Consider the following 57,331-nt stretch of genomic DNA (forward strand, 5'->3'; position numbering starts at 1 on the left):
GCTTTAAGGCTAAAGAGAGTTTTTGGCATAGTAGATGCAAACTCATACGTTTTGCTTAGATATTTTGAATCAAGAACTCCCTTTGTTACTATAGTATCTACTTTTCCGCTAAGTGAGTCCGCCCTTGCGTCGCTTATATCCACATTCATTGAGAGCACTCCATCCGTATAGTGGGGCTGTTTTGCCATATAGAGAAGTTTTGCAATATCAAGATCTACTATTTTTGCTTTTATGGATGCGGGAGCAAAATCTTTTAAGATAGCTTCAAAAACACTCTCCGATGATGCAATATCGCTTATGCCCGCAACTGAGAGTCTCTCCCTGCCCCCTTTTGCGCTTCCGCTTAGTTTGAGAGAACCTCGTATATCTGCCTTTGTTATGGGCTTTAACACCTCAAGGTCTTCTATATTTAACGAGTATTTCAAGTCGGTTTTGAGGGGCTCGGGCACAATTGTTCCGTATGAGTTTATATTAAAGAGGTTCGAGAGCAGGCTGGAGCTGTACTCTATTTCATCACCCTTTAATTTTGCATTCAGATCCATAGAAAACGAAGTTTTAGGGATGGTGACATTAAAGTCGCTTAACATATATTTAGGATCGATTTTTCCGTCTCTGCTTTTTAAAACAACCTCTCCATCCATCTTATTGGGCGTTATGTCTCTGAAGTTCAGATCCATATCTATCCCTGCCGTCGCACACGGATTTTGAGCACTCATATAGAGAAGCGAAGCCAACTCTGCCCCCTTAATGTTTGCGATGATGGATGTCGGATTTAGCTCGTGAAGCTCGATATGGTAAGCAGTATCGCTCTTTGCTACACTGCTTTTACCGTCTATCTTCATAAAAGCCATATCGCCGTAAACTCTTCCATCCGTTGCAAAAGCTCCTCTTAGCTCCGTTTTTGTTAAAGGTTTTAAACTGCTAAGGTCTTTAAGCTCTACATCGTAAGAGATGTCAAAAGATTTTGCAAAAAGCGAGTACTCCCCTTTTGCTCTGATAATATTGCCCCTGTTTACCTCTAAAACTATCTCGAAATCGCTTATGTCCAGACGAAACTCATTTAGCTTACTCTCCAGTTTCGTCTGCTCCTTGATCTTGGCCTCTATAAAAGGCTTTACAAATCCATTACCCATTTTGCTAAAAGCTGCTATATACAGAGTTGCAACAACTACCGCTAAAATTGCGCCTATCCAAGCTAAAAACTTCATACTCTCTCCAATGTACATCTGTTTTAGAATAATACAATATAAGCTATTTTTTTAGCAAACGATAAAGTTGATAATAGTAGACTCAACTTAATTAACTAAATAAAATCAATTAATACTTGACATTATTACACTCAATATGTATAATAATGCCATCTTTATAAAAAAAGGAGTAATTTAACAACTATGTCAAAAGATAATAATGAAGAGCTTCAAGAAGAATCTCTTGAAAATGAAGAGCTTAACGAAGTAGCCGAAGAAGCTGCCGCAGAAGCCCAAGCTGTTGAAAACGAACTTGATCTTTTACAAGAGGAGCTAACTGCTCTTAAAGATAAGTACGCTCGTGTTCACGCCGACTTTGATAACATCAAAAAGAGGCTGGAGAAAGAGAAGTATACTGCCGTTGAGTATTCAAATGAGAAATTTGCCAAAGATATGATACCTGTAATGGATGCACTTCAAATGGCACTATCTTCTACGCAAAACATAAATGATCCGCAAGAGCATTTGGAAAAACTCAAAGAGGGTATAGAGCTTACTTTAAAACAACTTACCAACTCTTTGCAAAAGCATGGCGTGACTATGGTCTCTCATGAAGAGCCGTTTGACCCAAATATCCATAATGCTATCCAGAGCGTAGATAGCGATACGGTCCAGAGCGGTCAAATCGTTCAGACATTTCAAACCGGATACAGATATAAAGATAGACCGCTTCGTGAAGCAATGGTAGTTGTAGCGAATTAACACTCGCCAATGCTACTTAAGTAGCAAAGAAAAAAAGAGTAAGGCGATATAACTTCGCCAAGTAGAACAAATTTTTACAAAACAAAAAACAAAGGAAACAAAATTATGTCAAAAGTAATAGGTATAGATTTAGGAACAACAAATTCATGTGTAGCGGTTTATGAGGGCGGTGAAGCAAAGATCATCCCGAACAAAGAGGGAAAAAACACAACTCCTTCGGTTGTTGCATTTACAGATAAAGGCGAAGTTTTAGTAGGAGATCCTGCAAAACGTCAGGCGATCACAAACCCGAACAAGACCATCTCTTCTATTAAGAGAATTATGGGTCTTATGATGAGCGAAGAGAACGCAAAAGCGGCTCACGACAAAGTAACATACAACATAGTAGACAAAGACGGTATGGCGGCAGTTGATGTTGCTGGAAAGATCTACACGCCGCAAGAGATCTCTGCTAAGATCCTCAGTAAACTAAAAGAGGATGCAGAGGCTTACTTAGGCTCGACTGTAACTGACGCGGTTATCACTGTTCCTGCATACTTCAACGATGCGCAGAGAAAAGCGACAAAAGATGCGGGAACTATTGCGGGACTTAACGTCTTACGTATCATCAACGAGCCGACAGCTTCTGCTCTTGCATACGGACTAGACAGCAAAAGCGAAGAGAACGTACTTGTTTACGACCTGGGTGGCGGAACATTTGACGTTACTGTGCTAGAGATTAGCGATGGTACTTTTGAGGTTCTCTCAACTGACGGTAACGCATTCTTGGGTGGAGACGACTTTGACAACAAGATCGTTGACTACCTAAACAGCGAGTTTAAAAGCTCTCACGGAATCGATCTTAAAAATGACAAGATGGCACTTCAACGTCTAAAAGATGCTGCTGAAAATGCTAAAAAAGAGCTATCAAGCTCAACTGAGACTGAGATAAACCTTCCGTTTATCACTATGACAGAAGCGGGACCTCAACACCTTGTGACAAAACTTACTCGTGCTAAATTCGAGAGTATGATCGAGAAGCTTGTTGAAGAGACTATCAGCCATATTAAAACGGCTATGAAAGATGCTGACTTAGACAACGACGCTATCAAAGAGATCATTATGGTCGGTGGATCAACTCGTGTTCCATTGGCACAAAAGATGGTATCTGATTTCTTCGGCGGTAAAAAACTCAACAAAGGGGTAAACCCTGATGAAGTGGTTGCTGCAGGTGCTGCTATCCAAGGTGGTGTTTTAAGAGGAGATGTTAAAGATGTACTTCTTCTAGATGTTACTCCGCTATCTCTTGGGATCGAGACTCTAGGCGGTGTTGCTACTAAGATCATTGAAAAAGGTACTACAATACCTGTTAAAAAATCTCAGATCTTCTCAACTGCCGAAGATAATCAGCCTGCTGTTAGCATCTCGGTTGTTCAAGGTGAGAGAGAGTTTGCAAAAGATAACAAATCTTTAGGTCTTTTTGAACTAGGTGATATTCCTGCAGCTCCAAGAGGCGTACCTCAGATCGAGGTTACTTTTGACATCGATGCAAACGGTATTTTAACTGTTAGCTCAACAGACAAAGGTACAGGTAAATCTCAATCGATCACAATCTCTGGAAGTTCAGGACTAAGCGAAGAAGAGATCAACAAAATGGTTCAAGATGCTGAGGCTCATAAAGCTGAAGACTCAAAAAGAAAAGAGCTTGTTGAGCTTAAGAACCAAGCCGATGCGCTTATTGCACAGACTGAAAAATCTCTTGGCGAGATGGGTGAGAAGATCGAAGCAGAAGAGAAAGCAACTATCGAGAGCGCTATAGCTGAGCTCAAAGAGACTCTAAAAGATGAGAGTGCTACAAAAGAGCAGATCGAAGCGAAAGTAAAAACTCTAACTGAAGCAAGTCATAAAATGGCTGAGCAGATGTACAAAAAAGATCAAGGTGCTGAAGCAGGTGCTGCCGATGCTAAAAAGAAGAAGGAAGAGGACGACGTAATAGACGCTGAAATAGAGTAATATACTCTAAGAGCTTCCGCATTATTTGTGGAAGCTCTCCTCAAGTGTGGCTCTTGAGTTCGCCTTTTCTACACGGTTTCTTCCCGCAGTTTTAGCGGAGTAAAGAGCGATATCAGCCCTGTTGATCACAGAATGAACATCATCATCTTTATGCACACAAGAGACTCCAAAACTTGCAGTTATTTTCCCTAGACTATCTATCTCAAGCTGCTCAATAGAGCTTCTTAATTTTTCAGCCACCAAGAGAGCATTATCAATATTTACCGCAGGAAGAAGTATCACGAACTCTTCGCCTCCCCATCTGCATACTATATCTATCTCTCTTAACTTTTCAACTAAAAGCTTAGATATCTTAACTATCACCAAGTCCCCTACATTATGACCGTATGTGTCGTTTATCTTTTTAAAATTGTCTATGTCTACTATTATCAACGACATCTCATTTTCTCTCTCAACCATTGTGCGGTGTGATGACTGAAAGAGCCTTAAAAACTTATGTCTGTTGTATAGATTTGTAAGCTGGTCTTTTGATGCCATCTCTTTATATTTTATGTTTTTATGCATCAGTTCGGCATTCATCTCATCAAGCTCTTTTTGATACTCTTTTGTCAAGAGCGCCCATCTGGAGTAGGTCGTGGCAATAAGCTCTTTTTGAGATATAACTCCCGACATCTTACCCTCATCATCGACTACGACCACTCTCTTGTAGTGCTTCTCTCTTAAAAACTCCAGAGCCCCTTTGACCGAACAATCTTTGCCAATGGTCTCGACGGGTGATGACATATATGTACTTATCGGTTTACTTAGATCATCATTTTTCTCAATAATGCGAATAACATCTTTGGTCGTAAATATACCTATCGGCTTTAAATTTTCAATGACTATAACGCTCTCAAAAGAGTTCTTTGCCATATCGCAAAGCAGCTCTGCCGTCTTTAGATCTTTGTTTACCCACTTAGCTCTTTTACCCAGTTTTAAAAAATCAAGAAGACAGAAGTTATCCATCAATGTATCTGGATCTATGCTGCTTATGATATCGGTGTGGGAGATGAGTCCAAAAAGCTTCCCCTCATCATCGACTGCACATATATACTCTACTTCGCAGTTTAAATACTCAAGCGTATGCAGAACGGTTTTATCTTTGTTTATTATCGGAACCAAAGGCAGCTCTATATTTTTTAAAGAGCTGTCCATATCTATATCTCTTGATTTCATATTTAAGATATCAGTCACTCTCATGATACGAAAAATGTCACCGTCTATGACCAATATATTCCTGTGTTCGTTGTTGAACATCTTTTTCATAGCATCTGAGATTTTGTTATTTATATCTATTGAGACAACCGAAGTCGTCGCAATGCTCCCTATTTTTGGAAAAATCATATCTAAGTAGCCCCTTTTATATCGTATTTAATGCCTCTTGTACCTTCAGTGCCTGCAGATGCTCTTTTACATCATGTACGCGTATTATCGAAGCGCCGTTTTTTACGGCTTCGAGATGAAGAGCCAAGGTTCCCGCCAACCTCTCATGCGGCGAAGATGGCGATATCTTATCTATCATAGACTTTCTTGAAGCGCCTACAAGCAGAGGCTTGCCAAGTGTTAAAAAGTGTCCAAGATGTTTTATAAGCATAAGATTGTGCTCCAATGTCTTGCCAAAGCCTATTCCTACATCAAGCGTTATATGCTTTACATTTAAAAACTCCGCTCTTGCGACTCTTTGTTCAAAAAACGAATATATTTCGCTTAGTATATTATCATATTTTGGCTCATTTTGCATTGTCTGAGGAGTCCCCTGCATATGCATGATCACTGCGGCGGCGTTATTGCTTGCACAAAGTTTTGAGACTGCATCGTTAGAGAGTCCGGTGATGTCGTTTACTATCTCAAAGCCGCTCTTAAGCGCACAAGTTATCACCTCAGGCTCATAACTGTCGATGCTAAACTTTGTATTTTTGTATAGCTTTGCCTTTTTTATGGCATCAAAGAGAGGTTTTAATCTTCTAAACTCCTCATCTTTGTCTACATAAAGAGAGGAAGGGGCGGATGATACTCCGCCTATGTCTATAATATCGGCACCCTCATCTATCATGCGCTCTACTGCTTCTACCGCTGTATTGCCGTTAAATCTGGACTCGGAGTAAAAACTGTCGTCATTTGCGTTTATTACCCCCATGATCTCCACTTTTTTGGGTTTTTTGATCTTTAATATCTCTTGTAGCTTTTTTGCCACATCTTTTAGTCCAAACGGCTGGGCAAGCTCTTTTTTGCTAAGAGTCTCAAGCTCTCTTGCAGTAGCAATAAGTATGCAATCGACATATGGAGTTTTTGCCATGACGGTTCCGCGCGGTACAGCCAGATCTGCCCCCACGCTAAGAGCGTCCTGCTTTAAAATATTTGCCGCTCCGACATGCAGATCTCTTATGTAGATGGTATAATAAGTTGCTTTTGAAGCCAGTATAGATATGCCCCCGCTGTCTACACCCAGCTCTTTTAAATATCTCTGTTTATCTATACTGTTTGACAAAAGTTCAATTTGCATTTTTTTCTCCTACAAAACTCATAACTAACATAGCCAGAACACTCTGCGGTCTGGAGTTTAACTCTAAAAGCCTGTAAGCCTTGTCAAAATTTTGAAGCTGCAGTGACGTAAGTATCAGTTTTTCAACAACTGTCGCCTTATGATAGAGCGCTTCGACCAAAGCCTTGGCTTCGCTCTTTTTTACTCTTGCATTTGCCTTTAAGAACTCAAAGACCTCTTTGTAACTAATACGTGATAGATTGATCTCTATGGGCACAGGCGAGCTTTTTTTCTCCCCTTTTATTATGGGCATTCTTGAGCGGACAGTCGGAAGAAGGTTTGATTTGGTAGGAGAGATAATGATAAGTTCTATATTTCTTGGAGGCTCTTCTAGAAGTTTTAAAAGGGAGTTTTGTGATATGTTATTGAAGCTGTTAGCGCCTAGGATCAGATATTTCGTCTGAGCTTCACTTATATAGGCTTCCGCTACGACGGCTTTTGCGTGCTCTATCTTGAACTCATCCTCTATAAAACCGACGACTCTGCTCGGTTTTAGCTCCTCGCTTATTCTTTGATACTCAGACTCTATATCCGAGGAGATAAGAATATAGCCTCTTTTAGGCTCATGAGTTGACATCGACTTCTCCAAACATCGCTGCATTAAGAGATGCATTAAAGAGACGGTAGAGTTGAAGCAGTTTTATATCTAGCAGCTTGTCGTAAGATTTTAGAGTAAAAGCATTGATATACTCTTCATCAAATATCCAAAAGTAGCTGGTATCTTTTCTTTTTGCAAGATCAGCTCTTTTGTCATCACCCTTGCCGATATACCAAAAAAAGTAATCCTCTTTGTGTGCCAAAGATATCATATCTTCGACTACGTCAAGCATCTCTCCGCCGCTGACACTGTTGTAGTGCTTGTACATACTCTCTATGCTTACTATAGGCAGAAGAGGTCTCTCCATCTGAGAGCTGTTAAGGTTGTCAAGGATGTAGCTCTCAAGCCACTTTCTCTTCTCATCCGTAATAAGGATGATAGTTTTGCCGCAAAGTATCTGCTCTAACGCCTGCGAGGTTGTAGTAGTCCAGTCAAATCGCTGCTCTTCAAGCCAGCTAAAACAGCCACCCTCTTCTCTTATGGCATCCAAGCTCCACTGTGCAAACTCTTGCATTAGGCTACTTGTCTAGCTCGTAAGCAGCGTGAAGGCTTCTAACGGCAAGCTCTGCATACTTCTCATCTATGACCATTGAGACCTTTATCTCAGATGTCGAGATCATATTTATATTTATATTCTCTTTTGCCATAGTCGAGAAAGCTTTTGCCGCAACACCCGTGTGAGACTTCATACCGACACCAACTATCGAGACTTTGCAGATGTTCTCATCATAAGAAGCTTCATCTACCTCAGCATCGTCTACAAATTTATCCATAACTCCTTTAGCATCACTTAAATCACCCACAGGAACTGTAAAGTCGATGTTAGCTTTGCCGTCATGTCCGACATTTTGGATAATCATATCTATATTTACACTGTTGCTTGAGAGCTTTGTAAATATATCCGATGCTATTCCAGGTCTATCTTTTACGCCTACCAAAGAGACGCGAGCCTGATTTTTATCTAATGCAATTCCACTTACTAACGGTTTTTCCATGATACTTTCTTCCTTGGTTATTAATGTTCCCTCTTCATCAGAGAAGCTTGTTCTTGTTACTAAATTTACGTTTAATTTTTTAGCCAGCTCGACTGAGCGGTTTTGAAGTACTTTTGCACCGAGAGATGCAAGTTCAAGCATCTCGTCGTATGAGATCTTCTCAAGTTTTTTTGCTTTTGGCTCGATCCTAGGATCTGTTGTGAAGATTCCGCTTACATCTGTATATATCTCACAAAGATCAGCCTTTAGCGCACCTGCGATCGCAACTGCCGAAAGATCACTTCCGCCGCGTCCAAGCGTAGTTACGTTTCCGTCTTGAGATACTCCCTGAAAGCCTGCTACCACTACAATTTTTCCCTCTTTTATAGCCTCATGCATCACTGAAGGATTTATCTCCTCTATACGCGCTTTGGTATGAATGTTGTCAGTCACTATTCCGGCTTTTCTCCCCGTCATAGAGACCGCATCATAACCCATCTCACTTAGAGCAATGGCGAGCAGTGAAGCAGTTACTCTCTCACCGGAGCTTAACAGCATATCCATCTCTGCCCTTGCAGGGTTTTTTGAGAAGTGCTCCGCGTATGAGACAAGCTTGTTTGTCTCTCCGCTCATTGCTGAAACGACAACAACTACATCGTTGCCCGCTTTTTTTGTTTTTGCGACCCTGTTAGCCACATTTTGGATGCGATCTAAGTCGCCGACACTTGTTCCGCCGAATTTTTGAACTATTAACATCTACAATAATCCCTCTTTTTTGAAATAACTTATTACACTCTCATATACGTTCTTTTTAAAACTGGCACTCAAATTCAGAGCCTCATCTACGGTTACAAACTTATACTCGCTAAACTCAGGCTCATCGGTATGAATATTAATAGCAGCATCCTCATGGAGTTTAACCAAAAAGTACTTCTGCTTTTGTCCGATAAAGGGTTTCATATTCTCTGCGATTCTTGAAGGAAAATCGTAAGATATCCACTCCGGAAACTCGGCGATCACCTCTACCATATCCGTACCTATCTCTTCTAGAAGCTCGCGAAAAAGTGCCTCTTGAACCTCTTCACCTTCATCTATTCCGCCTTGAGGAAACTGCCAGACATCAGCTAGATCATTTCTTTGCGCTAAGAATATCTCTTTTGTATGAGGATAACTGCTCGAGACGATTATCATCGCAACATTTGGGCGGTACAGATCTTTTTTGCTCATTATTTCACTTGATTGTAATATTGTTGCGATTATACAAAATATGCCATTAAATTAAACTAATTTCATCAAAAAATTCAGTTTTGATTATTTTTAAAAACCCCCATAAAACAGGTAATAACATCACAAAAAAGTTTTATAAGTAACCTATGAAACTTTAACTTATTTATGTTATTATTGCGACAATTTCAGTATATAAAGGTAGACAATGCAGGAGTACATCTTAAAAAATGATGATTTTTTAGTCTCTCAGACAGATGCCAAGGGTATTATTATTTTTGCCAATGACGACTTTTGTAAAGTCGCAGGCTACACCATTGACGAGCTTGTCGGCAAGCCGCACAATGTCGTCCGCCACAAAGATATGCCAAAAGCCGCTTTTAAAGATCTCTGGGAGACGGTAAAGAGCGACAAGATTTGGACAGGTTATGTAAAAAACAGCACAAAGGATGGAGGTTTTTACTGGGTTTTTGCCACAGTATATCCGATGTATGATACAACCAGAAAAGAGCAGACTTATCTCTCTTGCCGCAGAAAGCCATCAAGAGCAGAGATCGAAGAAGCTGAAGCTCTCTACAAAACATTAAGATAGGAAATTTTAAAATGAATAATAACTTAAAGATCACGATCATCTCGATAGCTTTTATACTCCTAATTGGTTCTCTCTTTTTAACGGACTCAAATATCATCCAAGCATCTCTAGCAGTTGTCGCTTTTTTAGTAGTGATACTCTTTAATCTTCAAAAAAGCGGCGGTGAAGCCAAAGCTCTAAATCAAAAAAGATTAGAACTAATAGAGATGATGGAGTTTAAGAGAAACAAGATCAAAATAGATGAAAACCCGACAGATGAAGCTGAAAAGAACTTCAACAAAATTGTGACAACATATCAAGCTTCAATGTTAAACGATACAAAAGTTGCAGGAGAGATGGTTCTTCTAACCGACAAAGTAGCAAGAGGGCACTACTCATGCAGAATCTCATCTGATTCCAAAACGCCTTATGTTCACGTTCTTAGAAACTCCCTTAACAATATGCTCTCCTCTTCAGAGAGAAACCTCGACAATGCGATAGCTACGCTTCAAAAATTCTCAGAGGGCTCATTCACAACAAGAAGTAAAGTGGATGTAGAGGCTAAAATGGCAGACCTTCTAAACAACATCAACTCTCTTGGAGATTCTCTTGAGAGCATGGAGAAGAAGAACAAAGAGAGCCAAAACACCATAGTAGAGTCATCAAACAGACTAAATGAGACAATCTCTACTATCACAAACAGTACGATCAAAGATTTAAAAGAGATGATAAACTCTACCGTAGATAGAATTCACAACGTTGCTCACAAAGAGAACGATATGGTAGAGAACCTCCAAACTCTTGTAGCAAACGCGAACGAGACAAAGACAATTTTGGCAACAATCGGTGATATCGCTGAACAGACAAACCTTCTAGCCCTTAATGCGGCTATTGAAGCGGCGCGTGCAGGTGAACACGGAAGAGGATTTGCGGTAGTCGCGGATGAAGTACGTAAACTTGCAGAGAGAACCCAGAAAAGTCTTGCAGAGACATCTGCAACGACAAATGTTCTTATTCAATCTATCTCTGAGAGCTCTGATGCACTCAACAAAAACGCAAGCGAAGTAAACGATATCTCAGGCGAAGTGAGTCTTATAAGCCACAAGATGGACGAGATCATAGATACGCTAAGCAACCTCTCTAAAAAATAGAGAGTTGCCTAAGCTTTACGCAAGTCCGTAAAATTTGGCATCTTTTGGCTCTCCGTGATAATAACCCTGAAAATAATCAACCCCCAACTCTTTTACGCAATCCGAGATCTCACTTGAACTGACAAACTCGGCAATGCTCTTTATATTTATATTTTTTGCAAACTGTATCAGTCCCTGAACCATCAACCTTGCTTTCTCATCACTTAAAAGTTTTGTTATAAGCATGCCGTCAATTTTTATAAAATCAATATTTAGCTTTATTAAATTTGTAAAATTTGAGTAGCCCGCTCCAAAGTCGTCTATAGATATCTTGCACCCATACTCTTTTATCATCAAAATAAAGTTCTCTACCACTTCATAGTCCTCTATCTCTTCGGTCTCGACTATCTCAAACGTCATTCTCTCGCCGCCGTACTTCTCTAGCCTGTTTTTGATATATTCAAGCATCGTCGGAGACTTTATATTCTCATAAGTCAAGTTCATGGAGAACTCTACATAAGTATTATCATATACGTTAAAGACCTTTTGCATCATCTGTCTGGTAAAGAACTCAAACGTCTTATCTTCGATCGCTATACTTAAAAAATCATAGGGCGGAACTACTCTGCCATCAGGAAGTTGAAGTCTTGCAAGTGCTTCATACTTCATAACAGAGCCGTCTTTTGCATCTATGATAGGCTGAAAATATGGAACTATATAACCGTTGTGAAGAGCATCTTTGTAGACCTGATATTTATCCAGAGTAGATTTTTTAAGAGTAGTACACTCCGGGGTCATTTCATAGACTTTGTATGGGAGTTTTGAGACCATCGCCTCCTGAAGTGCTACGTTGGCACTATGGTGCAGATGCTCTATACCGTAAGATATGCCCGCCGTAAAATCGGAGACTATTCTTGAACCGTCGCTGCTGGTATATGTAAAGCTCTCAATATTGTTAAAAATGTTTTATCGCTTCTATCTGGTTAATATGGAGTATAACAAGCATTGCCTCATCTTGAAGCAGAGATATCTCTCTCATCAAAGATTCTCTATTTGGAAGGGCAGAAACCTCGTCTATCTCTATTTTTATCTCATTTTTGGAATTTAGGGCTCTCTCTAAAAAAGTTACTATTGAACTTCTTCTATCGTCGTCGCTATTCTCATAAAGATCTGCTATCTGAGTTAAATAATTCTCTAATTTTGCCATTTTTTAGATACTACCCATAGTTTTAATATAAAAAAAAATTATCTCACTTTAACGTAGAATGCTTTAATTTATATTAATTAAAATAGACTAAATAGAAAATATAGCTATAATTCACTCCATAAACTAGGAGAGACTATTTGCTGCTTTACATACATATTCCCTTTTGCGACTCAAAGTGCCACTACTGTGCATTTAACTCTTACGTTGACAAGTTTCATTTAAAAGAGGAGTATATGCAAGCACTTTGTAAGCAGCTTAGGTTTGAGCTAAAGAGATTTAGTGCAGCGCCAAAATCTATAGAGTCTCTCTTTATCGGCGGCGGTACACCATCTACCGTAACGCCTAAACTCTACGAGAGACTCTTTGAGATGTTAAAACCTTATCTGGGCGAAAATATAGAGATAACAAGCGAGGCAAATCCAAACAGCGCAACAGATGAGTGGCTAAGAGGTATGCAAAAACTCGGTGTCAACAGGATCAGCTTTGGCGTGCAGAGTTTTGATGATGTAAAATTAAAACTGCTAAACCGCGCACACACCTCTACTCAGGCAAAAGAGGCTATATTGAACGCAAAAAAGGCAGGGTTTGAAAATATTTCTCTTGACCTCATCTACGCAACATTTGGAGATACTAAGGAGCTTTTAGAAAATGATCTGGAAATTGCCTTCTCGCTCCCCATAAACCATTTAAGCGCTTACGCACTCACCATCGAAGAGGGAACTCCTTTTGAGAAAAAACCGCAGATGTCAAAAGAGAGACTAAAGCTTACCTCTTGGTTTTTCAAGAAAATCACAGACTTTGGCTTTGAGCAGTATGAGATAAGCAACTTCGGCAGATACAAAAGCAGCCACAACCTCGGATACTGGCACTATAAAGATTACATAGGGCTTGGAAGCGGCGCTGTGGGAAAGCTAGATATGCAAAGATACTATCCTACGGCAGATATTGAGGCGTACATAAAAAACCCTCTGGATATAAGAGTAGAAGAGTTGGATGCAGATGATAAAAAGACAGAACAGCTGTTTTTAGGTTTTCGCTCATCTCTCGGAGTCGCAAAAAATATCTTGAATCAGGATGAACTAAAGAGAGCCATGCTCTTGGTTGAAGAGAATAAATTAATAATTAAAGATGATACTTTTTATAACAAAGAGTATCTTTTGGCAGATGAGATCGCTCTGTTTATATCGTAGTTTAATTATTCTTTAGATAAAATCATCACCTTATATAATTTTGAGGATTTTTTATGTTTGGTATGGGTTTTACTGAGATACTTATTATCGCCGTCATCGCCATCCTGTTCCTTGGTCCCGACAAGCTTCCAAGTACTATGGTAGAGATAGCTAAATTTTTTAGAAATGCAAAAAACACTATTGGTAGCATGAAAGAGTCTTTTGAAGATGAGCTCAATGTAAAAAGCATGAAAGATGAAGCACTTGCTTACAAAAAAGAGCTTCAAAATGCTTCTAGCCAAGTAAAAGATGCGACCGATATTAAAAAAATGGCAGCAAAGCTGACAACTCTAGAAGATGACAACATTGGAGATGGCGGCCTGTTTGACAAACCAAAAGATGAGAGTGCGCCTAAAGCTCAAGAGGTCACTTTTGCCAAGAAAAAAAACAACCAGACAACAGATAAAATAGAAGAAGATAGCAAAAATGTTTGATGAGATAAAACCGCACTTAGTAGAACTTAGAAAAAGGCTTGGGATCTCGGTCGCCTCATTGGTGGTTATGTTTTTTATAATGTTTTACTTTCATGAGCCTATCTTGGCTTGGATAGTAGAACCTCTAAATGTAGCACTTATTGAGGTCGGTAAAAAATCTCTGCATGCAGCTGACGGTATGGTCACTACAAATCAAGTCGGAGGGGCGTTCTTTGTGGCGCTAAAGGTCTCATTCTTTGCCGCAATAATCGGTGCGCTTCCGATAATTCTTTCACAGATATGGGCATTTGTCGCTCCTGCACTATACGCAAACGAGAAAAAGATGGTTCTTCCTTTTATACTCGGTGGAACGACCATGTTTGGCGTGGGAGTTTTGTTTGCCTACTACATAGTCACACCGTTTGGTTTTGATTTTCTCATAACATTTGGTAGTTTTAAATTTACTCCTCTTATAAACATCGAGGATTACGTAGGCTTCTTTACAAAGATTATGTTTGGTTTTGGTATAGCTTTTGAACTTCCTGTTTTTGCATACTTTTTGGCACTTCTTGGAATGGTTGATGACAGACAGATGAGAGAGTTTTTCAAGTATGCTGTTATTCTAATCTTTGTAGTTGCGGCGCTTCTAACTCCTCCTGACGTTTTAACACAGCTTCTTATGGCAGGTCCTCTTGTTATTCTTTACGGAGTTTCTATCTTGATAGTTAGAATGGTAAATCCTGCTCCTCCGCTTGAAGAAGAGGAAGATGATGAAGATGTAGATCTGCTTGAAGAGATTAAAGCGATAAACAAAGACAGTGAGTAATAAAGAACTTCTAACCTCAAGCTATGACTTTGCTCTTCCAAAAGAGCTCATAGCGACCCACCCAGCAAACCCCAGAGACAGCGCAAAACTTCTTGTTTATAACAGAGCCACAGGCGAGGTCTCTCATCTAAAATTCTCAGATCTTGAGACTCTTATACCAAAAGATTGCGCACTTATTTTTAACGACACAAAAGTGATAAAAGCAAGGCTTTTCGGCAAAAAAGAGAGCGGGGGTAAAATAGAGCTTCTTATAAACAGAGCCCTGAATGCTCACGATGTAAATGTCTACATAAGAGGCAAAGTGAAAATTGGTACTGAGATTTTCTTTGCCAATGATTTAGTAGCTATTGTAAAAGAGCTGCATGAAGACGGAAGCAGAGTTGTGAATTTTTACCAAAACGCAACTGCTCTTCGTTTTGAAGAGCTTCTTCCGATCATAGATAAAATAGGTCACATCCCTCTGCCGCCCTACATCCAAAGAGAGGACAACAAAGAGGATGAGAGCGAGTACCAAAGCGTATTTGCAAAAGAGGAGGGTGCAGTTGCCGCTCCCACGGCATCCCTGCACTTTACAAAAGAGCAGCATGAGAGAGTATGTAAAAATTTTGCTCACGCCTACGTTACTCTGCATGTGGGAAGCGGAACATTTAAGCCGGTTGAGTGTGAAACTATAACAGAGCACCCTATGCACTCTGAGTATTACGCCATCTCAGACGCGGCAAAAAAACTTTTGGATTCCGATATAAAGATACTTAGCATCGGAACAACCTCTACTAGAACCATAGAGTTCTATGCAAGAAGCGAAAAACAAAGAGGCGAAGCAAACCTCTTTTTGCACCCAAATAACAAGCCTCTAAGAGTCGATCATCTGCTTACAAACTTTCATCTGCCCAAATCGACTCTACTTATGCTTGTAGCCTCTTTTACAGGCTTAGAAAAGGCGCAAGAGCTCTACAAAACAGCCATCGAGGAGAAGTATAGATTCTACTCCTACGGCGACGCTATGCTTATCCTTTAATAACTCTCAAACAGGCTCAAGTGTGACAATACCTGTTCTACCTTATGATTGTGTTTTCTCGTACTTATTCATAATCGCACACCTCGTTGTTGTCGTTACACGGCTGAGTATATTTATTGCTCAGTGCATCTGCCAAATTATCTGATACAAACCTCCAGTTTATAAGTTTGTACCAATTTTCAAGATAACCCGGTCTTGCATTGCGATAATCTATGTAGTATGCATGTTCCCAAACATCACATGCCAAAAGTGCTACTTTATTGTGTGCTAATGGATTGTCGGCGTTGGAGAGAGCCTCTATTGAGAGCTTATTATCTTTGTCTAAAACAAGCCAAATCCAGCCTGAACCAAAAAAGGTAGCCGCTTTATCCAAGAACAGTTTCTTAAACTCATCCATTGAACCGAAATCTCTCTCGATCATATCCGATAGCTCCACCGAGGGGCTGGATGAAGTATTGGTGAGTCCATGCCAGTAAAAATCGTGATTATAGACCTGTGCCGCGTTGTTGAAAATTCCGCCTTGCGAATTTTTTATTATATACTCCAGCGGCTTTTCTTCAAACTCACTCTCTTGTATAAGAGCATTTAGTTTATTTACATAAGCCGCATGATGTTTACCGTAGTGGTAGCTTATAGTTTCCGATGATATATATGGTTCGAGTGCAGTATCTTCATAAGGCAGCTTCATCAATTCAAACTTCATTTTAAACTCCTTTAGCTCATTAGTTTCTTGTACGACACTATCTTAAAAAAAATAATATATTGCTAATAATGCAAGATTAATAAATAACTTTAACTTATAAAATAGTTTGAAATTTTGAAGTGCGGGAGTGATTGATTTAGATATTTAGATAATTTGAAGCTTTCCATTCTTTATACTGATCTCCCCGCTTAACTCATACTCAAAAACCTTTGCACCAAATTTTGCCATGGCTTCATCATAAGTCGGGTTAGTTTTGCAAAACTCTATAAAAGGATCCTCTATTATCTCTTGCAAACTCTCTGATGCGCAAAACTTTGCCACAAATGCATCTATGTCATATATCGCCTCAGCTTTTGCCTCTGAGAGAAGCCTGTTTGTTCCGCCGCTCTCTCCAATACGATGGGGCAGTACAAATATCTTTTTGCCCATCTTTATGGCAAACTCTACGCTTCTCATGGTTCCACTATCTGGCTCTGCCTCTGCAACGATAAGAACCTCTCCAAGAGCTACGACAAGCTCGTTTCTAACGACAAAGCTCCAAGGTGTAGCTCTGAAACCTGCTTCAAACTGAGAGAGCAGAAGCCCATTTTTTTCTATCTCGTTTAATAGATTTTTATTGACCGCAGGGTAACGCAGATCTATACCGCAAGGCAGTACCGCAATAGTGTTCGCACTTCCTGCACCAGTGTGCGCAGTTGCATCGATGCCCATCGCCCCTCCGCTTACAATACAGACACCATGTTTTGCCAAAGATGATGATAGTTTTTGAACACATTCACGGGAGTATTTTGTAGGTTTTCTGCTTCCGACAATTGAGACCTTCACTCTTTTTAAAAGCTCTAGGTCTCCGTCGTAATGAAGCTCTTTTGGATAGCTCTTCATAGATGATAGTTCAGGAACCATATCTTGAACTATGCTCATATCAGTACAGCCTGTCTACCAAAACAAGCTCAACTTCATCAAAAAGCTTTTTAGACTCGTTTATCGCCAAAATGGTATTTGAGTGAGGGTGTCCTATAGCGATCGCGCTTCCATGCTCTTTTGCAAACTCAACCGCTTTTTTGATCTGCCCTTTTACATAATTTTTATCAAATTCATGATCTAGAAAAATATCTCTTGATACATACTTTTTTCCGTAGCTTTTCATAACGGCAGGAACCTTTGTCGAGCCTATCGTCCTGCTGTCTATAAACTCTATGTTTGCCTTATTAAGGGCATATACAAGTTTTTTTACGGCACTCTCATCTGAAGTGAATTTACTACCTGTATGGTTATTTATATGCTTTACATTGGGGAAAAGTTTTTTTATCTCGGCTACTCTTTGTGTAATGAGCTCTTGTGAGTCATCCACTTTAAGAGTAAAGGGTTCCTCTTTTGTAAAGTTCTGTGCCTCCATAGGCAGATGCACCATATAAAAGCTCTCTTTCGAGGCTAAGTTGTGAGAATTAGGTCTATATTTACTTGGTGGCAGAAAAGACATTGTTATGGGCAGATTCAGGCTTTTTATGGCATTTACGTGAGACCTTACGCTTACGTCATCTATGATGATCGCAAGCATCGGCTTGTGCCCCTCCTTAATAGCCTCTCTCTTTGGAGGTTTAGGCAGAACATCTCCATCCACTTCGTGTGAAGCATCTTCGTACTCACCAACGCTCTCCTGCTCTTTTACTACCGCTTTACTATCTTTTTTTAGCACCTCTTTGAGTCTGTTGCTAATATCTAAATCTCTGCTTTTACCTGATTCCTCTTCAAGCTTTTTTAGCATTGAGAGTTTTTTATCCTCTTTTGCTTTAGCTTTTTGGGAAATATCTTTTTTAGCGCTGTCATATCCGACATAATAACCAGCAATGAATGAACCCAAAAGCACAGCTGTTACGGCAAGGATCCAAACTGAATTTATTAAAAATCTCGACTCTTTTTTAGAGGCAGCCTTCTTTTTTCTTGGCATATATTCTCCACAAATTTATTGGTAAAACTATATCCTAAAAAATTAAAATAGAAGTTATACATTGCATATTGACATATTTTTAAACATTAAAGAGTTTTAACTATTTGGTTATTGTTTTTTTTAAGTATATTTTTTGTATAATCCCGCGTTCCTTTCTCTTTGTATCGATCTATATTTTTCGATATATATACATCCGAAAGGGAAACAAAAGCCTATTTTATAGGCGAAATACCAAAGGGAGATTATACTCTATGAGAAATTACGAAAACCTAGTAATCGTAAAACCAACATTAACGGCAGAAGAGATTCAAGCTAGCATTTCTGCTATCGAAGAAGTTATCACTTCTAACGGCGGCGAAATTGCTGCAAGAGACGCTATGGGGATGAGAAAATTAGCATACCCAATAGGAAAAAATGAGCGTGGTTATTTCCATGTTGTTTATTATTCAGTTGCTCCTTCAGCGATCGGCGAAATTGAGAGACGTTTCCGTATCAATGAAGATCTATTACGTTTTGTGACTATCAAATATGACACAAACCGTGAAGTAGCAGCTTGGAACCAGTTAGTTGAAAAAGCTAACAAAAAAGCTTCATCACCTGCAACAGAAGCTAAAACAGAAGAAGTTGAAGCAGCTGCAGAGACAGAAGAAGTGGCTGCAGAGTCAGCAGAGTAATTGTGGCTAAAGCCTAAATAGAAGAAGGAAAATTCATGTATAACAAAGTTATTTTGGTTGGAAATCTAACTAGAGATATAGAACTTAGATACTCTCAAGGCGGAATGGCGATAGCAAACACTGCTATAGCAACAAGCCGAAAGTTCACCGTTAACGGAGAGAAAAAAGAGGAAGTTTGCTTTGTAGATATTACATTCTTTGCAAGAAGTGCAGAGATTGCCAACCAATACCTTAGAAAAGGGAGTAAGATCCTCGTAGAAGGTAGACTTAACTTTGATCAATGGGTAGATCAAAACGGACAGAAACGCTCAAAGCACTCTGTAGTTGTTGAGACCATGCAGATGTTAGACTCAAAAGGCGATAGCCAAAGTGGCGGCAACTATGCTCCACAGCAGAGTCAAGCTGGAGGACAACAGCAAGGCGGTTATGCTCAGCAGCAGCCACAAAGCTACCAGCAGCCTGACAACGCACAGCAGCAATCTTATGGACAAAACAAACAGATGCCAAGCAGCAGTTCTATTCCCGAGATAGACATTGATGAAGATGAAATTCCGTTTTAGAAATAATAGATAACAAAAGGAAATACCATGGCAGAAAGAAGAAAGTATAAAAAAAGATACTGTAAGTACTGTGAAGCAAAAATTGACTTCATGGATTATAAAGATGTAGGAGCTCTTCGCTTCTCTCTTTCAGAAAGATATAAAATCATGCCACGTCGTTTAACAGGTAACTGTAAACGTCACCAAGACATGATCGCAACAGTTATTAAAAGAGCTCGTGCTGCGGCATTAGTTCCATATACTGTAACTCGTAAAGCAGTTGTAACTGCACCGTTCGAAAACCTAAAATAGGTTTAACGGTGCTCTTGCACCGCTTTTTATCCACACAATTTTCTCACAAACAAACTCTCAATCGATTTAGGAATATTTTTTGCTACTTAAAAAATAAAAAGTAGTATTATGCACTATATTCTTACCATTCTTTTACTTACCACTTGCATATACGCAAAAACAGCGGATTTTTCGATCATTATAGATGAGAAGTTCAATAATGCTTTAGTTGATGTAGCTGAAGATTATGACCGTTCTATCTCTGCAGTCGGTTTTATAAAAAAGTACAAAGATGCTTCATCAAACTCTTCTGCCGTATACACTAACGCTTTTGATTACCTCTCTTCTCTCTCAAGCTCCAGCGGCTCACAGATGCATCTTGTAAAGGTCGATAACAGTGCAGATATAGTGCTTAGAAGATCAATAGATCTCTCAAAGTTCAATGAGGCAACCAGCCTTGTAAAAACTCCGCAAAACGGCTACTTTATAGGTGGGCACACGCTGGAAGGTTCTTTGGTTCTTCTAAAACTGGATTCCGATGCAAACAAGATATTTGTCAAAGAGTTTGGAACACCAAATCATGACAAGATGAGCAAACTCGTCTCTCTTCGTGATGGCGGAATTCTGGCGGTCGGCTCTTCAACGGCTTCCTCAAGCCAAAGCTATGACATTTTTAAAAATGGACTTGGATTAAATGATATCTATGTTGCCAGATTTTCAAAAAACGGCACAATGCTCTGGAGCAAGAAGTATGGATCATACGAAGATGATGCAGGCGTTGACGCAGTAGAGGCGGATGACGGTTCTATCATTGTCTTGGGCAAAATAAACAAAGATAATCGCTTGGGAGCTACTCTTATGAGGATCACTGAACATGGAGACAAGATCTGGCTGCATGAGCAGTTAGAAGATAGAGGAATAACCCCTCACAGGATCATAAAACTTAGAGACTCCGCCTTTGCCATCTCCCTCTCCCAAAAAGACGAAATGAACAAAGAGCAGATAAGAGTTATAAAAATAGATCTGCAAAAAAATATCTTACAAGACAAAACAATTCACACAACATATTCAAGTGTTCTAAAAGATATCAGAGAGTACTCCGATGGCAGGATCGTAGGAGTCGGTTATGTCCAAGACAGTTACGATACCGACGGGCTTGCTATGCTTCTTGATTCAAAGTTTTCAATGCTGCTTCAAGAGCACTACGGCTCTAGAGATTACGACTCATTTAATGCGCTTGATATACTTCACGACTCAAAAATAGCTGTTGCGGGAGTACACACAAATCAGGATTCACAAGAGACCAATATGTGGCTTTTAAAACTGAACCAAGACCTCTCCATCTCGCAACTATCTTATAAATCAACAGACTTTTACAGCATGCTTAGCGAGCTTTTCAGAGATGAGATTCAAAGAGGGGAACTGCTTATAAAAGAGGATCTCTCAATAAACTTTAGCGACGAGAGACTCTATTTTCAAGTGGGCGAATACAAGCTTACAGATGTTCAAAAGAGCTTCTTAGATAGATTTGGCAAAAAGCTTTTTACATTTTTGTATGAGAACAAGGAGAAGATAGCAACTCTGGAGATAAACGGTCATACATCAAGCGAATGGGGAGAGAGCGACTTTTCAAACAGCTATATCAAAAATGAACGCCTCTCTATGAACCGCTCTTTTGCGACGCTCAGCTATATGTTTAAGTCTCAAAACGACAAGAGACAGAAATGGTTATCTGAAATTCTCAAAGGAAGCGGTCTTAGTTTTTCTAAAAAAATAGTCGTAAATGACACTGAAGACAAGGAGAGATCAAGAAGAGCCTCTTTTAAAGTTCTTCTTTTAAATGATTAGTAATCCTCTTTAACTGCGTCCGTCGCTCTAAATGCCAGACGCACTTTATCCTGCTTTAGCTTTTTATAGAGCTTAAATTTAGCCTTCTCTAACTCATCGTCATCGTAAGAGAACTCGGCTTTTATCTCATCGTCACTTATGCCTGCACTATCCATAGCAAAAAGTCTCAGCTCTTTTTTTGTAAGTTTTGCTTTAAGCACCGCGTAAAGATCTTTCTCATCATCTATGATATCAACTAAAGAGAGTCTGCAAAATTTAGCCAACATCTCTTTGTAATTATTCTCGTTATTGTACTGTCTCCAGACACTGTTTTCTAACATTTTATTTTTCCTAATATTTGTGTTAAGTCTTTCGTCTCAATTACTATATTTGCTTCTTTGCGCAGTATCTCTCTCGCACAAAAAGCGACTCTTGTTCCGGCGTGAGCAAACATTGAGAGGTCATTTGCTCCGTCTCCGCACACTAATGTTTCATCCTCGCTAACACCAAGCAGACCCTGCAAGCGAACCAACATATCGCCCTTTGAGTAGTTAAACATCATATCTCCGCCGACAAGGCCGGTGAGGAGGCGATTTTTGTGGTGCAGTACGTTTGAAAAATCGGCATCATAACCCAAAATATTTTTTGCATATCCCGTCGCACTTCTAAATCCGCCGCTAAAACAGACCACTTTCATGCCCATAGCTTTAAGCTCGGCAATTGTCTCTTGTGCTCCCTTCATATAAGGAAGATTCTGGCTGATTCTCTCTACTACGCTATACTCCAGCCCCTTTAAAAGTGAGACTCTCTGCTGAAGTGATTCAAAAAAATCAAGCTCGCCGCTCATTGCAGCCTCTGTAATTTTACTTACCTGCTCTCCAAGGCCCAACTCTTCAGCAAAAAAATCTATCGTCTCGCCGTCCATAAGCGTAGAATCAAAATCAAAAACAGCCAGTTTTAGCATATATTCTTCTCTCTTTAGTTATAATTGCGCAATTATATCAATAGGATACTTTTTGTTTGATGAACTTATAAATAAACTAAAGAACGATACATACATCACCCTAGAGACCACTCCGGGACACTCTCCTATTTTCTCTCCCATCATAGAGACGATAGCAGAACTTGGTCTTGATAAACTTGTAGACGCCTTTACGACTACCGACAATCCTCTGGCAAAGTTAAAATACAACTCACTTTTTGCCGCAAAGATGCTTCAAGAGAGATTTAACAAGCCTGTAATTGCGACTATGAGCATGCGTGATAGAAATAAAATTGCCCTGCAATCAGATCTTTTGGGAGCAAACGAGGTAGATGTAAGAGCCATACTAGCCCTTACGGGAGATCCTGCATCTATCTCTGATCAGCCCCACACAAAGGGTGTTTTTGAAGCAGACAGTACACTTTTGCTTGAGATCATCTCATGTTTTAACAGCGGAATTGATTATGCAGGAAAACCGCTTTTGCATAAATCAAAAGAGATCTACCCTTTTGCCGTCGTAAACTCTTATGCAAAAAATCCCAAGACACTGCAAAAAAAGATGCAAAAAAAGATAAAACACGGTGCTCTTGGAATAATTACACAACCAGCTTACGACATCCAGAGCGCAAAACTGCTGCTTGAACTAAAAGATGCGGCAAACGAAGCGTGCTGTAACGAAAACAGAAGTGCCGAACTGATACTAGGAATTTTTCCTATTACAAAACTAAGAACCGCACAATTTCTCTCAGCTCATGTTCCCGGCATAAACGTACCTGCTTCATGGATAGAAGCTCTTAGAGATGCGCATGAAAAAGGAGCAGATGAGGAGTATAGAGTAGGATTTGAGCTTAGCAAAAATCTCTTTTTAGAGTTAAAAGCGCTCCATCCGAAAATTCACCTCATGACTGCAAATCAATTCGGGTTGGCTAAAAATATATTAGCATAGAGAAGCTAGTTGGTGGTTCTATATAGAACCTGTGCCTCAAATGGGATGCTACAGCGTGGTGAAACTTGACATTTATATATCTTGACAAGGTTCTGAAAAAAGATAACCTTGTGAATAATCTACCCCTAGCTCTACCAATGTATTGTAAATATTCTCTGTCTCTACAAACTCTGCGATTGTTTTAATATTCATATTTTTTGCAAAGAGTAAAATACTCTCGACTGTAATTCTCTGAGCTATATCTTTATCAATATTATTTACCAAAGAACCGTCTATTTTTATATAATCAATATTTAACTCAGCCAAATAACTAAAGTTAGAATAGCCTGTACCAAAATCATCAATTGCTATTTTACAACCATATTTTTTTACTTCTTTTATAAAAAGGTCCAACTCCTTGAAGTTTTCAATACCTTCTGATTCTACTATCTCTATTACGACTCTATTGCCGCATTTATATTTTTTGAGATTTGCTATCAATGCATCTATAGTTTCTTTTGAAGAGATATCCTGCAGGCAAAGATTTATGGATAGATCATGCTTCAATTTTGAAAACCTCTTAAATGATTTTTCAATCATAATTAGAGTCAATTTATTATATAGTTTGGCTTTTTTTGCATGCTCTAAAAAGAAGTATGGAGATATTATAGAATCATCTGAGCCCTTTAGTCTTATAAGAGCTTCATACTTTACAATCTTTTTAGTTTTATTGTCCACTATGCCTTGATAAAAGGGCAGAAACCTATCTTCTTTAATCCCAAGTTTTATACTATCTATAACTTCTATGTTGTTTTTCATCTGTGTTTTAAGGTATTCATTCTCGTCATAGATAAGAATTTTTTTATTGTTTACTTTGCTCTCTTTGATGGCAACATGAGAGAGCTTGTATGCCTCTTGTTTTTCGCCTGATGACACACCGCAAGAAATTATAGGTGCGATATTGTAACCGTCTATTTCTAGATTAGTATTTTCTATATGTTGGATTAAATTTTCAAGATTTACTTTAATATCATTGCCTAGCTCTTGATCAAAATACAACACCGCAAATTCATCACCACTCAATCTATAAGCTTGCCCTTCTTTGGTTATACTGTTTTTAATAATTTTTCCAAGTTCTTTAAGAACCTTATCTCCTATGTTGTAGCCAAAATAATCATTTATATCCGAGAATCTGTCTATATTTATCAGAGCTAAGGTACTCTTTTTGCTTGACAAGTCTAAATCTCTAAGCAGTGCTTCCCTATTTTGAAGAGATGTCAATTCATCCGTAAATTGTTTTTTGATAATTTCGTCTTTTTCTATGAGTTCGGTAACATCAGTTCTTGCTGCTATATACTCAACTAACTCTCCATCATCACCCAAAATCGGCATTATGACTGTTTTTACATAATAAGCATTACCTTGTTTTGAAATATTTTTAATAGTACCGCGCCATATTTGCTTGTTTGTGATTGTTCTCCACATATCTTTAAATAAACTTAAATCATTTTCATCATGCTTGATAATATTATGCTTTTTACCTATCAGTTCTGCTCTGGAATAACCTGAAATTCTACAAAAAGCATCGTTTACATATATAATAACACCTTTAGCATCTGTTTTGGAAACGATAGAACTTGCATCAAGTGCTCTCTTGTATTGGTTCAATATACTTATACTCTCGTCAAGTTCGTCTTGAGAGGCATTTACTAGATGCGTTAGCGATTTAAGCATACTCTGCTTATGCTTATAATTTGCTATATGTTCATGTTCGGTTTTATTATCTGTCTCCGAGATAGACAGAGTCGTTGTTGTTATATTTAAAAACTTAGTATCTTCAGATGTGTGAAAGAACTCTCCATATGTAAACATTCCTACAGTTGGGGCTATATCTTCAATAAGTCCAAACTCATAATTAAGCTGTTCTTTTAAAAAAAGGTCTCTTGCCGCACATGAATATATATAAGTTGCCTCTACAGGTTTTTTTGCTATTTTGTTTTGAATTTTTGAAGCATTATTTAGTATTTCTTCTATATTACCTATGGCAAATCTTACTCTATCCCCATTGTTAAAATGACCTGCAAATATAAATCCGTCATCAGGTGTTACTCCGACCATTGATCTGGCTATGATGATATTGTTTTCAACTCTCACTAAAGGAAATTCTATTGCACTAGCTGGTAGATTTGAGATGGTTTCTTCTCCCAAGTAGCGGGAAAAAATCTCTTTAGCAGGCTTATTATCAATCTCATAAATAATGTTTTTATCTGATTTGGTAACTATCATCTCTCTTCCAATTGGTGTCCATTCGAGAGAGTAGTTGTTAGAAACATGTAGAGTATTGCTATTTAAAGTGGCCAATACAATTCCATCAAAATATATCTCTTTGTCTTTAATTACAAATGTTGTTTTAAACTCCAAATTATCACCTGCATTTCCGCCTGCAAATATTACATCATGATTTATAGTGGTAAAACCATTTAAAAAAGACTCCGAATCACCTTTTAATGCTTCGCTAAAAGCAATTACAGCTTTGGTGTCATCTTTTATGCAAGACTTTGCAGCTTTTACTCCGAAGTCAAAATTAGCCTCAGGGTAATAATAAGTCTCGATGCTAGTATTTTCAAAAATTGAAAATGATATTTCAATAGTGTTTCTTTGAATCTTTCCATTAACAATTTCGCCTGAAGTTGAAGCACCGATTATCTTGGCTTTAGGAAGTTTAGCTGTTAGAAGTTCTAAAATAAGCTGTAACTTTGGAGTGTTTATTTCGCCACTTAAAAGCTGTATCAATAAGTTTGAATCTTTTGATATTTTATCATCTATAAAAGCATCTAGTTTTTTTAAATCTTCAAAATTGTAGTTTACTAATCTCATAAAAACCCTCAGAGTATTTTAGTTAAAAAGCTATTATAGTGTAAGATCTTATAGTATTAAATAAAATTAAAGAGGTTTGGCAGCTATAAAATCTAGTTTAAAAATCTCCCTCAACACCTAAATCCATCATTTAATACATTGGGGAGGGTATGCAAGAAGTCTATTATATTTTGCTATAATTGCACCACTTATTTACCGGAAAAAGACAATGATTGATTTAAAACTACTACAAAAAGATTTTCAAGGCGTTAGCGATAAACTCATAAGAAAAGGGGTTGATATCAGCCTTCTAGACTCTCTAAAGAGAAAAAACGAGGAGCTAAAAGCTGCAAAAGCAGAGTATGAGGCACTTCAAGCGGCTCAAAATGCAATGAGCAAAGAGTTTGGCATCTATAAAAAAGAGGGCAAAGACGTAAGCGAATTAAAAGCCAGAGTCGATGCAAACAAGATAAAGATCACAGAAGCTCTTGAAGTTCAGCGTATAAAACAGGAGGAGCTAGAGTCTCTTGCTATGTCGATTCCAAACATCCCTGATGATGACGTTCCAGATGGAGAAGATGAGAACGATAATGTTGAGATCAAAAAAGTGCTTACTCCAAGAGAGTTTAGCTTTACTCCAAAAGAGCACTGGGAGCTGGCTGAACAAAACGGCTGGATAGACTTTGAGAGAGGAGTCAAGCTTGCAACAAGCCGCTTCAGCGTCGCTTTTGGCATGGGTGCAAAGTTAGAGCGCGCCCTAATTAACTTTATGCTTGCTTTTAACTCTAAAAGAGGTTTTGAAGAGGTAAGTGTTCCATCTATCGTAAACAGAGCGGCACTTGAGGGCACTGGACAGCTTCCAAAATTTGAAGACGACCTCTACAAGATCCAAGACCAAGAGCTCTTTTTGATCCCAACGGCAGAGGTTCCAGTTACAAACCTCTTTCAAGACGAGATACTCTCTCCTAGCCAATTGCCGATTAAGATGACGGCATATACATCATGTTTTAGAAAAGAGGCGGGTGCTGCAGGGCGTGACACTCGCGGTATGATAAGACAGCATCAGTTTCACAAGGTCGAACTTGTTAGCATTACAAAACCTGAAGATAGCGACAAAGTATTTGATGAGATGGTTCAAACAGCATCAGACCTGCTCTCTGCTCTTGAACTTCCTCACCGTCTTGTAACTCTTTGTAGCGGAGACCTTGGTTTCGGGGCTGCAAAAACGGTAGATCTGGAAGTCTGGCTGCCTGGACAAGCTACCTACAGAGAGATCTCTTCTGTATCTAACACAAGAGAGTTTCAGGCAAGACGTGCAAAAATAAGATACAAAGATGAGAACAAGAACTCTTTTGTTCATACTCTAAACGGTTCATCACTTGCCGTTGGAAGAACTATGGTGGCAATTATGGAGAACTTTCAAAACGAAGATGGAAGCATTACGATACCAAAGGCTTTGGAGCCGTATATAAACTAGTATAGTGGTACTTTTTTTGCTTTAAAAAAGAAACGATAGCAAGGTAGAGAATGGCTGATGGACTAGAAGAAGAGATAATAATTATTGAAGATAGCGATGCCGCTTATGAGAGTGCTGCATCAAAATCATCAATTATCGATGAAGAGTCATCATCCGTAACCAAAAAAAAGCTGATTCTTGTCGGTATGGGTGTAGGACTCGTTTTAATTATTTCACTCCTCTTTTTTACAATGCAAAAAGATTCAAAAAGAGCCGCCGACTCCTCTATGGGCTACATAGATGAAAGACTGGAAAAACCAACCTCAAAACCTGTAGAACCTACTAAAATAGAGAGTATGATAGCAAAAGCGGACTATCTCTACTCTACAGGTTCAAAGACGGAAGCGCTTGCTCTTTATGAGAAGATAGCTCAATACAGTGAAGCTGTATCTGCCTACAATCTAGGTGTTGCCCAACTAAAAGATGCCCAATATGAGATCGCCCTTAAAACATTTCAAAAAGCGATACAAAATAACGAAAAAAGGTGCGTAAGCGCTATAAACGCTGCTGTCTGTTCCCTGCATCTGCAAAATGAGGAGAGTTTTAGATATTACATCGATCTTGCCTATGCATATCTTCCTCACGAGAGACAATCACCTCTATACTCTTACTACTACTCTCTTATAAACTACTATAACGACAACTATCTAGAAGCGCTCAGTGCACTTAAAAACCCTACATCTCAAGAGTATCAAAAAGTTCAAAACTCTCTTGCTTCAAGAATTAATGCTCTGTTTAATAATAACTACAGTGCTATTGAGAGTATGGAGAGTGATAAGCCGATAACAAATGATTTTAGTCTTGGGCTTCTTTATGCAAGGGTCGGAGACCTTACACTGGCAAAAAACTATCTTCAAAATGCGATAAAAAAGGGGATAGAACCAGTAAGATCACAACTGGCACTTGGATATGTAAACCTAAAATCTGGTCAGATCCAAGAGGGGGCTAAAAATATAGAAAATATCACTGATATGTTCGGTGAAGAGGTCTATAAACCTTATCCGATCAAAGTGGAGCTAAAAGAGTCTCTCTTTGATCCTGAGAAGGCTCAAGAGAGATATAGAAACAGCGTTATCAATAGCAGAGCAATTGATTATCAAAAGATATTCTACTTCTCGCCATATAAAACATTTAATGCAAATCAGACCATCAGCTATATACGTAAAGGAAATGCTAATATTTATATTGACAACATAGACTCGGCAAAAGAGTACCTAGCAAAAGGCTCCTCATCTTCAAGCGTAAATCTGGGCATAGTAAATGCAATAAAAAAGGCTCTCTCTTTTAAACTAAGAGAAGCCAACGAGCTGCTTCAAAAGCTCGTAGAGATTCAGCCTAAGCACTCTATTCTTCACTATAATCTTGCTCTTACTTATGCGCAGATGGGCAATATGGCCGATGCACACAAGCACTTTTTGCGTTCTTACAATCTTGATGCAAAGAACTACCTCTCAGGCATATATGCCGTTATGACATCTCAGCTAATAGACAGTGAAAATGCAAAACTGCTCTCAATAATGAAAGATGCTCTCTCTCATGAGGAGTTTAGCGAAGAGGTGGATCTCTACAATACGCTTCTCTCTATAAGTCAGGGAAACACCGCAATTCTAGCTGATTGGCTTGATAAAGACTACAAACAGCGACCTCTCTATTTGGCACTTGATATCATTATCGCACTAAAACAAAACAATGCAAATTACGCACAAAAAGCCGCAAATAAGCTTACAGCGATGCTTCCTGATGAGATAGTTCCGCATATGATGCACATAGATGCCTACTTTAACAAACTAAACCAAAAAGAGTATGCAAAAGAGGTTATGAACTATCTAAAAGCTCAAGAGCTAAACTTTAATGATCTCTATTTCGGCGCGTATATTACTAGATATCTCTATATTCAGCAAAATCTCATCACAGGCAGGCTCTACTTCTTAAGAGAGCAGTTAAAAGCGGTGCTGGAGTCTACTACTGAGCGAACGGAAGAGCTAACAAGCTCACTCGCACTAGCATCATTGTATGACGGATTTTACGAGGAGTCTTACACTCTTTATAACAACCTTATTGACAACCTTAAAGTGCGTGATTCGCAGACTCTCTTTTTAGGTGCCGTAGCTTCTACGGCGGCAGAGCACCATGCAAATGCGATAGCTCTTTTAGAACTCTCAAAACTAAAAAATCCTAGTTTCTTGGAGAGTAGATATGCTCTTGGTCTTCTATATCTTGAGGTTAAAAACAATAAAGGGGCAGTTATTCAGCTCTCAAGAATATATAAAAACAACTTCAATTCTGAATATTTTAATTTTAGTATTGATACGGATAAACTGATGTTTGAGAAGACTCAGAAGTAAGATCTACTTCTGAGTATGAGGCTATTTTTTGCTCTTTTTGCTCTCTGTCGTAAAGTAACCGATCAGAGACTCTGATGCTCTAAGCTCGTTGCCTATATCTACGTTTAGTCTAAAGTTATGCGGCAAATAGAGCTCTGTGATACCGTTTACAACAAGACCGTATCTAGAACCCTGAACAAGAGCTTGACTCTTGTTGATATCTATATCTATTCCCTTTACACTCTGCTTTAATCTATGTACTATTTTCATCTTATTTAACGACTCTTCGTCGCTAAATATCAACTCCGCATTTTCATTTATACTTTTTGAGAGGGCTTTAAAAGCAGATAGTCTGGCACCTTTTTGAAGCTCAAGCTCTTCTAAAGTAGAAGTAAAAGGAACTCTCAGAAGAGCCACATTGAAATAACTCCCATCGATCTCTATCTTGTAAGCATAACTGTTCTGAGCTTGAAGCTCCTCAATCGAAGAGACTACTCCATCAACCGGACTGACAACGCTGTTTTTCTGATAAAGCATATTTTCTCTCTCAGGATTTCTAAAAATATAGATAAAAAATAGTGTTGTTAAAAATGCCAAAAACTGTAAGATATCAAGATCAAGTATCGTAAATGCTATAAACGCTGCAACAGAGTATGCCAGATAACTCCACCCCTCTTTTGCAATGGGTAAAAGATTACTCTTCATCTGGCTCTTCCTTATCCTTTTTTGGCTTTTTTTCATCACCCTCTTCTTGAGCCATTCTTGCATCAACTTTTAACTCTTCTTCTATATCATTAATTACAATATTTACTTTGGACTCTATATTGTTTGCTTTTTCAAAATCAATAATTATATTTCTAACCTCTTCACCGGTAATGTTCTCTTTTTTATAAAGAAGTTTTACCATCTCTTCGATTGCTTCGCTGTACTCTTTTAGTCTCTCTACAACAGATTTATATCTCTCTTGAAGCGATGTTTTTATAAACTCATCCATATTCTCGGCCATCTTGTCACTGTACTCTCTCGTAGACTGCATACCGCCGCCGCTTAGAAATGACTGTCTGCTCTTCTCTAATACCATAAGTCCTGCAACATCGCTCATACCGTAAGTCTGAACCATTGACTTGATAATATCCGTTGCTCTCTCGAGATCATTTCCAGCACCCGTTGAGATCTCGCCTATAAAGACCTCTTCTGCCGCACGCCCGCCAAGGAGGACGTCAACCTCTGCCCAAAGCTCATGCTTCTGCATCATAAATTTGTTCTCTTCAGGTGTGTTTAGAGTATAGCCAAGTGCCGCCAATCCACGAGGAACAATAGATACTTTTGATACCTTTTTAGCTCCCGTCGTTGTCTCAGCCATCAATGCATGCCCGCTCTCGTGATAAGCGACGATCTTCTTCTCTTTTGGATTGATTCTGCGTGATTTCTTAGATAGTCCTGCAAGTGCACGCTCTACCGACTCATAAAGATCTTTTTGCGTTACGCTTTTTTGATTTTTTCTACCTGCTAGGAGTGCAGCTTCATTTACAATATTTGCCAGATCTGCACCCGCCAAGCCTGCAGTCAAGCGAGCAACCTCTTCAAGATCTACGTCTGCGTCCATCTTAACGCCCTTGACGTGAACCTTAAGTATCTTAATACGTCCCTCATAATCAGGCTTGTCAACAAGTACCTGTCTGTCAAATCGTCCCGGACGCAAAAGTGCCTGATCGAGGATCTCAGGTCTGTTAGTCGCCGCTAAAATAATTATCGGCGTGTCTGTCCCAAAACCGTCCATCTCGGCAAGAAGCTGGTTTAGTGTCTGTTCACGCTCATCGTTACCGCCCATATTTGCACCGGCTGCACGGCTCTTACCGATAGCATCGATCTCATCTATAAAGATAATGCTTGGAGCATCTTTCTTAGCCTGCTCAAAAAGGTCACGAACACGAGCCGCTCCGACACCGACAAACATCTCAATAAAACTAGAACCGCTTACTGAGAAAAATGGTACGTCCGCTTCACCGGCAACAGCTTTTGCCAAAAGAGTCTTACCTGTACCCGGGCTTCCTACCAGAAGAACCCCTTTTGGTATTTTTGCGCCTATCTCGACATAACGGCCAGGATATTTCAAGAAATCAACTATCTCTTGAACCTCTTCTTTAGCCTCTTCTACTCCTGCAACGTCATCAAACTTTGTTTTAGGTTTTTCGGAGTTGATCATCTTTTTGGAGCCGCCCATTCCCAAAATGCCGCTGCCCATACTCTTTTGCATTCTTCCCGCAAAGAACATCCATATAGCTATGATTATTAGAAAAGGAAAGAGCCATCCAAACATCTCTGTAAACCAGTTTGTCTCGCTAAAACCTGTATATTCGATACTCTGTTTTTCAAGCGCTTCGGTAAGTTTTGTGTCACCCGGAACGATTCTTGTCGTGTAGAGCGTCATATTGTCCGCTCCAAACGCTTTTATATACGTTTGTCCTATCTCGACCTTTTTTACATCTTTTGAATCTATAAGAGACTTAAGTTCTGAGTAGCTTATCTGTTTTACTTTTTTGTTACCCGCTACGATCGCATCTGAACTACCGCTATCGCCTATAAGCGCTTTAAAAAGCAAAATAATTACTACAGAGAAAATTGCAAAAGTAATCAGCGGGTTTTTATTGAAAAAATTGTTCTCGTCATTATTATTGTTCTTTTTATTTTGCATATCTATTTCTTACCTTTTTTTAGTATTAAAGTGACCCACTCATCTTGGTCTATTTTTTCTAAAATCTCGAAATCCTGATAAAACTTCAAAACCTTTGCTTCATATTTATCAAGTATCCCTGAGAGCACAAGTACTCCATCCTCTTTTAAAGCATTTTTGAGATCATTTGCTATAAAAATGAGAACGTCCGCAACGATATTCGCTACGACGACATCATAACTTCCTTTTGACTCCGAACAGGAGCCTTCCCACAAATTTTCAAACTCTACGGAGTTTAGCTCGGCATTTTGTCTGCTGTTCTCCACAGATGCGATATCAGTATCGCAGGCATCTACAACGGCGCCTATTTTTATGGCTCCTATCGCTAATATGCCGCTGCCACATCCAACATCTAAAACTCTGTCACCTTTTTTTACATATTTTGCTATTGCTCTTAAAGCTGATGCAGTTGTAGGATGGTGGCCCGTGCCGAATGCCAAAGCAGGATTTATCTCTATGTTTATCAGCTCTTTATGAGGTTCATCCCATGTCGGATGAATGTAGAATTTGTCGATTGTGAGGGGTTGTACGCTGTCTTGATAGAGCTGTACCCAATCACTGTTGTTGAGTTTTGTCTGCTCACACTCAATTTCTATATTTTCACCAAGCGCTTTTGAGAGAGCCTCTGCGAACTGCTCTAAACCCCAGATGATAGTATCTAGGTTGTCTTCGCTTCTTATAATAAAACCGTCATCCGTCTCTTCAAAACCAATCGGCAAAGTATCTGCTAAAAAATCGCAAAACAGTGAATGATGAGAAGATACACTGACTTTTAACTCAAAGTAGTGCTCTTGCATTACACCTCAATACCCATAACGGCACCAAGTTTCTCTTTTAAGACCTGTGGTGTAAACGGCTTGACAATGTAATTATTGACACCCGCTTTTAATGCGGTAATAACCTCTGCTTTACCGCCCTCTGTTGTTACCATGATGATTGGAAGATCTTTAAATCTCTCATCTGCACGAACCTTTTTAACAAGCTCAAGACCGTTCATCTCTGGCATGTTCCAATCCGTAATAAGCATATCCACATCTGGATTAGCGTCTAGTTCGCTCCAGCCTTCAACGCCGTCAGCACCTTCCAAGATATCTTTATGACCAAGTCTTGCCAATGTATTTTTTATAATACGGCGCATTGTAGAACTATCATCGACAACAAGTAATTTCAAAGGAAATCCTTTTTATAAAAATTTGCAAATTAATAAGCAATAATACCTAAATTTTATTTATTTTGCGATAAAGAGGTGCTTAAGAGAGTAGTTTGAACATCTTTGGCAAGTCAAGTGTTCCCTCATAATAGGCCTTGCCGATGATTACGCCCTCGACCAAGTTTGTCGCAATAAGGGCTTCTATATCGCTCTCATCTTTAACGCCGCCGCTTGCAATTGTACTTACTCCGCTCGCCTTTGCAATCTCAACCGTAAACTCTACATTTACACCGCCAAGTGTCCCGTCTTTACCGACATCTGTGCAAATTATAGCTTCTACTCCGGCATCTGCAAATTGACGAGCCAGATCTGTCGCACGCATAGAGCTCACCTCGCCCCACCCCTCAACTGCCACAAACCCGTCTATTGCGTCAATCCCGACAGCTATAGGGTATTTTGCCGCCATATCTTTTACAAACTGAGGGTCTTTAACTGCGATAGAACCTAGAATAACTCTGTCTATGCCGATTTCAAGCATCTTTTTAATAGTTGCTTCATCACGTATTCCGCCGCCAAGTTCAAGCTTTACACTGCAGTTCTCTCTTATCTTTATGATCTGATCCAAGTTTTTGGGCTCGCCCGCAAAAGCACCGTTTAGATCCACCAGATGAACCCACTCGGCACCCATCTCTTCAAACTTCTTAACAAGCATCCAAGGCTCATCTGAGTATATTTTTGCACTATCCATAAGACCTTTTGTCAGTCTTACCGCTTTTCCGTCTTTTAAATCAATCGCTGGGTATAAAGTCATGTAAATAAATCCTTAAATCATAAGCCACAAGTGGCGTAAGCCCTCTGCTGAAGAGAACTTAGTGTTAACGTAGCTAGCGAAATTACTTCCGATAGCGTGTCTATCATAGCCTTGTAAAATTTTCTAATATTTTAAGCCCGTTTTTATGGCTCTTTTCAGGGTGCGGCTGAATCCCCATAACGTTTTCGTGAGCAACCGCAGAAGCAAACTCATAGCCATATACGGTTTTACCTATCACATCCTCTTCGTTCTGACAAACGGCATGATATGAGTGAACAAAATAGAGATAGTGCTCCTCATCTAAACCTTTAAAAAGAGGGTGCTCTTTTGTAAACATCCTGTTCCATCCCATGTGAGGAACCTTCAAAGGCTCACTGAACTTTGATGTATCAAAAGCGACAACTTTGCCTTTAATAAGCCCTAGTCCTTCATTGCTTCCAAACTCTTGGGAACTCTCAAAGAGAAGCTGCATACCAAGACAGATCCCGAGTATCGGTCTGCCGCTAAGAGCAAACTCTCTTATGGCATCGATCATATTACGCTCTCTAAGATGCTCCATAGCATCTCCAAAAGCTCCCACTCCTGGAAGGATCAGCTTGTCGTAATCTTTAAACTTTTTTGGATCACTCTCAACGACCGTCTTGGCACCTACTTTGGCAAAAGCGTTTTGAACGCTTGCCAGATTTCCCATGTTATAATCAACAATTCCTATCATTCATCAATCTTTAGTTTTGTAAATTTTATATAGATCGCCAGCGTGATTAACAGCATCGCGACCCCTGCGACGATATACATCGCGTAAACAAGCTTCTCAGGGTCCGTAATTGCGAATTTGAAGACTAGCATTAGCGCCTCAATGGAGAGAGCGATTATAATTGAACCCAAAAATCTAACCATCGTCTTATGCGGACCTGATATACTGTTTTCCTTGTTCCTGCCTAGTATCTCTTCTTCGATAAGGGTCTTTGCCAGATCAAAGATTGCAAGGGCGAGCGTGATCAAAATAGTCGCTTCAAAGACATCTTTTATCTTAAAATGGCTAGGTGAGATCTCATAAACAAAAAAGCTCTGTATTCCTTTGAAAAAGAGCAGTACCGCGACCGCTATTAGCGCGAAGGAAAAAATTGCATACGAGTACTTAAAAAGAGAGGTAAAAAATTTATCAAACCTGCTAGATCTTGAGATCTTTATAACCTCTCTAAGAGGCATATCCAAGCATGCCACATACTTCAACTCTCCATGCTCATCATACACAGGCTGTGAAGCAGTTACGCACAGATCACCAGTTATAAGCGAAGGATATGGATCTGTTATAGTACATCTGCCCTCTCTTACGGCTCTGTAATAATAGGCACGGTCCGATCTTATTCTTCCCACATCATCATCGATCTGTCCTGTTGCGGTAAATGTTGGAGAGACCTGAACTCCACGATGATCGAGAAGATAGACGCCGTCACAATTTTCCAGATCTGCCTTTATCTTAAATAGACGGGGCATAATTGACTCTACGGAGAGAGAGGGGAGTCTGTTTTGAATATTTTTTGAAAAAAGATAACAGAAGTAGGCTCTTGCCTTGGTACGACCTTCAGAAAAATTTTGTATATCTGATATAACCACTTTTCGCGCCTTTTTTATTATTAATAGGCGCAATTATACCAAAGGCATTGTTACATTTTGATATAATCCGCTTCTAATATAAAAATCGGAGCAACTTTAATAATGGGTTTTAAAATTTTTTTAATGCTTGAAAATTTTTTGATGCTGCTGCCAAAATATGTGAGAAAAAACTTTTTTATTTTCTTGGCAACCATCTCATACTACCTCTCTTCAAGATATAGAAAAGTTGGTTTTACAAATCTGGATTTTATATTCGGGGAGAGACTTACACAAAATGAAAAAAAAGAGATAGTCAAATACAGTTTTAGAAATCTACTGCTTAACTTTTTGCATCTGATGGAGATCAGACATATGAGCAAAGAGGATCTAGCAGGGAAAGTGACCATTAGAAATATGGAGGCTGTAGAAAAAGCTCATAATGAGGGACGTGCTGTTATATACGTAACTCCCCACTACTGTGCTTGGGAGCTTGGCGGAGCATCCATAGGAGCCTTTGCCGAACCGATTGCAGCCGTTTACAAAAAAATGAAAAACCAAGAGTATCAAAAATGGACCTTGGAGTCGCGGGAGAGATTCTCCAACAGCTCTTTAGAGAAGTCCAATGTCGTAAGACCTCTTATTAAGCTTATCAAAAATAGAGGTGCCAGCGGTATTTTGATCGATACGGGGATAAATAAAAAGGATGGTTTAAAGGTAGAGTTTATGGGCAAGTTTGTTCACCAGACCTCAACACCTGCCTATCTTGCGAGAAAGTTTAATGCCGCTATTATTCCGGTTATTATGACTACGGATGATGAAGAGAACTATACTCTGAAGTTTTTTGACGAGATTGAGGTGCAAAAGAGCGAAGATGAGCAAGCTGACATCTTAAAGGCTACACAACTTCAAGCGGACTGGCTCACTAAGCTTATTACTAATGAGCCGAAATTCTGGTTTTGGATACACAGAAGATTTAAGAGTGATTACCCAGAGATATACAAAAAGAGTTAACTCGGCTCTGCCCTTGATTCACACTCTTTTGTTCTAGCCTCAAATAGCTTCATGATCGTGAGAAAAAATGCGGTGATCGCAGGTCCCAGTATCATTCCCCAGAAACCAAAGGTCGTAAGTCCTGCAATGATCGCAAAAAAGATAATAAGCTCATTCATCTTCGCATCATCCTCTTTTAGGAGCCTTAGATTTATCTCTTTTATAATTAAAGGTTTTATAAAAGTATCCGCTATCACCGAAATGACCACTATAGAGTATAGCGCTATAAATATGGCATTTGAGCTGTTTCCTGTAGAGAACTCATATAGCATAAACGGAAGCCACATAAGTGCTCCACCGACTACGGGGATCAGAGATGCAAATCCGTACATGATCCCAAACAGAAGCCCGTTGTAACCCATAAAAGATATGGCAACGCCAAAGAGTATGCCCTGAAACATAGCATTTACTATGATCGAGTAAAAAACGACACTCATGACCGACGAGAGCTCTTTTGCCAAAAGCGTTGTCTCTTCAACCGACATCTGAACGACTCTTTTTAGAAAATCTACTACAAATCCGCCGTTATATTGTGCAAAAAAATAAAAAACAATTACAAGAAAAGAGTTTTTAAGATAGCCGGCACTTAAAGAACCTATGTTTCCAGTAAAAGAGATTACATAAGATGCAATAGAATTAACACTCACATCCTTCATCATATCATCCGTAAATGGCTTTAAAAAAGAGAGATAATCGGGCGGAGTCTCTAAAAATTCTCTAATAAATATCTCTATATTCTTAAAGACTACAGGGTCCATGCTGTTTAGTTTTATAGTAAGGGTTGCCAAAAAATATCCAAGCGGCACAAAAAAGAGAACCGCCAGCAAAAAGCTCGATATTAGCGCGGCGAAAAACTTTGATTTTAACACTTTCTCAAAGAAGTTCTGGATATTTGAAGTCGATATTGCAAGAAGCGCCGCAATAACCATGCCCATTAAGAACGGGGCATAGAGCAGATACATCCAGTAGAGCGACGTTGCGAATAAAATGGCAACAAAATATTGCGGCTTCAAAACAGGCCTCCTTCTTCTTGGTATGGAATTTCGATGTTTAATATCTCATAAGTACTTCTGGTAGCTCTTCTGCCTTTGGCAGTTCTCTCCAGATAACCGTTGGCAATTAGATAAGGCTCCAAAACATCCTCTACGGTCCCCTCATCTTCACTAAGCGCTGCTGCTATGGTACTTAACCCGATAGCCCTTCCGTTTGCTCCGACAAGCAGATTTAAAAGCTTTATATCCATCTCATCAAAGCCGTGAGAGTTTATTCCAAGCTCTTCAAGCGCATATTTTGTTCTTGAGTGCGCTATATCTTTCTCATTTGCTACATCTGCAAAATCTCTTACACGGCGCAGAAGTCTAAGTGCGATACGCGGAGTTCCGCGGCTTCTTTTGGCTATCTCTAAACACGCTTCATGCGCTATGGCTTTGCTTAATTTTCTAGATGCCTGAGAGATGATCTTTGCAAGCTCGTCAGAAGAGTAGAACTGCATCCTAAAGTTCATCCCGAATCTGTCTCTAAGAGGGTTGGAGAGCATTCCCGCTCTTGTTGTTGCACCTACGAGAGTAAAACGAGGAAGGTCTATCTTTACGGTCTGTGCTGCAGGACCGCTTCCTATGATAATGTCGATCCTAAAATCTTCCATAGATGAGTATAGTATCTCTTCAACGGCGGGAGATAGGCGGTGGATCTCATCTATAAAGAGTATGTCACCCTCTTCCAAATTAGTAAGTATTGCCGCCAGATCTCCGCTTTTTTCTATCATAGGAGCAGCCGTTACTTTAATATTTGCATCCATCTCGTTTGCAATAATAAGAGCCAAAGTGGTCTTACCCAACCCCGGAGGTCCGAAAAAGAGAATGTGGTCAAGCGCCTCGCCCCTTTTTTTGCTCGCTTCTATAAAGACGCCGAGATTTTTTTTGATCTGCTCCTGCCCGATATACTCACTCCAAGCACTTGGGCGAAGCGTTATCTCGCAGCTCTCCTCGTTGTCAAATCTCTCTATCTCTACCAATCTTTCCATAATCTCTCCGTAAGGCATTTTATAATTCTCGAAAAACTTAGTTTTTCGTAGCTTTAGGGGGTTGTAGGGACTGGGTCTGCCCCCTTGGGTATTAGTCCCTGCCACTAAAACGGGCGAGTTCGTTTTAGTGCGTAACATCAATTAGTAAGTGTGTATATCTTGAGGGAACTCGCCGCTTCTAACCTCATCGGAGTAGCTCTTTATCGCACCCTTTACCAAAGAGGCTCCATCCATATATTTCTTTACAAATTTAGGAGTAAACTCCTCAAACAGACCAAGCATATCAGAAAAAACAAGCACCTGCCCATCTACATCTTTTCCTGCACCGATTCCGATAACCGGTATTGAGACACTCTTTGCGACCTCTTTTGCGACATCGGCTTTTACACCCTCTATGACCATACAAAACGCACCGGCTCTCTCAACCGCTTTGGCATCTCTGATGAGCTGCTCCTGCTCCTCTTGGCTCTTACCCTTTACCTTATATCCACCCTCTGAACGAACAGCTTGTGGCAGCAGTCCTATGTGTCCGCAGACCGCTATACCGTTTGAGCAGAGATGTTCGATAATATGTGCTTTATCCTCTCCTCCCTCTATCTTTAGAGCATCAACGGTGGTCTCTTGAAATACCCTTATGGAGTTTCTCAGAGCTTCATCAGGATTTATATATGTACCAAAAGGCATATCGCAGATCAAAAAACTGCTCTTTGCACCCTGTGCGACCGCATTTGTATGGTAGATCATCTGCTCAAGTGTTGCACTCAGCGTATCGCCCTTGCCTGCAAAGCTCATATTAAGGCTATCCCCAACCAAAATTATGTCACAACTAGGCTCCAGCAATCTCGCAAACAGCGCATCATAAGCAGTTATCATAACCAGCTTGGAAGCACCCTTGCTTTTTTTGATGGAAGTTATTGTCATTTTCTTAGTCATATAAACACTCTTTCTTTGTAATAAAGGTATTTTAACTAAATATTGCTATAATTTTGGCCATATAGGAGAAATATTTTATGGGCGTAAGAAGTGATTTAGATTCCAACTTTGATTATGAAATAGTCGATGAGTTTCTGGACCACTACTCTATGATGGTTGACTATATGGAGAGTATGATTATAGACCTCTCCAAGCCCAATATGTATGAGATAAGCGTAAATGAACTTTTTCGCGTCTTTCACAACATCAAGTCTGCCTCGAGTTTTTTAAAGATCACACCCATAGCAAAGCTTGCAGCTTTTGTTGAAGATACGCTTGAGACCATAAGAACCCAGCATAAAAGCGTCAATGAAGAGACGATAAACTGGCTTTTGGAGATCAGCGATATGTTTGCTATCTGGAAAGATGATCTCAAACTTGACAATGAGCTGACACACATAAAATATTCTCTACTTAAATTACCAGATCTGGAGAGCAGTTGAAAAAATTAGTGGCATACATAACATCCGGTTATCCGGAAAAATCTTTTAGTATCGATCTGGCGCTGGCGCTGGCACAGAGTGGCGTTGATGCCATAGAACTTGGTGTTCCGTTTTCAGACCCCGTTGCTGACGGTCCGGCCATCGAAGATGCAAACCATAAAGCTCTTGGACTTGGATTTAAATTTAAGCACCTTTTAGAGATCTCAGAAGTCGTCGCTCCAAAGGTCGATACTCTCTGGATGGGCTACTTCAACAGCTTTTATCAACACGACTTAAACAACCTGATCCCGCTTGCAAAAAAAATAGGAGTAAACGGACTGATAATCCCTGACCTTCCTTATGAAGAAACACTTGCTTACAAAGAACTCTTTGACTCAAACAGCATCTCAAACATAAGTTTTGTAGCACCGACAGATACCGAGGAGAGAATAGAGAAGATAGTAAAAGAGTCTAAAAAGTTTATCTATATGGTAGCCTATGCGGGAATAACAGGTTCAGGCGTTTCCGAGGACCTTCAACCGATACTCTCATCAATCAAAAAATATACGCCAACACCCGTGTATGTAGGGTTTGGAGTAAATGAAAAGACAGCAAAAGAGAAAGTAAAGGGCGCTGATGGCGTCATAGTCGGAAGTGCTTTTGTAAATATACTTTTAAACGATGATCTGACTTACAAGCAAAAAACAGATAAGTGTTGCGAACTTGCACAAATTATAAAAAATGAGATAAACAGTTAGAAAGCTTGTGATTGTTTTTTTGGAGGGTGGATATTTTGCTAAGTAAAATGGTGCGCCCGACATGATTCGAACATGTGACCGCTGGTACCGCAAACCTTTGTACTATCGTTTCTTAAAATGTAAAACCACCTATTTTTAGGGGCTTATAGCATACTTACTTTACTATAACAATATCATTTAGGGTATAATAGTGTCAAAAGAAGTGGGATACAAAGTGGGACTTTGATTATTATCTCTAAATTTTCATATATAGGACTGCGATATGGCTTTACCGAATGAATTCATCAATGATATTAGCTCACTAAAAGGTCTTAAAGCAAATAAGGACTTCACACGCTTTAGATATCGCTTTAAAGTAGAGGGTAAAGAGTATACCACTACCATTGATTATTCTTCCAAAAAAGCCTGGACTCCTAAAGTTAGAAAAGACAACGCTCGCAAAGAAGCAGAACTGTTTAAAGAACGAAAAAAAGTTGAAACCTTACAACCGTTTAATCCCGATACCAAAGTAAGCTTTATTGCAAAAGAGTATTTTCATAAAAAATGTGCAGATACGCAATGGACAAATGATCGTAAAAGGTTATATGAGTTATATATTGAACCTTTCATAGGAAACAAACAAATTAGTAAAATCTCTGAATACCATATTGACTCTATTCGAAAAAATATGGAAACAACAAATCACCATCAATATAAAGAAGGTGGAAACAGTATCCGCTCAATAGAAAAAGTTTTGTTTCAAGTTCTTAAGCCTATTTTAGAATATGCTAAATCCAATGGTGCAATTCAAAAGTTACCACAGATGACAATTCCTAATCGACCAAAGAGAAGTCAACGCAAAAGAAAAGTGAAAAATGCAAGTGAAAAACTAGTCTTACTATATAATGCTATTAATACTAGATATCAAAATGATCCATTTTACAGAGCCTTGTTTTTATTTGCATTTCACGGTAGAAGATGGGGAGAGATAAAAACTCTTCACTGGGAGAGTGTAGATTTCCAAGCTGAAAAATACACCATAGAAGCTCAGTATAACAAGATCGGTGAAGATCAAGAATATTTTCTGCCTGCAGATATCCAGATAGCTTTTGAGGAAATATGTTTAGATAAAACAGGGCTCGTATTTAAAAGCCCAAAAACAAAACAAATTATGGATAGTCCGCGTAGACAACTTTCCAAACTAAAAGATGACACAGGCATTCAAGAGTTAACAATGCATTATTTCAGACATTTATTAGCTACAGCACTCAGTGAGTATGGTGCTGCCGCTCCTGTGATGAGTGCGGCACTTGGACATACACGCTCGGATACAGTTGACTTATATTACAGAAGTGCAAACCATTTAAAAGGTTCTCAAGACGCTATCACTCAATTAGAAAAAATTGTGTCTATACAGAATCTATGAGACTGTTGTATATTTTACTCCTCTACTCTGCAAAGTCTAATCTCCAAGAGCAGATCATCTCTTTTAAAGTACTCGTTTTTATAGATCTCCCAGTTGTTGTTTTTACTTACAAGCATCTTTTGGTTATTGGCAATGCCGGTTGAGCAAAGGAGCTTCTTTTGATTTGCAAACGCCTCTACTTTTTCATCCATATCAAATGAGTTTATATGGTTAATGCCTAGTTTTAACATGTACATAGAACCCGTAAACAATACTGAAACCAAAGCAATAACCGCTACGCTCTCTAAAATACTCTTCATATCTTTTGTCTCCTTTGTTAAAACAGCTTCATAAAAAGCTCTCTGATCTTGCTGTATCGCTCATACTTTACTATTACGACTACTACACCTATAAATATACCGATCCCTAGATAGAGAAGCAGCGGCGGCTCATTTGAAGGTGGAAAAAACTCTCTTATAAGTATCAGTGTATCTTGATTTAAAACCATTGCTATTCTCTTTCATTACACCTAGATATGGAAACTATCTTGTCTTCTTTGACAAACTTGTCTCCTATTTTTTTACTTTTTTAACTCACTTTTATCTTGAGCAAACTCATGTGAGAGAAACTTCTCTCTTTGGATGATGCAGTATTCTTTATATCTGCATATATATTTGCTTGACACTTCTCTCTTATGCACTCCCGAAACCCTATATGTTCCAAAGAGCCAGAAGAGAGAGCTTTTCTTTATTAGCTCTTTTGGGTGTTTGCAAAGAAGCTTTTCATAATCACTCCCCAAAGCGCTGTGTTCGTTGTAGAGTGTTTGTCTTCCCTCTATGGTATAGATGCCATTCTCATCCAAGGAGAGCGTTGCATCGAAAAAAACACTATGCATCTCTTTATGCCCTATATGGTAAAAACGCTCACCTGTAGGATTTACAAGTATCTCTCTGTTGTGCTCATCTATTAAGATGTTTACATTGCTGTAGAGTATTTTTGACATTGGCTCTCCTTGTTTCTTTAGTAGAGTATAATTGTAAGATATGGGAGTGCGGGCGTTGTTTCGCTCTTTTTATTTTTAAAGCTCAAACCTGCTAAGGGTGATGAGTTTTAGATTTTTATCGCACAGGTTCATCTTCATAGCTATGCGTTTTTTATTGGCGTCTTGCATGATCCAAGTAAGTTTTTTACGCTCTGAGAGTATCTTTTTGGCGATATCTACAAAGTCGCTGTCAGAGGAGATAAATATAAACTCTTCATACTCTTTGAGGATTCTGTAGACACTCTTTATCTTTGCATCACTATCGCTCTTATGTGCTACGAGCACTTCAAAACCGTTCTTTTGCATAGAGATAAGCTTGGAGTTTTTTATGGGGTTAGTAGTTATGATAAATGAACGTTCCGGTGCGAACTTGAGTGAGTTTTTTATTTTTAGAAGATGGCTGTAAGGTATATTCTCCAGATCCCAAAGCAGCACCGCCTTTTCTCTGTAGTTGCCACTTCCCCAAGTTACCTCTTTTATAACATCTTCATCAACGGCTTGAAAATAGTTCTCAAAACAAAAAAATGAAAACATCTGCCCGCTACCTCTTCTGCTCACAGTTTATTATTTCTAAAAGCAGATCCTCTTTTTTAAAATAGCTATCCTCATAAACACTCCATCCCTCTTTTATAGAGACAAGATAGTGCTCCTTCTTTTTAAACGCTCCGGTTTCACAGATAAAAGAGTTCTCGTCATAAAACGCTCTTCTTTTCTCTTTAACGGCACTGTTGTCATAGAGCGCAAAGAGATAGGAGAGTATGGTTACAAATACAAAGGAGCCCATAAAGATAAAGAGTATCGTCCATAGTGAAGGCTTTTGACCCCTTTTTAAAGCCGAGAAGTGCAGCAGCACCAGCGCAAAACCAAGGATGATTGAGAGTTTAAAGATTTCAAGAGCCACGCTATCGCCTTCTTCTGTTTTTATAAAAAGTATAAGAAATGCGTGTGAAAACGTGGTTGCGTTTTAGAGAGGGCAGAATATATTTAGATTAATTGAGGTTTTAAAAGAGAGTGCGGACTACTTTTTTACACTCTCTATCTTTTGGCAGATCTCAGTCATAACATACTCTAGCTTTTTTGCTTTTTCGTAGTAGTCCAGAAACGGTTCTACCCAGTTTGGGATTACTAAAGGTTTGCCTTCTCTCATCACTCCCCAATTGTTGATTGTTGAATAGGGAACTCTGCATAATTCGGAGAAATCTTGTTTTGAGATTTCAAGCTCTTTCAACCTTAGAATAAATTGCTCTTTTGTCATAAACATACCTTTTTATACTATATTTGGATAATTTTACCATATAAAATACTAATATAGCAATTTAGTTCTTGACATAATATGCATATTAGTATATAATTTACTTAATAAATACTAATATAGGATAAAAGGAGAATGGATGAGAAAAGCAAAACACTTAACAAAAGAGTACAGATATACAATCTTTGTACTCACAATAGAACTTTTGGTGAGTATTACTCAAGCACTGCCGCTTTTAAGTAACGCTGCATAATGAAAGGAGTTTTACTATGGCACAAAAATCATATGACAAAGCTCTTTTTAGACTTATCTCCATACTCACTATGCTCACTAAAGATGAAAGACCTACTATCTCATCTTTGGCAGAGGAGTTTAATGTTTCTAAAAGAACAATACAGACCGATATTTATCAAAGGCTCTGTGGCTGGGATATCACCAAAGATAAGCTTGGGAGGCTTGTTTTTAGGGATGGGTTTGATATTTTTAGCACTACTGCATAACTTTGTTCTTTAGTTTTTGCAGTTGCTATTGTAAAAATCTTCTTCATATAACTCCTTGTTGTTTACAATGGGCTATCTGCGTTTTCTAAAAATAGTCGGTTCATCAAAATCTGCACTTAAATCTATTTTATTCCCATTGCCCTCATTCATTCGCAATGACTCATTCCCTAAAATGGGCTCTTTTATCTTCATCATCTCTTCTACGCTCACTCCGCCATAAGCTGATAAAATCTGCTCAAGCGTTGTGCAAAACCCCTTAATATGTGCAAGTATTACTTCGCTTTTACCCTCGGCTTTGGATTTTTTATACTCTTTATAACCCTCTTCTAGGCTCTGTAGCATCTCTTGTGTTGGTATTTGCATCATTGGTTTATTCCTTTTTGGCGTTTTAATATCTCTGATCAATCATTCAGGTAAAATATACTCTCTTAACTCATTTTCTATCTTCTCTTTAAGCGACAACGGCTCAATTACTCTTATGTGCGGCAACCATTTTTTGATAAGCTCTTCAATCTCAAGCTCTTGTGTTACCCTAAAAGAAAGCACTAAATCTCCATCCGGTTTTTGTTCGACTATGCGTTGTGATGGAAGAGCGTTTTTGGCTTTAAAAAAACGAGCCTTCTCTTTTTTCACTTCTACGACGACATCTATCATATGCTTTTTATAACCACTTCTGTAGGTCGAAAATGGTGTTTGTATCTCTTTGATGAAATCTTCTATCTCGTAGTTTTTATGAAACTGCTTAGGAACCATCTGTACTTCGGCTATATTTGAGACTCGTAACTGAGTTAATTCATATTGGCTATCTACCACTTCGCATACAAGATAGAAGTTTTGGTTGATAAAGAGGATTTTATAGGGTTTGACATCCATAACTTCTGTTTTATCGTTTACGCCGTATTTGACCATAAGGTGCTGTTGATGATGTATTGCATTTTCCATCTCTTTGAAGAGTTGATAGTCACTCTTTTTGTTCTCATAGGGCTTGTCTATAAACATATAGCAATCTTTAGACTTTTTAAGCTGCGACTCTAGTAGTCTTTTGTCTGAATCACATAAATCTATGTTTGCAAAAAGATTGCTCTTTTGTGCAACATTGTAAACCTGCGCCATCATGGAGATGGTCTCAGGAGTCAAAAAGTTCTCAAACGCTTTTTTGGTGATGGCTTTATAGCATCCCTTATCACCACGAATCAGCTCAAATGATTCCGGAAAAATAAGCTTTATGACATCCAAATCTCTGCGAATAGTTTTATCTGAAACAGCATTGAGTATGTTTACTTCTTTTTTTGTATTTTTCTTTTTATCTTTGTAAGCCTCTTGATACCACAGATTAGTACTACCTTCTAGATCAGCTTCCTCTCTCAGTTTATCTATACAAACTTTTTTTCCATCGTTAAATCGTTTTAAAAGTTCCAAAACTCTTGCTGTTTGGTTTGTCATCTCTGTTTTTCCTCTCTTTTTTTTACTCATCGACAGTAGTAAATGTCCCATCGCTATGATAGTAAGTGTTGCCTACTTTGTTGGAGTATGAACCGTCACTGTTGTAGATGCTACTACCGACTTTGTTGCTGTAAGAACCATCACTGCGATGTACACTATTGCCGTTTATATTGCTGTAACTTCCGTCACTATGATAGACGCTGTTGCCACTTTTTGTGCTGTAGCTTCCATCGCTATGGTACATGCTATTTCCACTACGAGTACCATAACTGCCATCACTATTTCTATAGCCTCCAGCACTTACCGCTTCAACACCCACTACCGCCAAAAACACCACTAATACTAATCTCTTGTACATAAATCTCCTTTTTTAAAAGCTTTTTGCTTTTATGGGAGAATTGTAGTTTTAATTATAGACATATTTTGACTAAATGTAAATCATTTTATTTTGTCTATATTTTTCAAGATTATCTCTCTTGCCTCTTTTGCTAAAAGCACATAGTATTCATTCTGTGGCTCTATCAGCTTGATTTCTAAGTTGTATTGTGCTACGTCGAGTTGCTCAAGGCTGCTATAAAGCTTTTTTAAATCATCAAATGTGATAAATCTTGAGTAGAGAAGATTTTGTAGTATCGCTTCGTCTTTTGTGATGGCAACGGCAAGGTCAAATATATCTCTTGTTAAATTGTCCTCTTTGCGCCATTTCACTTTTTTTGCGATGATATCTTCAACGCTTTCATAGTAAAGATCATAGCTCAAATCTAAAATGCTGTTTTTTATGGGCGGTTTTATGATGGACTCATTTAGGATAAAATCCACTTTTATCTCATCTTTTGTTTTGAGTGCGACATGGTGGTTGAGTCCGTCAAATCTATATTCGCTCTTATTAAAGAGCGTGGTTTCATCGATATACCATTTGGGGTTTAAAAAATCAAAAAGCTGACTCTCTGTTATAAAAATATCTATATCAAAAGATTTTCTATGTCCAAAGTGAAACATAGAGAGTGCAGTTCCGCCGCCAAATACCCACCAGTTTTTTATACTAGAGTGCATCTCTATAGGTTTTAAAAGCTCAAAATAGACTCTGTTTAAAGTCTCCATCTGGATATCAAAGTTCTTCAAAAAGCCATTCATACTCTGCTATCGCCTTTGCATTAAATGTAGTAAGGTAAAACTCATAGAGCTTTTTAATGTTTGATTTTTTAATCTTATGCAGTTCACAATACTTGATAACATCTTCATAGCTTACTTCTTTAAAGAGTGTCGTGATGGCATAATGATATTTTGCTTCAGTCGATGCAAGAGAAAATATATGAAACAAATCATCCACACTATAGTGAAGCTCTTTGTCGCTTATAGAGTTGTTGATAGATGAGAGTATCCATTTTGCACTGTTTGCTTTTTTATCTTCCATGCTTATCTCTACATAAGGCTTAATAAAGGCGTACTCCTCTTTATCTAAACTCAAATCATACTCGACTTGTTTCATAAGGATAAATTCGGGCTTAAGTCCAAAAAACTTTGCAAACTTCTTTGCAGTGTGCAGTGTAAAGCCTCGCTTATGCTGGTAAAGCTCACTAATAGTTTTTTTTCCTATGGCTAGTGACTTACAAAGCATATCTTGCGTAATGTTGTTTGGCTCTATATATTTTTCTTTTATAAAATCAATCGGTGCTACCATTTATTTATCTCTTTATGATAATTTATAATACTTCTAATATTATCATAATATGATAAATTACAGGCTAAATATCTTTATATTTTTTTCTACTATAGATTTTCTTACTCTATTTTACTCTTTCAACGGGACTAAACGCCCAAGTGACTCTTGTTTTTGGTTTAAGGATTTTTATGGTTTGTTCTTTCATAGCATGCTCCGACTTTTTTTGAAATCATACTTTTTTATGTGGTCGCATTTTGGGCAACTATGAATCTTTGTTTTTGTGAAAATTGTGATGCTTTCCCTCTTTTTTTACATAAGGCAAATAATTAGGGGGTAATTTTATATTATTTATAACTTTCTCTAGCAAATAAAACCACTTAGTAATATTTTCAGAAGAAACAGGTTCGTAATTCTCATTCGCATGTAAATAATCGTTTCTTCTTTTTATTAACAGATAAAAATCATAAGTTTCACACGAACCTAACTTTGAAAGCAATTTATTCAATTTGTCCTCTAATTTTTTTGAGCCATATTCTTCTTTGTCCCAAAAGATGTTGTCATATTGTCTTTCTTTTAAAAAAATACTTAAAATACTTTCTAATGAACTTGCGATGGATAGCATTGCATAGGCAAATTTGTTTTCTGTATCACTATCCATAATATCAAAAATGTATTTTGATTCATTTTTTAATCTTAACCAATAAAATTCATAAAGCTCTTTTTGAAGCTCATATTGCTCAAAAATATCATCTGAAAGTATATTCAAAAGTCTTTTTTGAATAATATAAACTTCTTTAAGATATTTTCTCTCCAATCCTTTATCAACTAAACTCACAAATTTATTAATATTTTCTATAGTATCTATACTTTTATCTTCAGGATGTTCTTTTTTGACATAACCCAATATTTTTTTCTCATAAAGTTTTTCTAAAATAGTGCTTTTACTTGTAGCCGTAAGCATGATAACTTGAATGCCAGCGTTGATTTCGTGGATTTTTTGGAGGATTTTAACGCCAGAATAATTCTCTATATTATCATTTTCATGGTCTTGTTCTATTAATCGTAAATCAAGTATTACCACATCTGATTGTGCCACCTGTTCTTTTAGCTCTTTATAGTTTAGCTGTACAATTAAATTAAAATTTGATTTATCTTTAAAATCATATTCAAAAGCACTAAACTCTAAATATTCCTTAGTGAGGGTCTGGCTTAATATATCTTTCCATCCCTTATCCCACTCGTCATCTATAAGTAATACCTTGCCCTCTTTTGTTGACTTAATGATATCTTTTAGTTTATTATCTTGGTGTTTATGTAAAGCTTTTAGGTATTTAAAATAAAGTTGATTTTCTATTTCGTCTTTATTTTTATCTATCGCTTCACTTTTTGCACCCAAAAAATTAGCCCATCTATAGATGCTCCACTTATTTGCTATACCGTGGCTTCCTGAAGTGTCTCTTGGTGGAGAAACTTCTATCTTGGATAAAAACATATCGTAATTTGATACACCTTTTAGCTCAAGTGATTGATAATTTTGGATATCCTCTTTTGTGTTTTTGCAAAGGTAAATTCCCTCTGTAAAAAGTATATTTGCCTCATGGGTAAATCTATTTAGAGTGGCTTCATCAAAATCACTAATAATCACAATGGGTGCAAACCGTTTATCTCCAAGTTCACTTGATAATCTAATATGATAAGCAACTCTTAGCCCATAAAGTTCAAGGTAGTTTGAAGAGAGATTGTCTTTTATAAAAATGGTATCGAACTCTTTTGAACCCAACTCGTTTATGATAATTTTTGAGATATATGTATCGATATCATCAGTACTGTCAAATTCAATATCAGCATAAAATTCAATATCTATGACATTGTTATGATGGATTTTAATAGCATTTTTGCTTTTTTTAGAGGGTTCATTTTTTTTAAAATAGCTGAGCAAACTATCTCTAAATTTTTCTATTTCACTCTTAGAGGTTCGATTATTTTCAATTTCAAGATTATAAAAACAGTAATCTATTTTATCTAGCTTCTTTATATCTACAAAGTTAGCAAATTTTAAATAAACAACTTTATCATCAATTTTGTTTATTAGCTTATTTGTCTTTTCAAATACATTTGCAACAATGTTTTGTTGCCATTTTTCACCATAACAAAGCATCATAATATCTTCATTGTCAGCTTTTACAGCTTCTAAAAATAGCACTAAATTTTTACTATAAAAGATTTTTGAGTTAAGCTCTAGCAGTTCAAGTTCACTGTTATTATAGTAGTTTACAGATATACCCCCTGAGAAAAGAACTAGAATTTTTTGATGTTTTTTACAGTAATCTTTGAGATTACCCAAGATTACCGTATTGTTTTCAACAGATTTATGGCAAATGACAATATCAAACTCCTGAAGATTAAAACTATCATTTATTATATTTTCAAGTAGATTATCCGCCTTTTCATTGATAAAGTTTTCTAAAATCTCTTCATATTCATCAAGATTGATATCGTTTTGTTCTAAAAAATTTCTTTGTCTTGAATATCTATCTTCTATAAGCGCAATTTTTTTCATAATTATCCCAATACATTATTTTTTTATTTTGTAATACACAGTCTATTACATTATTTATAAAACCTCAAAATATGGGTAAATCCTACTGGTTTGATTTCAAGTGGTTCTATATCTTTGACATTATTGCTATGTAAGAAGTTTACTCTAAAATTTTCACCCTCACAACTACTCTCTATACTCCAATCACAGAGATTCGTAAGTGCCTTTTTGATTTCTGAAATATCTCCTGCAATATTTGCTCTGTCATATAATCCTTTTGCCTTATAACTTGAACATGAATCGATTTGAGTTATTTTTATTTCTATGCTTCTATCATCAAGTTCCGTAGTTTTTACTTCTATATTTGGATACTCTTTTCGTGTGCTTATATCATTGAATATATTATTAAGAACATTTGAAAACTTCTCTACATCTGTATAAAATTGACGATTAAGCTGTGCAGCCGATAAATCAAGATTAAAAATTTCTCCTAAATTATCAACTTGGTTAGCAAATAGATTTTCTAAGTTTTTAAAGTTGTCTCTTACTTCTATCTCTTGTTTAAAAAGATTGATAATATCTTTAAATTTTGTTAGCTTAATCGTTTCAAAATCAACTTCATAAGAGATAGGTTTTGTAAGTACAAAATTATCAGGTTTATTCCCATTGTTGCACCACTCTTTTAGTCCATCTAAGCTTGACCAACCGATATTTATATGAGTTTTACTACACCAATTATAGTTTTCTTCTGGATTAGTTTCTAGTAAAAATGCATATATCTTTTTGTATAGATTTGGTGAAAGCTCTTCAAGCTCATTTTTCATACCATCAAACTGTTTTTTGACAGCACTCATATATCCATCAAAATCCCCATACTCTTTTTTAAGTTCACCAAAATCCCAAGCATGAGTGGTGTATTTGATAGGTTTGTCGATAGTGAAGTTTGAGAGGAGTTTTACTAGTTTTTGAGGGTTATTATTTTTGGTATCTTTTATAAGATTTTTTATTTCATCATTTCCTGCTAATTCATATGCAGTCATTTCTGATTTTGCATTGATATCGGCACCATTTTCAAGTAAAATTTTTACAAGTCTGTCCTGACCTTTAAGTGCATAGTGCATCAGGGGGGTCATTCCAATATTATTTTTAGCGTTTATATCTGCACCATTATCTACGAGAAGTTTTAATATTTTTTCTCCATTGCTTTCATTGAATTTCTCAATTTCCCATTTACCATCATTGTCTTCTTGATACGATTCTTTATGAAACCATTCATCTTTTAAGAGAGCGATAGCACTATTGCCTTGTTTATTTTTATGATTTACATCAGCACCATTTTCAATAAGAATTCTTACTAATTCAAAGCCATTCATTCTATTCATAGCTTCCATTAGTATGCTTGTTCCATCATAATTTGTATGATTTACATTTGCTCCTTTTTCAATCAATAGTTTTATAATGTCAAGATTCACATCGGCATAATGTTTATTTTCTAGTTTATTATCTTTAAAAGGCATACTAATTTTGGAATAATCTAATGAGCAAGCTACCATTAACGGACTATCAATATTCACATCAGCACCACTTTCTATTAAATACTCTATAATATTTAATACTTCACTACCTAAAATATCAAGATTTGATGCACACTTACCACTTGGCTCAACCGTACTGTTTTGACATACAACACTCAGCGGATTATCTTCAATATCAAATGGAATTTCTTCAAGAATAGAATCGCCCTCATTGATAAAGTTTACTTCTGCACCATTTTCTACCAAAAGCTTTATCATCTCAAAATTAAGATTTTCACAAGCTACAGCTAAATCTGATGTATTGAATTTATTTGCTCCTTTTTTTATCATGATATTTAAAAGCTTAGTATCATTATTGTTAATGACTTTTCTTAAAGTGCTAGACTTAAAAAATCCACCTTCTTGTTTTAATATTGAATCAAGACTATAAATAGATTCTTCAATATCTACACCATTTTCTATTAGCAATGTTATATTTTCACTATTGTAGTTTTCAAATGCGGTTCCAAATGATGAAATATATTTTTTATCTTCACTTTTAGGGGTTCGTTTGGTTTCAGACTCTTCAAGGTTAATACGCAATTTATCTTTCTTGGGGTCTAAACACAAATCATCATATATAATAAATTCTACTTTTTCATTCATATCAAAACCATTATTAATGAATACTTTAGTAACTTTTGCATCACCAAATAAAGTTGCTAGATGTGCTGGTAAAAAGCCTTTTTTTGTTGGAGATTTTTTATTGATATTGGTTTGAAGCAATAGTTTAAGAAATTCAATATTTATTTCTTTTTTTTGATTAAAAATTTCTGCTAGATATGTTACTAATTTAATTTCTGACATATCTATATTTTGGTCAATAATTTTTTTTAGTTCTAATATATTTTGTTCTTCTAAAATTTGCTCTATGTTTAAGTTTTCCATCTCTATTTCCCTCTTTATTGTTTGTATTTTATCTAAGTTTGACTTTGTTCTTTTATTTTGAGATTATAATAAACTTTATAGTCATATTGTGTCTATAAATAAATATTTTTCAACATCATATCAATATCATCAAATTTCTCTTTTGTATTGATTTTTGAGTCAGTTATAAATCTTTCTCGTGTATCAAGTTTTGAGATAAATACTTTGATATTGTATTTTGCTCTTGTAACTGCAACATATGTCAGTCTATATTTTTCTTCCATACTCATATATGGGTTATCCATCAAAGTAAAAACATCCACATAGGTAGTATCGCATGTGCTACCTTGTAGTTTGTGTATGGTTGAGGCATGGATATATTGAACATCGGCAAACATATCTCTTGTGCCATAAAATGTTTTCCATAATTTTGTATTATCAGGGTAATATGCCTTTTTTGCTTTTTGTGCTATTGTTTTTAACTTGTCGTTATAAGTGTCTAAACTGTCAGGATCAACCACTCTAAAGATCTGTTGTTCATGAGCATCCACGGCTCTGCATTCCCAGTACATAATATCTAAAGAGTCATGATGTTTTAAAGTTGCACTTTGAAGTTCTACAACTTGACCATTATGATAAAGTGTCGTATCGTTTGGGCTATAAGCCTCTTTAAATCTGAGCGTATCTCCCCTTAACAGAGTTGCAGGGTTGAAGGCTTTGTTTTGCTCCCAAAATTTAGCTCTTATGATTCTGTTAAAAGAGTCAACATTTTGATTTTTATGAGTTGCTATTATCTTATCTTCTTTGTACCATTTTTCATTTTTGTAAAAATCATTGATAAAATCTTCTTGATTATGAAAAAATTGTATTTGCTCATGGTTATATTTGGCAAAAAGTTGATTTAACGGTATAAATTTTTTACTCTCTATTCTCTCTCTTAGCTGGGTCGCTATTTTTAATACATAGCTATCTTTTGCTTGTCTTACTACCTCTTTTAGTTCAAATTGGTTTTTTAATTCATAAATCGTATTTTCATTGTCATTGACAGGCAATAATTGGTATGGGTCACCGATAAATATCACAAAGTTGACTCTACTAGTTTCCAAAGCTTCTATAATATACTCAAATAATTCACTGCCGATCATAGAGCTTTCATCTACCAAAAGAATTGATGTCGTATCTTTTTGCTTTTTTGTTTTGTCAATTTTAAATAACTCAATTCCTTTTTCAAAATCTTTAAATGGCTTTATCCCTAAAAAAGAGTGAATAGTTTTACATGTTGCGTTTATGTTGTATTTGTTGAGCATTTGTGATATTACACCTGTTGCTTTGTGCGTCGGAGATGTAATCACAAAATCAAACTCTTCTTCTTTTTTTGCTTTGAAATATTTTGCAAGTTGAGCTGTTAAAAATGTCTTACCGGTTCCAGCAGGTCCCCTTAGAGATATCATATAATCTTCTATATCATTACTTTTCAATACTGATTTCACTCTGTTTTCTACTGTAGTTGTGATTTTATTGAAGATTTCTAATTGATGGGCTGTTAATGTCATGATTCATACCCTTTGTTATATTAAAAGAATTATAATAATTTAAATAGACATATTTTGTCTATTTAAATATCTGGTATCTCAAATGGATCACTTTTATGTGAAAGCATGATACACCCCATCCCAAGATAATCTTTCTCATCCATCCAACTATCAGTATCAATATCTAATCCAAGAGTACTAATCTCATCATCAAATTCACTATATTTACTATGAACCAAATTTATAGTGTCTATATTTTTTAGCCGATGAAAGTTTTTTATAAACCATGGCAATAACCTATCATCAAAACTTATTTTTTCTAAGTTTTCTACATGTAGATACTCTAGAGAGTTTTCATCTATTAGGGTATTTTCAATATCTAGCTCTTTTAAAGTAGTGATATTTGCGATAGATGCTGGAAGTTTTTTGATAGGATTATTTGATATTGAAAGATGTTTCAACTTTGTCAAATTATCCATATCATCTGGTAAAGATTTTATTTTATTTCCATGCAAACAAAGAGTATCAAGTTCTTTTAGTTCATAAACACTTTTTGGGAACTCTTCTATTTCATTGTTACAAAGCACAAGGATATTACATTTTGAAATTCCTATTCCATCTGGAAGTGATTTGATTTTATTGTTTTTAAATTCAAGCAAGAAGCTGTTTTTTTTGATTTCAAAAAGCTCTTTTGGTATCTCTTCTAAATTACAATTTTCAAAACCCTCAATTACATTACATTGATGAATAAATCCCCCTATTCTTGAGAATTTAATGTGGTCTATTTTATATTTATCTGCCCATTGGATTAATCTTTGTACTTGTTCTATTTTATCTATATTCTTTTTTAAACAAATGGCTTGTAGATCTTCAGGCTCATCTTCATTTATTTTCATACTTACTTCATAGTTGTCTGTTTGAACATAGGTCAGAATATTTTTATTTGCATATTCAAAAGTATCACATAGCTCATCTGGGAGATGAAAAATATAAGTCGTTTCTATATTCATAACTATACCATTGAAATATGTAGCAACATAAAAACCATACTCATCTTCAATTTCAATATCAAAGTAAGCTTTTTTATCATCACTATTTTGCGATATTATCTCTTGTCGTTTTTTTGAAAAATCTAAAAGTTCAAAAATATCAAGATCAAGCTTTTTATCTACTTCGTCAGGAATAATAAATCCAATATCGTCTAAATGCATAGTTAGATTATCTAAAATTTTTAATGTTGTGCGATGACTAACATTAAAAATATCCAATATATTTAAAGCGATTTTAGTCTTCTTTGAATCATCCCCAAAAAAACTATCCTCTTTTGCATAAAACGGTAGATACTCATATATCTTTTTATTTACAGTAAAAGTAAAATCATCAGCTTTAATCTGACTTGTGATTTTTTCAAAGTTCTCTTTTGATTTATACATAGAAGCTATGATTCTAAACTCAATATCTCTTAAATGTATGATATCTATTTGCGATTCCTTTTGCCAACAGCTTGCATCTATCGTAATATTTTTTTCTTCCATATTTTATTTACCTTTTTTATTTTCTATCCAAGATGATAAAGTTGTAGCAGTTTTAGGCGATATCCCCTCAACTACATCTATATTATGCAATCTCAAACCTCTCTATTTGCAACTCCGCTAATATCTGTTCAACTTCATTGACTAACCTTTCATCAACATCTATAGATAAAATTTTAGGGTATTCATT

61 protein-coding genes (2 of these 61 only partly in view) are annotated in these 57,331 nt (G+C 37.4%); 20 read left to right on the forward strand and 41 right to left on the reverse strand.

The window, feature by feature from the left end:
- On the reverse strand, window positions 1-1,208 hold the 5' portion of the coding sequence (locus FCU45_RS08435) for an AsmA family protein (protein WP_137014251.1). Its footprint begins 814 nt before the window's first position; 1,208 of the gene's 2,022 nt are visible here — the first part of the coding sequence; the start codon lies at window positions 1,206-1,208; its stop codon lies off the left edge, out of view.
- A gap of 183 nt (window positions 1,209-1,391) precedes the next feature.
- On the opposite strand from FCU45_RS08435, the gene grpE reads away from it, so the two are divergent.
- Together grpE and dnaK are read left to right on the forward strand one after the other, a co-directional pair.
- Window positions 1,392-1,949 carry a nucleotide exchange factor GrpE gene (grpE, locus tag FCU45_RS08440; protein ID WP_137014253.1) on the forward strand — a complete coding sequence of 186 codons (558 nt, stop codon included), beginning with the start codon at window positions 1,392-1,394 and terminating at the stop codon, window positions 1,947-1,949.
- A 105-nt stretch (window positions 1,950-2,054) separates the two neighbouring features.
- Window positions 2,055-3,941 carry a molecular chaperone DnaK gene (gene dnaK, locus FCU45_RS08445; RefSeq protein WP_137014255.1) on the forward strand — a complete coding sequence of 629 codons (1,887 nt, stop codon included), beginning with the start codon at window positions 2,055-2,057 and terminating at the stop codon, window positions 3,939-3,941.
- A gap of 21 nt (window positions 3,942-3,962) precedes the next feature.
- Here dnaK and FCU45_RS08450 read toward each other — a convergent pair whose 3' ends face one another.
- From FCU45_RS08450 to FCU45_RS08475, 6 genes are read right to left on the reverse strand one after another with little or no spacing between them, the layout of a single operon-like run.
- On the reverse strand, window positions 3,963-5,324 hold the full coding sequence (locus tag FCU45_RS08450) for a GGDEF domain-containing protein (RefSeq protein WP_137014257.1): 1,362 nt from the start codon (window positions 5,322-5,324) through the stop codon (window positions 3,963-3,965).
- Between the two features lie 16 nt (window positions 5,325-5,340).
- Window positions 5,341-6,483, reverse strand: a complete 1,143-nt coding sequence (folP, locus tag FCU45_RS08455; RefSeq protein ID WP_137014258.1) for a dihydropteroate synthase — start codon at window positions 6,481-6,483, stop codon at window positions 5,341-5,343.
- On the reverse strand, window positions 6,473-7,099 hold the full coding sequence (locus FCU45_RS08460; protein WP_137014259.1) for a DNA polymerase III subunit delta': 627 nt from the start codon (window positions 7,097-7,099) through the stop codon (window positions 6,473-6,475). The genes folP and FCU45_RS08460 overlap by 11 nt, the downstream gene beginning before the upstream one ends.
- Complete coding sequence (locus tag FCU45_RS08465) at window positions 7,086-7,634, reverse strand: HobA family DNA replication regulator (RefSeq protein WP_137014261.1); 549 nt, start codon at window positions 7,632-7,634, stop codon at window positions 7,086-7,088. Before FCU45_RS08465 ends, FCU45_RS08460 begins: the two co-directional genes overlap by 14 nt.
- A gap of 4 nt (window positions 7,635-7,638) precedes the next feature.
- Window positions 7,639-8,850, reverse strand: coding sequence for an aspartate kinase (locus FCU45_RS08470; RefSeq protein WP_137014263.1), 1,212 nt, complete (start codon window positions 8,848-8,850; stop codon window positions 7,639-7,641).
- The gene (locus tag FCU45_RS08475) at window positions 8,851-9,321 is read right to left on the reverse strand and encodes an RNA pyrophosphohydrolase (RefSeq protein WP_137014265.1); all 471 of its coding nucleotides are present in this window, start codon (window positions 9,319-9,321) and stop codon (window positions 8,851-8,853) included. It lies immediately after the preceding gene.
- A 205-nt stretch (window positions 9,322-9,526) separates the two neighbouring features.
- Between FCU45_RS08475 and FCU45_RS08480 the strand changes: the two genes are divergently transcribed.
- Window positions 9,527-9,910, forward strand: a complete 384-nt coding sequence (locus tag FCU45_RS08480; protein WP_137014267.1) for a PAS domain-containing protein — start codon at window positions 9,527-9,529, stop codon at window positions 9,908-9,910.
- A gap of 11 nt (window positions 9,911-9,921) precedes the next feature.
- Complete coding sequence (locus tag FCU45_RS08485) at window positions 9,922-11,040, forward strand: methyl-accepting chemotaxis protein (RefSeq protein WP_137014269.1); 1,119 nt, start codon at window positions 9,922-9,924, stop codon at window positions 11,038-11,040.
- A 15-nt stretch (window positions 11,041-11,055) separates the two neighbouring features.
- Here FCU45_RS08485 and FCU45_RS08490 read toward each other — a convergent pair whose 3' ends face one another.
- Entirely contained in the window at window positions 11,056-11,850 is a 795-nt protein-coding gene (locus FCU45_RS08490) for an EAL domain-containing protein (protein WP_137014271.1), read from the reverse strand.
- Window positions 11,851-11,974: 124 nt separating this feature from the next.
- Window positions 11,975-12,226 (reverse strand): hypothetical protein, encoded by a 252-nt coding sequence (locus FCU45_RS08495; protein ID WP_137014273.1) that lies wholly within the window; start codon window positions 12,224-12,226, stop codon window positions 11,975-11,977.
- A gap of 137 nt (window positions 12,227-12,363) precedes the next feature.
- Between FCU45_RS08495 and hemW the strand changes: the two genes are divergently transcribed.
- Genes hemW through queA form a run of 4 tightly spaced genes read left to right on the forward strand, consistent with a single transcriptional unit; the run spans window position 12,364 to window position 15,712 of the window.
- On the forward strand, window positions 12,364-13,416 hold the full coding sequence (gene hemW, locus FCU45_RS08505; protein WP_137014275.1) for a radical SAM family heme chaperone HemW: 1,053 nt from the start codon (window positions 12,364-12,366) through the stop codon (window positions 13,414-13,416).
- 53 nt (window positions 13,417-13,469) lie between these two features.
- Window positions 13,470-13,889, forward strand: a complete 420-nt coding sequence (gene tatB / locus FCU45_RS08510; protein WP_137014277.1) for a Sec-independent protein translocase protein TatB — start codon at window positions 13,470-13,472, stop codon at window positions 13,887-13,889.
- Complete coding sequence (gene tatC, locus FCU45_RS08515; protein ID WP_137014279.1) at window positions 13,882-14,694, forward strand: twin-arginine translocase subunit TatC; 813 nt, start codon at window positions 13,882-13,884, stop codon at window positions 14,692-14,694. Before tatB ends, tatC begins: the two co-directional genes overlap by 8 nt.
- Window positions 14,687-15,712: a tRNA preQ1(34) S-adenosylmethionine ribosyltransferase-isomerase QueA gene (gene queA / locus FCU45_RS08520; protein WP_137014281.1), complete on the forward strand. Its 1,026-nt coding sequence runs from the start codon at window positions 14,687-14,689 to the stop codon at window positions 15,710-15,712. The genes tatC and queA overlap by 8 nt, the downstream gene beginning before the upstream one ends.
- Before the next feature lie 64 nt (window positions 15,713-15,776).
- On the opposite strand, the gene FCU45_RS08525 is transcribed toward queA, so the two are convergent.
- The 3 genes from FCU45_RS08525 to FCU45_RS08535 form a co-directional block, all read right to left on the reverse strand.
- Window positions 15,777-16,415, reverse strand: a complete 639-nt coding sequence (locus FCU45_RS08525) for a superoxide dismutase (RefSeq protein ID WP_137014283.1) — start codon at window positions 16,413-16,415, stop codon at window positions 15,777-15,779.
- Window positions 16,416-16,559: 144 nt separating this feature from the next.
- Entirely contained in the window at window positions 16,560-17,336 is a 777-nt protein-coding gene (locus FCU45_RS08530) for a DNA-processing protein DprA (RefSeq protein WP_137014285.1), read from the reverse strand.
- A gap of 1 nt (window position 17,337) precedes the next feature.
- A complete protein-coding gene (locus tag FCU45_RS08535) occupies window positions 17,338-18,363 on the reverse strand; it encodes a divergent polysaccharide deacetylase family protein (protein WP_137014287.1) in 1,026 nt (341 codons plus the stop codon).
- A gap of 251 nt (window positions 18,364-18,614) precedes the next feature.
- On the opposite strand from FCU45_RS08535, the gene rpsF reads away from it, so the two are divergent.
- The 4 genes from rpsF to FCU45_RS08555 all read left to right on the forward strand — a co-directional run bounded on the left by rpsF (window position 18,615) and on the right by FCU45_RS08555 (window position 21,715).
- Complete coding sequence (gene rpsF, locus FCU45_RS08540; RefSeq protein WP_137014289.1) at window positions 18,615-19,037, forward strand: 30S ribosomal protein S6; 423 nt, start codon at window positions 18,615-18,617, stop codon at window positions 19,035-19,037.
- A 35-nt stretch (window positions 19,038-19,072) separates the two neighbouring features.
- The gene (locus FCU45_RS08545) at window positions 19,073-19,597 is read left to right on the forward strand and encodes a single-stranded DNA-binding protein (protein ID WP_137014291.1); all 525 of its coding nucleotides are present in this window, start codon (window positions 19,073-19,075) and stop codon (window positions 19,595-19,597) included.
- A 27-nt stretch (window positions 19,598-19,624) separates the two neighbouring features.
- The gene (rpsR, locus tag FCU45_RS08550; protein ID WP_137014293.1) at window positions 19,625-19,888 is read left to right on the forward strand and encodes a 30S ribosomal protein S18; all 264 of its coding nucleotides are present in this window, start codon (window positions 19,625-19,627) and stop codon (window positions 19,886-19,888) included.
- 108 nt (window positions 19,889-19,996) lie between these two features.
- Window positions 19,997-21,715 (forward strand): OmpA family protein, encoded by a 1,719-nt coding sequence (locus tag FCU45_RS08555; RefSeq protein ID WP_137014295.1) that lies wholly within the window; start codon window positions 19,997-19,999, stop codon window positions 21,713-21,715.
- Here the strand turns inward: FCU45_RS08555 and FCU45_RS08560 are convergent.
- Both FCU45_RS08560 and serB read right to left on the reverse strand, forming a co-directional pair.
- On the reverse strand, window positions 21,712-22,035 hold the full coding sequence (locus FCU45_RS08560; RefSeq protein ID WP_137014297.1) for a hypothetical protein: 324 nt from the start codon (window positions 22,033-22,035) through the stop codon (window positions 21,712-21,714). The two genes, FCU45_RS08555 and FCU45_RS08560, sit on opposite strands and share 4 nt — an antisense overlap.
- Window positions 22,029-22,658, reverse strand: coding sequence for a phosphoserine phosphatase SerB (gene serB, locus FCU45_RS08565; protein WP_137014299.1), 630 nt, complete (start codon window positions 22,656-22,658; stop codon window positions 22,029-22,031). The genes FCU45_RS08560 and serB overlap by 7 nt, the downstream gene beginning before the upstream one ends.
- A 52-nt stretch (window positions 22,659-22,710) precedes the next feature.
- On the opposite strand from serB, the gene FCU45_RS08570 reads away from it, so the two are divergent.
- A complete protein-coding gene (locus FCU45_RS08570) occupies window positions 22,711-23,622 on the forward strand; it encodes a methylenetetrahydrofolate reductase (RefSeq protein ID WP_137014301.1) in 912 nt (303 codons plus the stop codon).
- Window positions 23,623-23,694: 72 nt separating this feature from the next.
- On the opposite strand, the gene FCU45_RS08575 is transcribed toward FCU45_RS08570, so the two are convergent.
- Window positions 23,695-26,478 carry a bifunctional diguanylate cyclase/phosphodiesterase gene (locus tag FCU45_RS08575; protein WP_137014303.1) on the reverse strand — a complete coding sequence of 928 codons (2,784 nt, stop codon included), beginning with the start codon at window positions 26,476-26,478 and terminating at the stop codon, window positions 23,695-23,697.
- Window positions 26,479-26,686: 208 nt separating this feature from the next.
- On the opposite strand from FCU45_RS08575, the gene serS reads away from it, so the two are divergent.
- Window positions 26,687-27,934: a serine--tRNA ligase gene (gene serS, locus FCU45_RS08580; protein WP_137014305.1), complete on the forward strand. Its 1,248-nt coding sequence runs from the start codon at window positions 26,687-26,689 to the stop codon at window positions 27,932-27,934.
- A 50-nt stretch (window positions 27,935-27,984) separates the two neighbouring features.
- Window positions 27,985-30,318: a tetratricopeptide repeat protein gene (locus FCU45_RS08585; RefSeq protein WP_137014307.1), complete on the forward strand. Its 2,334-nt coding sequence runs from the start codon at window positions 27,985-27,987 to the stop codon at window positions 30,316-30,318.
- A 21-nt stretch (window positions 30,319-30,339) separates the two neighbouring features.
- Here FCU45_RS08585 and FCU45_RS08590 read toward each other — a convergent pair whose 3' ends face one another.
- From FCU45_RS08590 to FCU45_RS08620, 7 genes are all read right to left on the reverse strand, one after another.
- Window positions 30,340-31,002: a phosphatidylserine decarboxylase gene (locus FCU45_RS08590; RefSeq protein WP_137014309.1), complete on the reverse strand. Its 663-nt coding sequence runs from the start codon at window positions 31,000-31,002 to the stop codon at window positions 30,340-30,342.
- The gene (gene ftsH, locus FCU45_RS08595) at window positions 30,992-32,992 is read right to left on the reverse strand and encodes an ATP-dependent zinc metalloprotease FtsH (protein WP_137014311.1); all 2,001 of its coding nucleotides are present in this window, start codon (window positions 32,990-32,992) and stop codon (window positions 30,992-30,994) included. The genes FCU45_RS08590 and ftsH overlap by 11 nt, the downstream gene beginning before the upstream one ends.
- Window positions 32,993-32,994: 2 nt before the next feature.
- On the reverse strand, window positions 32,995-33,828 hold the full coding sequence (locus FCU45_RS08600; protein ID WP_137014313.1) for a 50S ribosomal protein L11 methyltransferase: 834 nt from the start codon (window positions 33,826-33,828) through the stop codon (window positions 32,995-32,997).
- On the reverse strand, window positions 33,828-34,202 hold the full coding sequence (locus tag FCU45_RS08605; protein ID WP_137014315.1) for a chemotaxis response regulator CheY: 375 nt from the start codon (window positions 34,200-34,202) through the stop codon (window positions 33,828-33,830). Before FCU45_RS08605 ends, FCU45_RS08600 begins: the two co-directional genes overlap by 1 nt.
- Window positions 34,203-34,281: 79 nt before the next feature.
- Window positions 34,282-34,992 carry a 1-(5-phosphoribosyl)-5-[(5-phosphoribosylamino)methylideneamino]imidazole-4-carboxamide isomerase gene (gene hisA / locus FCU45_RS08610; protein ID WP_137014317.1) on the reverse strand — a complete coding sequence of 237 codons (711 nt, stop codon included), beginning with the start codon at window positions 34,990-34,992 and terminating at the stop codon, window positions 34,282-34,284.
- 103 nt (window positions 34,993-35,095) lie between these two features.
- Window positions 35,096-35,707, reverse strand: a complete 612-nt coding sequence (gene hisH, locus FCU45_RS08615) for an imidazole glycerol phosphate synthase subunit HisH (RefSeq protein ID WP_137014319.1) — start codon at window positions 35,705-35,707, stop codon at window positions 35,096-35,098.
- Window positions 35,704-36,609: a PDC sensor domain-containing protein gene (locus tag FCU45_RS08620; protein ID WP_137014321.1), complete on the reverse strand. Its 906-nt coding sequence runs from the start codon at window positions 36,607-36,609 to the stop codon at window positions 35,704-35,706. Before FCU45_RS08620 ends, hisH begins: the two co-directional genes overlap by 4 nt.
- 102 nt (window positions 36,610-36,711) lie before the next feature.
- Between FCU45_RS08620 and FCU45_RS08625 the strand changes: the two genes are divergently transcribed.
- Window positions 36,712-37,599 (forward strand): lipid A biosynthesis lauroyl acyltransferase, encoded by an 888-nt coding sequence (locus FCU45_RS08625; protein ID WP_137014323.1) that lies wholly within the window; start codon window positions 36,712-36,714, stop codon window positions 37,597-37,599.
- Here the strand turns inward: FCU45_RS08625 and FCU45_RS08630 are convergent.
- The 3 genes from FCU45_RS08630 to panB form a co-directional block, all read right to left on the reverse strand.
- Window positions 37,596-38,651 (reverse strand): AI-2E family transporter, encoded by a 1,056-nt coding sequence (locus tag FCU45_RS08630; protein WP_137014325.1) that lies wholly within the window; start codon window positions 38,649-38,651, stop codon window positions 37,596-37,598. The two genes, FCU45_RS08625 and FCU45_RS08630, sit on opposite strands and share 4 nt — an antisense overlap.
- The gene (ruvB, locus tag FCU45_RS08635; RefSeq protein ID WP_137014327.1) at window positions 38,648-39,661 is read right to left on the reverse strand and encodes a Holliday junction branch migration DNA helicase RuvB; all 1,014 of its coding nucleotides are present in this window, start codon (window positions 39,659-39,661) and stop codon (window positions 38,648-38,650) included. The genes FCU45_RS08630 and ruvB overlap by 4 nt, the downstream gene beginning before the upstream one ends.
- 141 nt (window positions 39,662-39,802) lie before the next feature.
- Entirely contained in the window at window positions 39,803-40,594 is a 792-nt protein-coding gene (gene panB / locus FCU45_RS08640; protein WP_137014329.1) for a 3-methyl-2-oxobutanoate hydroxymethyltransferase, read from the reverse strand.
- A 77-nt stretch (window positions 40,595-40,671) separates the two neighbouring features.
- Between panB and FCU45_RS08645 the strand changes: the two genes are divergently transcribed.
- The 3 genes from FCU45_RS08645 (at window position 40,672) to FCU45_RS08655 (ending at window position 43,218) form a co-directional block, all read left to right on the forward strand.
- Window positions 40,672-41,076 carry an Hpt domain-containing protein gene (locus tag FCU45_RS08645; RefSeq protein WP_137014331.1) on the forward strand — a complete coding sequence of 135 codons (405 nt, stop codon included), beginning with the start codon at window positions 40,672-40,674 and terminating at the stop codon, window positions 41,074-41,076.
- On the forward strand, window positions 41,073-41,813 hold the full coding sequence (gene trpA, locus FCU45_RS08650; RefSeq protein ID WP_137014333.1) for a tryptophan synthase subunit alpha: 741 nt from the start codon (window positions 41,073-41,075) through the stop codon (window positions 41,811-41,813). The genes FCU45_RS08645 and trpA overlap by 4 nt, the downstream gene beginning before the upstream one ends.
- Window positions 41,814-42,075: 262 nt before the next feature.
- Window positions 42,076-43,218, forward strand: coding sequence for a tyrosine-type recombinase/integrase (locus FCU45_RS08655; protein WP_137014335.1), 1,143 nt, complete (start codon window positions 42,076-42,078; stop codon window positions 43,216-43,218).
- Window positions 43,219-43,232: 14 nt separating this feature from the next.
- Here FCU45_RS08655 and FCU45_RS08660 read toward each other — a convergent pair whose 3' ends face one another.
- From FCU45_RS08660 to FCU45_RS08680, 6 genes are all read right to left on the reverse strand, one after another.
- Window positions 43,233-43,517, reverse strand: coding sequence for a hypothetical protein (locus tag FCU45_RS08660; protein WP_137014337.1), 285 nt, complete (start codon window positions 43,515-43,517; stop codon window positions 43,233-43,235).
- Between the two features lie 17 nt (window positions 43,518-43,534).
- Window positions 43,535-43,705 carry a hypothetical protein gene (locus tag FCU45_RS11610; protein ID WP_170175847.1) on the reverse strand — a complete coding sequence of 57 codons (171 nt, stop codon included), beginning with the start codon at window positions 43,703-43,705 and terminating at the stop codon, window positions 43,535-43,537.
- A 72-nt stretch (window positions 43,706-43,777) separates the two neighbouring features.
- Window positions 43,778-44,200, reverse strand: coding sequence for a hypothetical protein (locus tag FCU45_RS08665; protein ID WP_188109228.1), 423 nt, complete (start codon window positions 44,198-44,200; stop codon window positions 43,778-43,780).
- A gap of 75 nt (window positions 44,201-44,275) precedes the next feature.
- Window positions 44,276-44,773: an NYN domain-containing protein gene (locus FCU45_RS08670; RefSeq protein ID WP_137014339.1), complete on the reverse strand. Its 498-nt coding sequence runs from the start codon at window positions 44,771-44,773 to the stop codon at window positions 44,276-44,278.
- Window positions 44,774-44,780: 7 nt separating this feature from the next.
- Complete coding sequence (locus FCU45_RS08675) at window positions 44,781-45,140, reverse strand: hypothetical protein (RefSeq protein ID WP_137014341.1); 360 nt, start codon at window positions 45,138-45,140, stop codon at window positions 44,781-44,783.
- A 117-nt stretch (window positions 45,141-45,257) separates the two neighbouring features.
- The gene (locus FCU45_RS08680; protein ID WP_137014343.1) at window positions 45,258-45,494 is read right to left on the reverse strand and encodes a hypothetical protein; all 237 of its coding nucleotides are present in this window, start codon (window positions 45,492-45,494) and stop codon (window positions 45,258-45,260) included.
- A 266-nt stretch (window positions 45,495-45,760) separates the two neighbouring features.
- Here FCU45_RS08680 and FCU45_RS08685 point away from each other — a divergent pair, with 266 nt between their 5' ends.
- Entirely contained in the window at window positions 45,761-45,991 is a 231-nt protein-coding gene (locus FCU45_RS08685) for an HTH domain-containing protein (protein ID WP_137014345.1), read from the forward strand.
- Between the two features lie 72 nt (window positions 45,992-46,063).
- Here the strand turns inward: FCU45_RS08685 and FCU45_RS08690 are convergent, their stop codons facing one another.
- The 10 genes from FCU45_RS08690 to FCU45_RS08735 all read right to left on the reverse strand — a co-directional run.
- Complete coding sequence (locus FCU45_RS08690) at window positions 46,064-46,357, reverse strand: hypothetical protein (RefSeq protein ID WP_137014347.1); 294 nt, start codon at window positions 46,355-46,357, stop codon at window positions 46,064-46,066.
- A 39-nt stretch (window positions 46,358-46,396) separates the two neighbouring features.
- A complete protein-coding gene (locus FCU45_RS08695) occupies window positions 46,397-47,434 on the reverse strand; it encodes a helix-turn-helix transcriptional regulator (RefSeq protein ID WP_170175848.1) in 1,038 nt (345 codons plus the stop codon).
- A 22-nt stretch (window positions 47,435-47,456) separates the two neighbouring features.
- Entirely contained in the window at window positions 47,457-47,792 is a 336-nt protein-coding gene (locus FCU45_RS08700) for a hypothetical protein (RefSeq protein ID WP_223175814.1), read from the reverse strand.
- An 80-nt stretch (window positions 47,793-47,872) separates the two neighbouring features.
- Window positions 47,873-48,568, reverse strand: coding sequence for a nucleotidyl transferase AbiEii/AbiGii toxin family protein (locus FCU45_RS08705; protein WP_137014351.1), 696 nt, complete (start codon window positions 48,566-48,568; stop codon window positions 47,873-47,875).
- The gene (locus FCU45_RS08710; RefSeq protein ID WP_137014353.1) at window positions 48,543-49,115 is read right to left on the reverse strand and encodes a helix-turn-helix transcriptional regulator; all 573 of its coding nucleotides are present in this window, start codon (window positions 49,113-49,115) and stop codon (window positions 48,543-48,545) included. The genes FCU45_RS08705 and FCU45_RS08710 overlap by 26 nt, the downstream gene beginning before the upstream one ends.
- Window positions 49,116-49,359: 244 nt before the next feature.
- On the reverse strand, window positions 49,360-51,657 hold the full coding sequence (locus FCU45_RS08715) for a response regulator (protein WP_137014355.1): 2,298 nt from the start codon (window positions 51,655-51,657) through the stop codon (window positions 49,360-49,362).
- 50 nt (window positions 51,658-51,707) lie between these two features.
- Window positions 51,708-54,098 (reverse strand): ankyrin repeat domain-containing protein, encoded by a 2,391-nt coding sequence (locus tag FCU45_RS08720; protein WP_137014357.1) that lies wholly within the window; start codon window positions 54,096-54,098, stop codon window positions 51,708-51,710.
- 92 nt (window positions 54,099-54,190) lie between these two features.
- The gene (locus FCU45_RS08725) at window positions 54,191-55,630 is read right to left on the reverse strand and encodes an ATP-dependent DNA helicase (RefSeq protein WP_137014359.1); all 1,440 of its coding nucleotides are present in this window, start codon (window positions 55,628-55,630) and stop codon (window positions 54,191-54,193) included.
- A 62-nt stretch (window positions 55,631-55,692) separates the two neighbouring features.
- Complete coding sequence (locus FCU45_RS08730) at window positions 55,693-57,144, reverse strand: leucine-rich repeat domain-containing protein (RefSeq protein ID WP_137014361.1); 1,452 nt, start codon at window positions 57,142-57,144, stop codon at window positions 55,693-55,695.
- A gap of 82 nt (window positions 57,145-57,226) precedes the next feature.
- Window positions 57,227-57,331, reverse strand: partial view of a hypothetical protein gene (locus tag FCU45_RS08735; RefSeq protein ID WP_137014363.1) — the end only. 228 nt of this gene lie beyond the right edge of the window; 105 of the gene's 333 nt are visible here — the last part of the coding sequence; the start codon falls outside the window, past its right edge; it ends in the stop codon at window positions 57,227-57,229.

The organism is Sulfurimonas crateris (assembly GCF_005217605.1).
Taxonomy (GTDB): domain Bacteria; phylum Campylobacterota; class Campylobacteria; order Campylobacterales; family Sulfurimonadaceae; genus Sulfurimonas; species Sulfurimonas crateris.

Coding starts and splice junctions, on each gene's coding strand:
- grpE (WP_137014253.1), top strand. CDS start 1,392: ATGTCAAAAGATAATAATGAAGAGCTTCAAGAAGAATCTCTTGAAAAT.
- dnaK (WP_137014255.1), top strand. CDS start 2,055: ATGTCAAAAGTAATAGGTATAGATTTAGGAACAACAAATTCATGTGTA.
- FCU45_RS08450 (WP_137014257.1), bottom strand. CDS start 5,324: ATGATTTTTCCAAAAATAGGGAGCATTGCGACGACTTCGGTTGTCTCA.
- folP (WP_137014258.1), bottom strand. CDS start 6,483: ATGCAAATTGAACTTTTGTCAAACAGTATAGATAAACAGAGATATTTA.
- FCU45_RS08460 (WP_137014259.1), bottom strand. CDS start 7,099: ATGTCAACTCATGAGCCTAAAAGAGGCTATATTCTTATCTCCTCGGAT.
- FCU45_RS08465 (WP_137014261.1), bottom strand. CDS start 7,634: ATGCAAGAGTTTGCACAGTGGAGCTTGGATGCCATAAGAGAAGAGGGT.
- FCU45_RS08470 (WP_137014263.1), bottom strand. CDS start 8,850: ATGTTAATAGTTCAAAAATTCGGCGGAACAAGTGTCGGCGACTTAGAT.
- FCU45_RS08475 (WP_137014265.1), bottom strand. CDS start 9,321: ATGAGCAAAAAAGATCTGTACCGCCCAAATGTTGCGATGATAATCGTC.
- FCU45_RS08480 (WP_137014267.1), top strand. CDS start 9,527: ATGCAGGAGTACATCTTAAAAAATGATGATTTTTTAGTCTCTCAGACA.
- FCU45_RS08485 (WP_137014269.1), top strand. CDS start 9,922: ATGAATAATAACTTAAAGATCACGATCATCTCGATAGCTTTTATACTC.
- FCU45_RS08490 (WP_137014271.1), bottom strand. CDS start 11,850: ATGGTCTCAAAACTCCCATACAAAGTCTATGAAATGACCCCGGAGTGT.
- FCU45_RS08495 (WP_137014273.1), bottom strand. CDS start 12,226: ATGGCAAAATTAGAGAATTATTTAACTCAGATAGCAGATCTTTATGAG.
- tatB (WP_137014277.1), top strand. CDS start 13,470: ATGTTTGGTATGGGTTTTACTGAGATACTTATTATCGCCGTCATCGCC.
- tatC (WP_137014279.1), top strand. CDS start 13,882: ATGTTTGATGAGATAAAACCGCACTTAGTAGAACTTAGAAAAAGGCTT.
- FCU45_RS08525 (WP_137014283.1), bottom strand. CDS start 16,415: ATGAAGTTTGAATTGATGAAGCTGCCTTATGAAGATACTGCACTCGAA.
- FCU45_RS08530 (WP_137014285.1), bottom strand. CDS start 17,336: ATGAGCATAGTTCAAGATATGGTTCCTGAACTATCATCTATGAAGAGC.
- FCU45_RS08535 (WP_137014287.1), bottom strand. CDS start 18,363: ATGCCAAGAAAAAAGAAGGCTGCCTCTAAAAAAGAGTCGAGATTTTTA.
- rpsF (WP_137014289.1), top strand. CDS start 18,615: ATGAGAAATTACGAAAACCTAGTAATCGTAAAACCAACATTAACGGCA.
- FCU45_RS08545 (WP_137014291.1), top strand. CDS start 19,073: ATGTATAACAAAGTTATTTTGGTTGGAAATCTAACTAGAGATATAGAA.
- rpsR (WP_137014293.1), top strand. CDS start 19,625: ATGGCAGAAAGAAGAAAGTATAAAAAAAGATACTGTAAGTACTGTGAA.
- FCU45_RS08555 (WP_137014295.1), top strand. CDS start 19,997: ATGCACTATATTCTTACCATTCTTTTACTTACCACTTGCATATACGCA.
- FCU45_RS08560 (WP_137014297.1), bottom strand. CDS start 22,035: ATGTTAGAAAACAGTGTCTGGAGACAGTACAATAACGAGAATAATTAC.
- serB (WP_137014299.1), bottom strand. CDS start 22,658: ATGCTAAAACTGGCTGTTTTTGATTTTGATTCTACGCTTATGGACGGC.
- FCU45_RS08575 (WP_137014303.1), bottom strand. CDS start 26,478: ATGAGATTAGTAAACTACAATTTTGAAGATTTAAAAAAACTAGATGCT.
- serS (WP_137014305.1), top strand. CDS start 26,687: ATGATTGATTTAAAACTACTACAAAAAGATTTTCAAGGCGTTAGCGAT.
- FCU45_RS08585 (WP_137014307.1), top strand. CDS start 27,985: ATGGCTGATGGACTAGAAGAAGAGATAATAATTATTGAAGATAGCGAT.
- FCU45_RS08590 (WP_137014309.1), bottom strand. CDS start 31,002: ATGAAGAGTAATCTTTTACCCATTGCAAAAGAGGGGTGGAGTTATCTG.
- ftsH (WP_137014311.1), bottom strand. CDS start 32,992: ATGCAAAATAAAAAGAACAATAATAATGACGAGAACAATTTTTTCAAT.
- FCU45_RS08600 (WP_137014313.1), bottom strand. CDS start 33,828: ATGCAAGAGCACTACTTTGAGTTAAAAGTCAGTGTATCTTCTCATCAT.
- hisA (WP_137014317.1), bottom strand. CDS start 34,992: ATGACTTTATACCCAGCGATTGATTTAAAAGACGGAAAAGCGGTAAGA.
- hisH (WP_137014319.1), bottom strand. CDS start 35,707: ATGATAGGAATTGTTGATTATAACATGGGAAATCTGGCAAGCGTTCAA.
- FCU45_RS08625 (WP_137014323.1), top strand. CDS start 36,712: ATGGGTTTTAAAATTTTTTTAATGCTTGAAAATTTTTTGATGCTGCTG.
- ruvB (WP_137014327.1), bottom strand. CDS start 39,661: ATGGAAAGATTGGTAGAGATAGAGAGATTTGACAACGAGGAGAGCTGC.
- panB (WP_137014329.1), bottom strand. CDS start 40,594: ATGACTAAGAAAATGACAATAACTTCCATCAAAAAAAGCAAGGGTGCT.
- FCU45_RS08645 (WP_137014331.1), top strand. CDS start 40,672: ATGGGCGTAAGAAGTGATTTAGATTCCAACTTTGATTATGAAATAGTC.
- FCU45_RS08655 (WP_137014335.1), top strand. CDS start 42,076: ATGGCTTTACCGAATGAATTCATCAATGATATTAGCTCACTAAAAGGT.
- FCU45_RS08660 (WP_137014337.1), bottom strand. CDS start 43,517: ATGAAGAGTATTTTAGAGAGCGTAGCGGTTATTGCTTTGGTTTCAGTA.
- FCU45_RS11610 (WP_170175847.1), bottom strand. CDS start 43,705: ATGGTTTTAAATCAAGATACACTGATACTTATAAGAGAGTTTTTTCCA.
- FCU45_RS08665 (WP_188109228.1), bottom strand. CDS start 44,200: ATGTCAAAAATACTCTACAGCAATGTAAACATCTTAATAGATGAGCAC.
- FCU45_RS08670 (WP_137014339.1), bottom strand. CDS start 44,773: ATGTTTTCATTTTTTTGTTTTGAGAACTATTTTCAAGCCGTTGATGAA.
- FCU45_RS08680 (WP_137014343.1), bottom strand. CDS start 45,494: ATGACAAAAGAGCAATTTATTCTAAGGTTGAAAGAGCTTGAAATCTCA.
- FCU45_RS08685 (WP_137014345.1), top strand. CDS start 45,761: ATGGCACAAAAATCATATGACAAAGCTCTTTTTAGACTTATCTCCATA.
- FCU45_RS08690 (WP_137014347.1), bottom strand. CDS start 46,357: ATGATGCAAATACCAACACAAGAGATGCTACAGAGCCTAGAAGAGGGT.
- FCU45_RS08695 (WP_170175848.1), bottom strand. CDS start 47,434: ATGACAAACCAAACAGCAAGAGTTTTGGAACTTTTAAAACGATTTAAC.
- FCU45_RS08700 (WP_223175814.1), bottom strand. CDS start 47,792: ATGTACAAGAGATTAGTATTAGTGGTGTTTTTGGCGGTAGTGGGTGTT.
- FCU45_RS08705 (WP_137014351.1), bottom strand. CDS start 48,568: ATGAATGGCTTTTTGAAGAACTTTGATATCCAGATGGAGACTTTAAAC.
- FCU45_RS08710 (WP_137014353.1), bottom strand. CDS start 49,115: ATGGTAGCACCGATTGATTTTATAAAAGAAAAATATATAGAGCCAAAC.
- FCU45_RS08715 (WP_137014355.1), bottom strand. CDS start 51,657: ATGAAAAAAATTGCGCTTATAGAAGATAGATATTCAAGACAAAGAAAT.
- FCU45_RS08720 (WP_137014357.1), bottom strand. CDS start 54,098: ATGGAAAACTTAAACATAGAGCAAATTTTAGAAGAACAAAATATATTA.
- FCU45_RS08725 (WP_137014359.1), bottom strand. CDS start 55,630: ATGACATTAACAGCCCATCAATTAGAAATCTTCAATAAAATCACAACT.
- FCU45_RS08730 (WP_137014361.1), bottom strand. CDS start 57,144: ATGGAAGAAAAAAATATTACGATAGATGCAAGCTGTTGGCAAAAGGAA.